The following is a 57,671-nucleotide window of genomic DNA, read 5'->3' as shown; positions in this document are numbered from 1 at the left end:
TTTCCACTGTATGAGGTTGTCTTTATCCGCACGCTGGTGGCGCTGACGCTGTTGCTGGCTGTGCTGACGCCCTTGGCCGGCGGCTATCACACATTGCGGACCCGGCACCCGCGCCTCCATCTGCTGCGCAGCCTCTTGGTTCTGGGGGCGAATATCACGTTTTTCTCAGGCCTTGCCGTTTTGCCGCTGGCCGATGCGGTGGCCATCAGCTTTGCCACGCCATTGATTGTCACCCTGTTGTCGGTGGTGATTTTGGGCGAGAAGGTAGGCCCCTGGCGGTGGAGCGCCGTGGGTCTGGGTTTTCTGGGCGTTGTGATCATCATGCGCCCGGCCAGCACAAGCTTTCAATGGGCCAGCCTGCTGCCGTTTCTGGGGGCCTGCGGATATGCCGGCATGCATGTGTTGTCGCGCCGGATTGGCAAAAGCGACGCCACGGTTGCCCTGTCCTTTTATCCGCTGTGCGGGTTTTTATTGATCAGCACGCTGGCCGGTCTCACCTTTGGTGATGGCCATTTGGCGCAAGGCACTTCGGATGTGACCGGTTTTCTATTGCGCGCCTGGCGTTGGCCAGAGGGGGGTGAATGGCCGCTGCTGATTGCAGCTGGACTTGCCGGATCTGTGGGCGGATTTTTGATCAGCCACGCCTATAAAACCGCCGAAGCGGGGTTAATCGCGCCGTTTGAATATATCGCCCTGCCCCTGGCCGCGCTATGGGGCGTTCTGGTATTTCAGGACTGGCCGGACCCCTTTGTCTGGGGTGGCGGTCTGCTGATTATTGCGGCAGGCCTCTTGTCGCTGTGGCGGGAAACCCTGCGCAACGCGCCCCCCAGCCGCCCACGACCCCGCAATACTTAGATCATAGAAAAGGTGACATTCATGCCCGACACGCACGACATCAAAGCCGTTGTTTTTGACCTCGGAAACGTGTTGATCAACTGGGCGCCGGAGGCGTTTTTTGACAACCAGATCGGCGCAGAGCGACGCAAAGCCTTCTTTGACGCGGTGCCCATGCATGAGACAAACCTGAATATTGACCGGGGTTATCCGTTTCGAGACACCATCGCGGATCTGGCCCAGGCGCATCCTGAATGGCAGACCGAGATCTGGATGTGGCACGACAATTGGCTGCAAATGGCCTCACCGCGTATTTCGCATTCCGAGCGTCTTTTGCGCGCGCTCAAATCCAAAGGGATACCGGTCCTGTCCCTGACCAATTTTGGCGTCGAGACCTTTGAAATCGCCAAAGAGGAATACGAGTTCCTGTCGCTGTTTGACCAATCCTATGTGTCGGGTCAGCTGAAATGCATCAAACCCGACGCAGAAATTTACGCACATCTGGAGGCGGGCAGTGGGTTTTCCGGTACGGAACTGATCTTTGCCGATGACCGCACCGACAATGTCAAAGCCGCGGCTCAGCGCGGCTGGCACACCCATTTGTTCACAACACCGCAAGGGTGGGCGGACCGACTGGTGTCGGAACAGCTTTTGACCGAAGAGGAGGCGCAATAAGTGCTGCCATCTATTTCATTTGCAGAAGGGGAAGCGCTGCTGGATTGGCGGGGTTTGACAGAGGCACTGGCCAAGGGGCACGACCACCCCAAAGCGGAGATCGGCGATACATTCCTATATCGGGGTGAGGATACGCTTTTGAGCCGCGCAGCCTGGATCGATGGGCTTGGGATGGCCGTAAAAACCGCCAATATCTTCCCGAACAACCCAGAACACGGTGAAGCGCCGATCAATGGTTCGGTTGTGCTTTATGCCGATAAAACCGGCCTGCCCGAAGCCTTGGTTGATTTTCATCTGGTTACCAAATGGAAAACGGCCGGTGACAGCCTGCTGGGAGCATTGCGCTTGGCCAATCCAGCGGCCAAAGAGATCCTGATCGTCGGCGCAGGCACCGTGGCGGCCTCGCTGATCGAAGCGTTTTCGAGCTGCTATGACACCGCGCAAATCCGGATCTGGAACCGGACACAGGCCAAGGCCGAAGCCCTGGCCAAAACCTATCCCGATATCGCAGTTGCTGCGGATCTTGAACCAGCGGTGCGGCAGGCGGACATCATTGTCACCTGCACAATGACACAAACTCCGGTGATCCAGGGCGAATGGCTGCGCCCGGGGCAACATCTCAACATGATCGGGGCCTACCGCCCCGATATGCGGGAAGCCGATGACGCTGCTCTCATACGGTCCAAGATCTATACCGACAGTTTTGACACCACATTGGATCATATCGGCGAATTTGCCTTGCCATTGGCAGCGGGCGTAATCTCACGCTCGGATGTGAAGGCAGACTTCTATGGGCTGGAGCAATTCCCAAACTTCGATACAGATCAGATCACCCTGTTTAAAAACGGCGGCGGCGCCCATCTGGACCTGATGACCGCCCGCCATATCCTGTCGCTGTGGCAAGAAACAGCCAAAGGCTCCCGCCCGTCTTCGATCTAAAGATCTCATCCCGTTGGGCCAAGCGCCGCTATCGCGGCGCGGGTGTGCCCGGCATGGATTTCATCTTTTTGAAAATACTTCGGGGTGAATTGGCCGCAGGCCAAGAGGGGCAGAGCCCCCTCCACCCTCACGCCGCAACCGCTGTCAGGGGCCGTTCTTTCACCGGCAGATGCACAATTGCGCTGAAGGCTCCAACGGCAACGCCAATCCACCAAACAAAAGTATAATCCCCGTAGACATCATACATCCGCCCACCCAGCCAAACGCCCAGGAAACCACCCAGCTGGTGACTGAAAAACACAATCCCATAAAGTGTTCCCATATAACGCAGCCCGTAGATATGCGCGATCAGCCCCGAGGTCAGCGGCACTGTGGCCAGCCACAAAGACCCCATGACGATCGAGAACACAATCACCGACAGCGGCGTGATCGGCATCAGGATGAAAGCCGCCGCGACAATGGTCCGGGCCAGGTAGATACCCGCCAACAGATATTTCTTGGAAAACCGCTTTCCAGCCCAGCCCGCAAGCAGCGTGCCGCCGACATTTGCAGCTCCGATCAGGGCAATCGACACCGCCCCAAGCGCCGATGTTGTCGTCACCCCGATCCCATGCAGCAGGCTGCCGGGCATGATCGGGCCACACATTTCCGTCACGAAAGCAGGGAAATGCGCGGTAATAAAGGCGAGTTGATAACCACAGCTGAAAAAGCCCAGAAAGATCAGCGTATAGCTCGGGTCTTTCATTGCCTTCTTCAGGATGCCGCCCAGGCTCTCTTCCAGTTCTGCCTTGCTGGCCATAGCAGGTGCGCGCATCAGCGGCAGGGTCAGGATCAACGACAAAACCGTGGCGGCAAAGATCACAAACACCACCTGCCAGCTGAGGAAGGACAACAGCCATTCCGCTGTTGGCGCACCGATGATCTGCCCGGCAGAGCCCGCAGCCGTGACAATGGCCAAGGACATCGAGCGATTTTCATCTGAACTTGACCGGCCCACCACGGCCAGAACCACTCCAAAACCTGTGCCTGCGACGCCAAAGCCCACCAGCCACTCATAGGCCTGCATGGCACCGGGTGTGGTGGCGCCTGCGCTTAGAACCAGACCAACCGCATAGATGATCGCGCCCAGAATGATCGCTTTGCGATCCCCGATCCGTTCGGCCAAAGCGCCAAAAATCGGCTGACCGACACCCCAAGCCAGATTCTGGATTGCGATGGCCAGCGAAAACTCGGCGCGCGCCCAGCCGAACTCTTCTGCGATGGGAATTTGAAACACCCCAAAAGAGGCGCGCACCGCAAAGCTGACCATGATGATCACACAGCCCACAATCAAAACGGGCGTAAAAAGCGGCAGGGGCCGGGCCGGGTTTGCGGCTGCTGGCTGGGTCATGAGGGCGTCCTTTCTGGCGGTCGCTGCAGCCTAGTCGCCCCTCTGTTTCAGTCAAATCAGAAAATATGCAGGCGACGTTCAAAATTTCTGAACTGACGCCCTGCACCCAAGGGCTGGATACAACAGACCAAGGCCGGGTCATTAACTGTGGCCACTAACCCCGCCACGAACCTTTGGGCGCTGTTTGAGGTTTTGAAACAAAGATCTGCATGAAATATTCCTATCGCGACGTGATCGCTTTCTTTTCAACCCGTCCCCAAAAGGCTATGGCTTCGGCCCATGACCACATTGCACGCTCTTTACCAGTCGAAGGCAGACGCTGGAGACATCCGCCCGGATCCCGCCCAAACCGCCGTGATCCCCGAGTTTGACCGGATCGGAACCGGCCTGCGGGCGGCCCCGGTCAAACGGGGGCTGTTTCGCAAGGCCCAACCTCAGGCGGTCAAGGGGCTGTATCTGTGGGGCGGCGTCGGACGCGGCAAATCTATGTTGATGGATCTCTTTGTTGAAAGCCTGGGCGATATTCCAAACCGCCGCGTGCACTTTCACGCCTTTATGCAGGAAATCCACGCCCAGATGCATGTGGCCCGGCAAAAACACACAGCAGACGCATTGGCGCCTGTGGTGCGCGAGGTGGCAGAATCGGTGCGACTTCTGGCATTTGACGAGATGCAGATCACCGATATTACCGACGCGATGATTGTGGGGCGTCTGTTTGAGGCGTTGTTTGAGGCCGGGGTAACCGTGGTCACCACATCCAACCGGGTGCCGGATGACCTCTACAAGGACGGGCTTAATCGGCAATTGTTCCTGCCTTTTATCGATCTTATCAAAGAGAAGATGCAGGTCTGGGAGATGGCCTCTCCGACGGATTACCGCCAGGACCGGCTGACCGGTTCGCAGGTCTATTTCTCACCAAACAACGCCGAGGCGCGCGCGCAGATCCAGTCGATCTGGGCCGACCTGTCCGGCGGCGTTGGCGCACCGTTGGAATTGGAAGTCAAAGGCCGCGTGGTGGAATTGCCCGCCTTCCGCAATGGCGTGGCCCGCGCCCGGTTCTTTGACCTCTGTGGCAAGATGCTGGGCCCCGGTGACTATTTGGCCATTGCCGAAAAGGTGAAGGTCCTGATCCTGGAAGATATCCCAAGTCTCAGCCGCAGCAATTTCAACGAGGCCAAGCGGTTTGTGACCCTGATTGATGCGCTTTATGAAGCACGGGTGCGGCTGATCTGTTCGGCTGCGGCGGAGCCTGAGTTTCTGTATCTGGAAGGCGAAGGCGTGTTCGAATTTGAACGCACCGCCAGTCGGCTGCGGGAAATGCAGGACAAGGATTGGGGCAAAGCCTGAGGGAGGCGGGGGCTCTGCCCCTCTTGGCCTGGCGGCCAATTCACCCCGAAGTATTTTTAAAAAAGATGAAAGCCCTATGGTCAGGCGTGCCCTCGCCGCGACAGCGGCGCTTGGCCCAACGGGATGAGATCTTTAGATCGAAGACGGGCGGGAGCGCGCGCCTTTCTGGATTGGATCAACCGTTTGTGCGCAGGACATGGCCCGCTAGGTAAAGCGAGCCGCAGATCAGGATGCGGGCGTTTGGCTCAGCCGTGCAAACCTTGGCCAATGCCGCCTCTACCGATAGCGCAGACACAGCGGGCAGCCCCACGGATGTGGCGGCGGCGACTGTTTCTTCGGCCGGCAATGTATTGACCTCATCCGGGATGGGAACACCGATCAACTGTTTGGCCTGGTCCGCCAGTGGGCGCATATAGCCTGCAACATCCTTGGTATTGAGCATGCCGCAGATCAGATAGGTCGGGCGTTTGGGCAGACCGGCCAGAACTGCGGCCAGCGCCTCCCCCGCAGCCGGGTTATGACCACCATCCAGCCAGACCTCTGCCCTGCCCGCTGCTGCAACCAATGGACCTGTCTTCAGGCGTTGCATGCGGGCGGGCCAAACCGCATCACGCATCGCTGCCTCGCAGGCGGTTTCAGTTGCGCCGAGATAGCGCAATACGGCCAAAGCAGCACCGGCGTTTTGGATCTGATGTTTGCCCATCAATGCAGGCATTGGCAGATCCAGCAAGCCACGCTCGTCCTGAAAGATCAGGCGCTCGTGTTCTTCCCAGACGTGCCAGTGCTGGCCATAGGCAATCACCGGCGCTCCCAGACGGGCAGCAACAGATTCGATCACCTCCAGCGCCTCATCCGGTTGCGGGCCAACCACCACGGGCACGCCGCGTTTGATAATGCCCGCTTTCTCGGCGGCGATCTTGGCCAGCGTATTGCCCAGGAACTGCTCATGATCGATCGAGACCGGCGTGATCACCGACACCTCGGGCGTGACCACATTGGTGGCATCCAGCCGTCCCCCCAGACCAACTTCCAGCAGGGTGAAATCCGCATCATGCCGGGCAAAGGCCAACAATCCGGCCACGGTTGTGATCTCGAAATAGGTAATGTTTTCGCCTGCGTTCTTAGCGTAACATTCCTCTAGGATTTCAATCAGATGCGGCTCGGAAATCAGCGTGCCTGCCAGACGGATACGTTCATGGAACCGGGCCAGATGCGGCGAGGTATAGGCGTGGACCGATTTCCCCCAGCCTTCCAAACCAGCCCGCAGCATCGCCTGGGTTGAGCCTTTGCCATTGGTGCCCGCGATGTGGATCACCGGCGGCAGGCTCTCTTGGGGGTTGTCAAGCGCTGCCAGCAAGCGCCAGACCCGATCCAAGGTCAGATCAATGATCTTGGGGTGCAGCGCCATCATCTGGGCCAGGATATCATCCGAGGTTTTGGTCATTCGGGTGCCCTCAAATTGGAAAAAGCCCGCCATCACGCGGCGGGCCCTGTCACGGTCTGTCTGGTGCCTCAGGCGTCTTCAGACGTCCCGTCAGCCTCGGCCGTTGTGTCCGCCGTCTCTGCCATGGCGGTCTCATCCGGGGCAGGCAGATCGCCAACCACTTGGGGCGGCTGTTTCATCAACATGCGGATGATGGTGATCAGCTCGTCACGCATTTCAGTACGCGAAGTCACCCGGTCCAGCATGCCGTGATCCAGCAGGTATTCCGCCCGCTGGAAACCTTCGGGAAGCTTTTCGCGGATGGTCTGTTCAATCACCCGCGGGCCGGCAAAACAGATCAACGCATTGGGTTCCGAAATATGCACATCCCCCAACATCGCATAGGACGCCGTCACACCACCGGTGGTTGGGTGGGTCAGCACAACGATATAGGGCAGTCCTGCCTCTTTGAGCATCTGCACTGCCACAGTGGTGCGGGGCATCTGCATCAGGGACAAGATCCCCTCTTGCATGCGCGCGCCCCCTGCGGCGGAGAACAGCACCAGCGGGCGGCCCAATTTCACCGCTTCTTCGGCGGCGGCGATAATCGCATTGCCCACATACATGCCCATGGATCCACCCATGAACGAGAAGTCCTGCGCCGCAGCGACAATAGGCGTACGCCCGATCTCGCCACAGGCGACCAGCATCGCCTCCTCTTCGGCGGTCTTTTTCTGCGCCGCTTTCATGCGGTCCGGATATTTCTTCTGATCGCGGAACTTAAGCGGGTCGGCCACCGGTTCGGGCACCTCGACCTCAGTGAAAATACCGCCATCAAACAACGCCTCAAACCGTGCGCGCGGGGTGATATGCATGTGGTGATTGCAATGCGGGCAGACGTTTTGATTGTCGCTCAGCTCGCGGTGAAACAGCATCGTGCCGCAGCTGTCGCATTTCTTCCACAGGTTTTCAGGGACTTCGCGGCGCGAGAAGATCGAATTGATCCGCGGCCGGACGTAGTTAGAGATCCAGTTCATATCATGCCTTCACATGGGGTTTGGCCATCAAATAAGGCGAGTTTGCAGCAATTGCAATCAGGCCCTGATCGCCAGACGTGCTGCAAGCCAGGAAACCAGCATCATTGCAAAGTCCACCCACAGCCAGGGGCGGATCTCGGCGGTGTCGCTCAACGTATAAGGCGAAAGAAACAGCGCCAGCCCATTCAGCCCCTCTGGCGCGCCTACAATCAACAAAGCCACAGCGTTGTTGACGAAATGCACCGCAACCGCCGGACCCAGACTGCCCGCACGCGCCGTCAGATCCGCCATCAACACAGCAAACAGACCCGCCCATAACGCCACCCAGATCGCGTTTTCGCCGGCCTCCGCAGGCAGGTAGTGGCCCAGTGCAAAGATCACCGAGGGCGCCCCCATCCAGATCCACCCCGACCGAAACCGCGCCGCCAGCGCCTGTTGCAGATAGCCGCGAAACAACAGCTCTTCGGCTTCGACCTGCACCAGGACCGCCAACACCGCCAACGGCAGCCATCTCAGCCATGCGCCCAGGGTTAAATTGGCCGTCAGCGGCGCACCCAGATCATAAGGCGGCAACACGGTCACCACGCCCCACAACAGAATCAGCGCCGCCACCGTGTTGCGAAACTGCCGGAAAAACAGCGGCACCGGCCCGAACAGTTCCGCAACCGGGCGGCGCTGTAGCAGCGGCATCGCCAGAACAACACCGATGCTGGCAAAGACAAAGCTGAACAACAGGATCAGCATCGCAATTGGTGTTGTGCCCAGCTGCAGGGTCGCAGGGTCTGCGCCAAACCGGCGGGCAAGGCCGTAAACCAGACCGGATCCCAAATAGCTGATGAACAGCACCAGCGCCAAACCGGCAAACATTCGCCACACGGCACGGCTTTGACCGGCAACCTGAGCCTGTTGCGCCGCATAGCGCGGTTCAAAGATCACGCGGATCGTTTCAACAATGGCCTGTGTTGTCTGCTGCATATGTCTCGCCGCTGCTCGAAGTTGGTGCAGGAAAACGGCCAAAACTGTGGCATCGCTGCTTTCCGGCCGTCTGGATTAATTTACAGTAAACACCACGCTTGATTGCACATGCCCCTGCGTCTATCCCATTTGGGACTCTTATTGCAGAAATGAAAGGATGCGGGTCGTGTCGACGCCAATTTCTTCCGGTCGCCGCCTGTTGGCCCTCCTTGCATTGACCGCCACGCTGGCGGGCTGCAGCGACTCTGCTGGGTTCTCCTTTGCCTCGCGCTCGGCGGAACTGGGCCGCACCCTGCCCCGTGGTTTGACCGAGATTCGCATGGGCCACGATCCCGTGGTGATCTCGGCCCCCGATGGGTTCTGTTTTGACCAGCAATCACTGGATCGCGGCCCCGACGGTGGCTTTGCCCTGTTGGCGCGCTGCGAGAATCTGCGTTCACTGACCCGCCACCGCCTGTTCTTTGACCGCTCCAAAAGCGGTGAACCTGCGGTGATCTCAGCCACTATTTCGGGCCCGCTGGAGAATGCACAGACCCCCTCCCTTGAAGCGCTGGTCTCGGCCTCCCATCCCGTGCGTCTCTTGGCCAGCCATCCGGATGCGCTGATGCCGATGATCCGGATGGAGGCCGCAGCGCCAGGCGTTCCCGGCACCAGCACCACCCAGTGGCGCGGTGCGATGGCCATCGGCGACCGGCTGATTGCGGTCTCTTTGTTTGCGCCGGAAGGCAGCCCCTATTTGGGCAGCGAAGGGGCCAAACTGCTGCGCGAGGTCGCGCGCCGGTCAGATACCCGGTCACGCGACGCGCTGCCGCTGGTGTCTGCGGCGGATCCCCAGCGCCCGGTTGCGCGCCCAACCGCCCTGGCGCAGACCGAATCCTCACAGGCTGATACTCCACAGGCAGGCACGCTGCAGCCCGAAACCCTGCGCCCACAGCCGCGCCCGGGCTCAGATGCGCCGCGGACCGTTGCCCAAGCTCCGCGCCCGGAAAAATCTTCGCGCCGCTGGCGCATTGCCAATTTGTTTAATTGATCCGTTTTCAATAGATTGCCCCCCAAGGCACAGGCAGAAGCCATGTCAGCATAAGGCAGATCGAGGGTAACATGGGTCAATTGTTGGACCGGGTAATGCAGCGCCACGCGTGGCGGTTCTGGCGCAAAGCCGCGCGGGATGCGGCCAACACCCCACTGTCGACCCTACGCGGGCAATTGAACCAAGCTCGCCATCTGCGCCAGCATCTGGATCAGATCGTCCATGTGGCCGAAGGGCGTCTGGCCCTGCCACAAATCGGCTCTTCGGCCTTTCCCAAACCCCATGGCACTGATTGGTCCTGGCGTCCCGAACTCTGGCGCGGCCCTCTGGCCACGCCGGGGCTGTCATCAGTCCAGACCAAGGCACGGCTGGGTCATGAGGTGCAGATGTTTCATGACTGCGCCGAATCCGAGATTTCGCTGCGCCAGCTGCGCAACAGCCGCGAAAGTGACCTTGCGCCCTTTGGCCTGCGGATGGATGTGTTTAAATTCGACGGCTCCTTCCTCAGCCTGGTGGTGGATCTGCCGGCCGACGCCGCACGCGGCCTCAGCAAACACCATCTGATCCGCGTAAACAGCCTGGTCGAAAGCGAAGAGCCCATTGAAATTTTTGCCCGGCTGAACATCCAGCACGGTCCCAACACCGAACAATTGGTGCGCGAGTTGTCATCGTCGCAAAAAGACCAGATGGTGGAATTTGACCTCGCCTATTCACGGCTCAATGAAAAACGCATCGAAAAGCTCTGGCTTGATCTGATTTTTGAAGCGCCCGATTTGAACCAAGTGGTCTTGCGTGATCTCACCCTGTTGCGCCTGCCGCGCGCCGCTCTTTAACCTCGAACAAGGTCATTTGTGATGCCCGATCTGACGCTCAGCCAAACCCGATTTCGCAACGGCCTGTGGGAAGGCCGGATCGAAGGCAAACCCACCTATGGCGGCCGCCCCATGGTTGAAGTGCGCCTGTTTGACGAAGAGCTCGAAGATGTGGTGCTGTCCGAGGGGGAGCGCCCCAACACCTGGAACCTGTCCATCCCGGTCCCCACCCGCGCTGTGGGCGAAGGGGTGCAGACCTTTGTGGTCTATGACAAAATGGAAGAAGAGACACTGGGCCGTTTCTGCCTGATCGGTGGCGAGCCCGCCAGCGATGATCTGCGCGCCGAGGTTGAGCTTTTGCGCGCAGAGCTGGATATGTTAAAACGCGCCTTCCGCCGCCACTGCCGCGAAACGGACTGACGATTGGCGCGGCCTGGCCGTTATTCCAACGCCTGAAACTGCTCAGCCAAAACCGCCATCAACTGCGCATGCGGCAGCGGCCCATAGCTGGCGCGCGCCACGCCAGCCTCGCGAACCTCAGCTAGGGTCAGCCCGCGCATAAAGGCGTTGACCGGCAGCGGGCAGTCCGAACAGATCCGGGCAATCAGATCCAGATCCCGCAGACCCGGCACAAAAATGCTGCTGCCTCCGGCCTCGGCATAGGCTGCGGCGCGTTCCAGCACTTCGGGCATCAGCGCGGCGTGTTTGCTGGCGTCTTTTTCCTTCAGAAACAGATCGGTGCGCGCGTTGATAAACAGATCCTTGTGGGCCGCACGGACCGCTGCCACCCGCGTCGCCTGTTCGGCGATGGGGTAAAATTCGGCGGTGCCGACGATCTGATCTTCGAAATTCAGCCCAATGGCACCGGTTGCCACCAACCGCGTGACATTCTGTGTCAGCGCTTCGGGTGCGCGGGCATAGCCGCCTTCAAAATCCACGGTCACCGGCAGATCCACCGCGCCGACAATCTGTTCGGCGGTTTCCAGCAGTCGGTCCAATGGGATCTGTTCGCCATCTTCATACCCCTGCGCACCGGCCAAGGGGTGACTGCCGGTGGCAATCGCCTTGGCCCCGGCCCCCGCAATGGCGCGGGCACTGCCCGCATCCCAGATGTTATACAGAACAATTGGATCGCCCGGCTGATGCAACGCAGCAAAGGCCTGGGCGCGGGTCTCGTAACTCATGCGGATACTCTCTCTTTATAGGTTGTTTCCACCTCGATCAGGCGACGCTTGCGCCAGATCCCACCGCCATAACCGGTGAGGTTGCCGTCAGCGCCGATGATCCGGTGACAGGGGATCAATATGGCAATCTGGTTTTTCCCATTGGCCCGCGCCACCGCACGGGTGGCACTGGGACGGCCCAGACCGGTCGCCAAATCGCCATAGCTGCGCGTCTGCCCCGCCGGGATATCCTGCAGCGCGCGCCAGACTTCTTGCTCAAACGCGGTCCCATGAAAGGCGCAGGGCGTTTCAAATCGCGACAGTTCCCCGGCAAAGAACTGCGCAAGCTCGGCTGTCAGCTGTTCCATCACCGGCGTGCGACCAAACCCCAGACCGCCCGGTTGGCGCTCTTGCAGGCGGCGCACCTCGGTTGGCAGGGCCTTGCGGTCAAAAAACTCCAGCAGATGCAGCTGATGCTGGCAGGCAATCGCCACCATCGGCCCCAAGGGCGTGTCGATCCAGTCCACTTTCATCAGAGCATCCGCGCGAAACTGCCCCGGTGCAAGGCCGATACGCCGCCCAAAGGCCGCCCGAAACGCGCTGGCGCTGTCAAAACCTGCATCAATTTGCGCCGCAATCACCGGTGCCCCCTCTTTGAGCGTGGTGAACCCTTCGCGCAGCCGCCGCTGGCGGGCCATCTCCAGAAACGTCATCCCGAACTGGCGTTTGAACACGCGGCGCACGTTTGACGGATCAAACCCCATCTGCGCCACATCCGCCTCGCGCCAGCGCCGGGACGGGTCGTGGTCCAAAGCCGCCAACAAGGGCGTCACGACCGGATCATCTCCCGCCGCCTGATCTAGCGGGCGGCAGCGTTTGCAAGCGCGAAACCCCGCATCCAGACAATCGCTGATCGCGGGGTAAAAGGTACAGTTTTCGAATTTGGGCTTTCGCGCCGGGCAGGACAGGCGGCAGAAAATCCCCGTCGAGGACACGCCAACCCAGGCCCGCCCCTCATACGAGTCATCACGGTTCAAAAGCGCCTGGTACAGCGTCTGGGAATCAGGAAGGTCAAACATCATGGCCCAACCCTACCCCATCGCTGCGCGCGGCTACGCCGCAAATCGGGTACGGAAGTGGAAATCAAACACAAAAAGGCCGCCCCACGGGACGGCCTTTCCTCATGTCTCATTGTGTCCGAAAGGTGCGAAAATCAATTCGGCGCCAGTTTGGACAGGCCTTTCAGAATGTCGATCGCATAGGCCAGCTGGTAATCCTCTTCGCGCAGCTCGGCTGCCGCTTCGGCCTTGGCCCGATCTTCTTCGATCTGGCGGACCTCATCCTCGGTCAGGCTGTCATTGTTCAGGCTGCCCCGCAGATCGGCCTCGGACCGCTGGAACCGGTTTGGTGTCTCCTCTTCGGCCTCTTCATTGGGATCGCGGCGCGGCTGTTCCACCACGATATCCGGCGACACGCCCAATGCCTGGATCGACCGGCCCGACGGCGTGTAATAGCGTGCAGTCGTCAGACGCATCGCGCCATTGCCCCGCAGTGGCATCACGGTCTGAACCGAGCCTTTGCCAAAGGATTTGGTGCCCACAACAATCGCCCGGTGGTGATCCTGCAGCGCACCCGCCACAATCTCGGAAGCCGAGGCAGAACCACCATTGATCAGCACCACCATCGGCAGACCATCGGCCAGATCACCGGGTTCCGCATTAAACCGCTCGCCGTCTTCCGGATTACGACCGCGGGTCGAGACGATCTCACCCTTGTCCAGGAAAGCGTCCGACACTTTGATCGCCTGGTTCAACAGACCACCTGGGTTGTTGCGCAGATCCAGAACGATGCCTTCGATGTTCTCGATGCCGCCGGCCGCTTCGATCTGTTCTTCAAGACCAGCTTCAAGATTGTCATAGGTCTGATCGTTAAACGTCGTCACCCGCAGCACCGCAGTCTTGCCTTCGGTGCGCGCACGCACAGCGGTCAAGGTGATGGTGTCGCGAATGATCGAGATATCAAAAGGTTCATCCGAACCCTCGCGCACAACTGTGATCACGATCTCAGAGCCCACCGGGCCCCGCATCAGATCCACAGCCTCGTCCAGCGACAGACCCAGAACGCTTTCGTTGTCCACATGGGTGATAAAGTCGCCAGCCTCGATCCCAGCCTCATCCGCAGGCGTGCCATCAATGGGCGAGACAACTTTGACAAAGCCCTCTTCCTGCGTGACCTCGATCCCCAGACCGCCAAATTCACCGCGTGTCTGCACCCGCATCGCCGCCGCATCATCCGGAGACAAATAGGACGAATGCGGATCCAATGACGACAGCATGCCGGAAATGGCCGCCTCGATCAGTTCCTTGTCGTCGACCTGTTCAACATATTGCACGCGAATGCGCTCAAAAATGTCCCCAAACAAATCCAACTGCTCATAGACGCTTGTCTCACGCGCGCCCTCCTGTGCCAGCAGCGGCCCCGTTACATATCCGGTTGCCACAATACCTGCCAGCGTGCCGCCAATTGCGGCCATCGCGATTTTCTTCATGAACGTCATCCATTCTTGCCGGTTTGGAACCAGGTTTCCGGGTCCACCGGACTATTGTCCATTCTCACTTCTATATAGAGCGTTTCTGAACGGTCAGTTCCAGCCCCTTCACCGCTTAGTGACAAAATAGCATCCGCTTGCGGCGTCTGACCGCCCATCAAACCAACGGGCGTGCCCTCTGGAATCACCTGCCCTGTCTCACCAAAAACCTCGGCGAGGCCGGAAAACACAAACAACGTGTCGGGCTGCGGTTCCAGGATCACAACATTGCCAAGATCCAGCAAAGGCCCGCGATACCGGATGGTGGCGGCTGTGGGCGATTCGACCAATGCGCGTGGACGGGTGGCCACCAACATGCCCGGACGGGCAACGCCGGCCGCATCACGCTGGCCATAGCCGCGCAGCAGCAAGCCCTGCACCGGCAGAGTCAAATCCCCACGCCGGGCGCTGATATCGCTGTTGTCCGTTGCAATCTCACCGCCCGCAATTTCCGCCAGTCCGCTGGCAAAGCCTGATAGGGTCTCGGTGGACGAGATCAGGATCGCCGTGCGCACCGGATCTTCGGTAAACCGTTTTGGCAGATCCGTGCGGTCGGCAATGGCCACCGACAGGGCGGTGCGTGCGTTTTGCACCCCCTGCAGCCCCTCTTGCAACGACCCCAGGGCATTTTGCTGCAACAACCGCAGGGTCTTGACCTCATCCAGATCGCGCTTCAACCCATTGACCCGCGCCTGCAGCCCCGGTGTGACTTCTGCCAGCGTCATGGCGGACCGCGCCGCGCCCAAGGGCCCTGCGGGGTGCAGCATCAGAACCGGCGGTTCCGAGGTCTCGATGGTCTGCAAAATCCCCAAAAGATCCGCAACCTCCCCCTCGCGCGCTTTTAATTGCGCCGACAGGGCCGTTTCGCGCCGCGCCACCCGGCGCAACCCATCGCGCATGGCCGCCAACCCGTCCTCATAGGCCTGAACCGTCTCGGTCAGAGCCCGGACGCGGTCTCGCGCACCAGATGCATCGCGCAGGCGTTCCCCGGCCGCCTCAAGCCGCGCGGCCGCAGCCTGCGCCGCCGCAGCCGGTTCTTGTGCGCCTACCGCCGAAGCGGCCACCACGCCCATGATCAAACATATGGACCACGCTGCGCGACGGATCATGTCAGCAGGCTCTCCCCGGTCATTTCCTCAGGCTTCTCAAGGCCCATCAGCTCCAGAACGGTTGGAGCCAGATCCGCCAGACGCCCGTTCTTCAGGCTGGCACCTTCGGGCCCGCCCACCAGCGCCACCGGCACCAGATTGGTGGTATGGGCCGTATGGGCACCTCCGGTCTCGGGATCCATCATCATTTCGCAATTGCCATGATCCGCGGTGACAATCATTGCCCCCCCGGCTTTTTCCAGCGCCTGCATCACGTGACCCAGCCCCTGATCCACCGCCTCACAGGCGGCAATCGCCGCCTGCAGATCCCCGGTATGACCCACCATATCCGGATTGGCGTAATTGGTGACAATCAGATCATACCCCGCCGCAATCGCTTCCACGAATTTTGCGGTCACTTCCGGCGCGGACATCTCAGGCTGCAGATCATAGGTCGCAACCTTCGGCGATTTGGGCATAAACCGATCCTCACCCTCATATGGTGTCTCCACCCCGCCGTTCAGGAAAAAAGTCACATGCGGATATTTCTCGGTCTCCGCCAGCCGGAACTGCCGCTTGCCCTGTTTGGACACCCAAGCGCCCAGCGTGTTGACAATCTCCCGCTTGGGATAGGCTGTGGTCATATAGGCGTTGTGGCCGTCGGAATATTCCACCATGCCCAAAAGAGCAGCCAGATCGGGACGTGCGCCGGTCTCAAACTCGGCAAAGCCCGGCTCACCAATGGCACGCAGGATCTCGCGCGCCCGGTCGGCACGGAAGTTTAGACAGAAAAACCCATCGCCATCCTTTACCCCGGCAAAATCGCCAATGACGGTGGCTTTGACAAATTCATCCAGCTCTTCACGCCCATAAGACGCCTCAACCGCAGCCGCAGCCGTATCGGCGCTGTGCTGTCCCGCCCCTTGGATCATCGCCGCATAGGCCTGGCTGACGCGTTCCCAGCGGTTGTCGCGATCCATGGCATAATAACGACCGGTGACGGTGGCGATCTGCGCGCCATCCGCCATATTCTCTTCCAGTTCAGCCACATAGCCCAGCGCGGATTTCGGCGCCACATCGCGCCCATCGGTGACCGCATGCAGATAGACCGGCACACCCGCATCCCGAATGGCTTTGATCGCGGCCAGAATATGGACCACATGGCCATGAACACCGCCATCAGACACCAACCCCATCAGATGCGCCGCACCGCCGGTGTCCTTCAACTTGGCGATAAAGGCCTGCAAGGCCCCATTGTCAAAGAACGAGCCATCCTCGATCGCCAGATCAATCTGGCCCAGATCCATCGCCACCACCCGGCCTGCGCCAATATTGGTGTGCCCCACTTCCGAATTGCCCATCTGCCCGGTGGGCAGGCCCACGTCGGGGCCATGGGTGATCAGCTCGGCCATCGGGCAGGTCTTGGCAATTCCATCCAATGTGGGGGTCTTGGCCAGATAAGGCGCATTGGCCGCACCGGGTTCGGCACTGCCCCAGCCATCCAGAATGCATAGAACAACAGGTTTGGGTGTACTCATGACTTTGCTCCGATAAGGTCTTGGCTCTGGTCTCGGTCCCCTGCCTTCTATAGGCTCCGGCAGAAATGGGGAACCTCCTTCGCGCCGCCCACCGGACCCTGTTTCATCTTTTCCCAAATACTTAATCCCCCGGCCCCGCCTTGCCCAGATCCTCAGCGTTCTGCGGGCTCAGAAGCGGGCGCAACAAGGCCACGGGATGTGCCTTGAGGCTCAGCCGCATGGCCACATAATCCTCGACCACCTCTTCGCCCAGGGTCATCTGGGGCAGAAGGGCGGCAGGCTCCGCAATCACCTCCCCCTCCATTTCGCGTTCAAACAGCGGCAGCGGACGGCGCGCGGTGATGGCCTTGGCCGCCCACAAGGCCTCGCGGCGGCTCATCCCAAGAGAGCCAAAGGCATCCGCCTCGGCCAGCCGTTCAATGACCGGTGGCAACAAGCCCGCCTTGCGCCAGACATCCGCCACCTCGTGATAGCCATTGCCGCGTGCTGCCGTCAGCCAGCTGGCGTCCTCATCACTCATCCCCTTGATCTGGCGAAACCCCAACCGCAACGCCAGCCCACCGCGCCCATCGGGCTCCATCACATTGTCCCAATAAGAGCTGTTCACACAGACCGGCCGCACCTCGACCCCATGTTCACGGGCATCGCGAATGATCTGAGCGGGCGCATAAAACCCCATCGGCTGCGCATTCAAAAGCGCACAGGCAAAAATCCCCGGATGGTGGCATTTGATCCAGGCCGAGGCATAGACCAACAGCGCAAAACTGGCCGCATGGCTTTCGGGAAACCCATAAGATCCAAAGCCTTCGATCTGGGAAAAACACCGTTCCGAGAATGCGGCGTCATACCCGTTTTTGGCCATCCCCCGCAGGAACAGACTGCGGAACTCGCTGACATTGCCGTGTTTTTTAAACGTCGCAAGCGAGCGGCGCAGCCGATCCGCCTGTTCCGGCGTAAACCCCGCGCCCACCATGGCAATCTGCATGGCTTGTTCCTGAAACAGCGGCACACCCAGGGTTTTGCCCAAGACTTCTCCCAGTTCGTCAGAAGGGAAATCAACGCGCTCCTCACCGTTGCGGCGGCGAATATAGGGATGCACCATATCACCCTGAATGGGCCCCGGACGGATGATCGCCACCTCGATCACCAGATCATAGAAATGGCGCGGCTTCATCCGCGGCAGGAAATTCATCTGCGCCCGGCTTTCCACCTGAAAAACACCGATACTGTCCGCCCGGCACAGCATGTCATAAACTGCCGGATCCTCGGGCGGTAGGGTGGCCAGCGCGTAATCCAGCTGGTGATGTTGTCGCATCAGATCAAAGGCCTTGCGGATACAGGTCAGCATGCCCAGGGACAGCACATCCACCTTGAGAATGCCCAGCGCCTCAATATCATCCTTGTCCCAGCAGATGACCGTGCGCCCCTCCATGGTGGCGTTTTCAATCGGCACCAGCTCATCCAGACGGCCCTGGGTGATGACAAATCCCCCCACATGCTGCGAGAGATGCCGGGGAAAGCCGATGATCTCTTCGACCAGCGCCAGCGTCAGCCGCAAGCGGCGGTCATTGGGATCCAGGCCAATCTCGCGCAGGCGGTCTGCGTCCACCGATTTGCTGGCGTAAAACCCCCACAGCTGCGAGGCCATGGCCGCAATGGTATCCTCGCTCAACCCCATGGCGCGACCCACCTCGCGGATGGCACGTTTGCCCCGGTAGTGGATCACTGTGGCACAGAGCCCCGCCCGTTCCCGACCATAGCGCTGATAGATCCACTGGATCACCTCCTCGCGGCGTTCATGTTCAAAATCCACATCAATATCAGGAGGTTCATCGCGGGCTTCGCTGACAAATCGTTCAAACACCATCGTGCCCATCTCGGGGCTGACCGAGGTGACACCCAGACAGAAACAGACCACCGAGTTGGCCGCAGACCCCCGCCCCTGACACAGGATATCGCGCGAGCGGGCAAAATGGACGATGTCGCGCACGGTCAGGAAATAGGGCTCATACTGCAGCTTGGCGATCAGGGCGAGTTCATGTTCCAGCATGCCCCGCACCTTGTCCGATGCGCCGCCGGGGTACCGCCAGCGCAGACCTTCCTCAGCCAGGCGGCGCAGACGTTGGGTCGGGGTCTCCCCCTCGGCCTCATCCGGGTAGTCATAGCGCAGCTCATCCAATGAGAATGTCAGCTGTTCGGCCAGCGCGCCCGCACGGTGCACCGCCTCCTCAAACCCGCGAAACAGACGCAGCATTTCGGCCTCTGAACGCATGCGACGTTCCCCATTGGCCAAAGCCGCATGGCCCAGATCTTCGACCCGGCGGCCCAGGCGTATGGCCGACAAAACATCCGCCAGCCGCCGTCTGCGCCCATGGTGCATCATTGGCGCCGCACTGGCGAGCGTCGGGATACCCAGCTCTTGGGCCAGGGCGGTGAGGGCGGCGAAATAGGTCCGGTCCGCCCCATCATAGCGCGGCGCCATCAGCAGATGCATCCGCCCCCCAAAGCGGCGCGTCACCCCGTCCATATGCGGCCCCCACCCGCCCGCGCCGCCAGGCAGATGCTGCGCTTGTGGCACCAGAAGCAGGTGGAGATCGTCTGCGTGGCCCCAAAGATCCGCAATCTCGAGATGGCAGTTGCCTTTCTCCGCCCGCAGCCGCCCTTTGGACAAGAGACGCGTAAGGTTGCCCCAGCCCTTGCGGCTTTGGGGCAGGGCAATCACCGGCGGCGCATCGGTGAACTCCAGTCGGGCGGCCGGGATCAGCCGGGGGCAAGCATAGACCGGGAAACTGCCATGTGCCTCTGGCAGGTGGTCAGGTTTCGGCGGGCCCATGGGGCCATGGGTCTGATCCCAGGCCCGGCGCTCCTTGACCCGGCGGGTGATATCCGCCGCCGCCGCATGGGCCCGCACAATCCCCGCAACCGAGTTCACATCGGCAATCGCCACGGCGGCCGTACCGGTGATCACGGCACGGGCGATATATTCCTCAGGATGGGAGGCCCCGGTGAGGAAGGAGAAGTTGGACAGGCAGGTGAATTCGGCAAAGTGGGACATGGCCCCGCCAGAATATTCCCCTTTTGTTCTCATTGCGAGTCCGGATCCACACAGGCCCCGCCGCGCACCAGCGCGGCGCCCGGCCCAACGGGTTATGCCCTTTTTTCAAAAGGGTAAAACCGGGCGGGAGCGCTTGCCCTCAACCTTGCTTCTTGCCGTCTCGCAGCAGGGGGCGCACCTCTCGCACCTCTTGTCCCCAAAACCCCAAGGGGCCGCGAATCGTAACGGTGTCATCGACCTGAAGATCAGCCTGCGAAGACACGCAAATTGGCACCGGCCGCTGCGCGCGGCTCAGATGTTCCAGATCCAGACAAAGCTGCGCCTCGGAACCGGCCTCAACGGCACGCACGTGATACTCCAAATCACTATGGGGAAAGGACCCGCGCGCCAGCACCTCGGCTGCGGGAAGCGTCACATAGATCAGGTTTCCCGCCACAAAAAGAAACAAAGGCACCATCCCAGCAACAACCAGGATCTTTGGCATCGCAAACAGCGACCGACCGTGCCGCGCCATGCTGCGCAAAGGGAGCAGGAACAGCAACACAAAGATCCCAGCCATCAACAGCCACAGGTAGGTGGAAACAAACCGCAGGTAATCCGGTGAAGGGATCACCGTCATCTCTGCATTGACCCAGACCACAACCGCCGTCACCAGAGCCAAAGGCAGCCATACCCAAACCGACCCGCGTTGGGCGCTGGGTTCCACAGAGGGCGCGACATCGGCCATTGGCCGTCGCCGATCTGATTGGTCTGATTGGACGGTGCGATGTTTCACTTTGGGCAATGTGGGCTGTGCCACAAGCGCCTCGCGCCGCAGCCTTTGGGCACGATATGACAGGCCCACGGGGAAATACATCAGCAGAAAAACCACCGGAGGCAGCCCAATAAGCAACAGGAAAAGCACCGCTTTGAGGCCCGGATGAGCCGCAATCACATTGCCCTCCTGTGCATCAACGGCAAACAACATGTTTGCAGCCATCCAGAACACACTGAACTTGGCAAACAGCAATCGCAGGCCAAATGGATGAGTCACACGCATCACCATGCGGTGGGTACGGGGCAGCAAGTAGAGCAGGCTAAAGGCAAAACACAGGCCGCCTACAAAAATCAGGGAATCATAGCTCCAGGTGGATGTCCCCGCTTGATACGCTTTGATCCCCAACGCTAGGGACACAAGTCCGAACAGCCCCATCAGTCGTCCGGATACCTCGCTCAACAGCAGCATTTGCCCCATCAGCGTCACCTCCAAAAAATTCTTTAATCAATGGGATGTGTCTGCGCAGAAATCACCAGAGAGGCAAGTTGCAAAACCGTGATTTGCCTTAGGTACGGGCCGAAACCAAATGCGCAGCCGCGGCGCCGGTCTCAAAGAAAGCGGCCCGCACCGCGGTCAGGTTTTCACGATGAGCGGGGGTCACAGGCACTGGAAGATGCGTGCGTTTCCCTGTCAACAAAGCCTGCGCCGCAGCGGTGCCAAAGACCGTGCCCGGGCCAATACCACGCCCCGAATACCCATAGACCGCCATGGCTTGCGGGCCGAACTCCACCACTTTAGGCACGTGATCCCCGGTCATCGCAATCCGCCCGCTCCAGCTGTGCTCAAAGGGTTTCGCTGCGAGATCCGGAAATACCTGCGCCAATTTGCGCCGCGCCCATTGGCGGTGAACCGGGCTGGCAAGGCCGTCGCTGTTGCCCATCCCGCCCAGGATCAAACGCCCGGCCTGATCCAATCGGAACGAGGACATCACCAGCGCCGTGTCCCAACAGCCTTCGCCTCCTGCCAACACCTGTTCGCGTTCCGCAGCGCTGAGCGGCGCGGTGGCAAACTGGCAATAGGACACCGGCACAAAGGTCGGTTGAAACAAGGTGCGGATCCCCTGGAAATAGGCATTGGTCGCCAACAGCAGGCTTTTGGCCGTAACCACGCCGGTTTCGGTGCGGACCTCCCATGCGTTGCCCAGCCGGGAAATCCAGTTCACAGGCGTTTGGGTGAAAATCTGCGCGCCGGCAGCCTGTGCCGCGCGGGCCAGACCCTGGCAATAGGACAGCGGCTGGATAGTGCCCGCACGTGGATCAAACAGCGCCCCATGATAGCGCGCGGATCCGGTGCGTTGCTCTGTTTCTGCTGCATCCAACAGCTGCAGGCTGGCCCCATACCGGTTGCCTTGACGAAATCTGGCATCCAGACCCTGCAGACCCGCCGGGGAATGAGCCAGATGCAGGGTGCCATTGCGCGTTGCTTCGCAGGAGATCTGATGCTGTTTGATCAGGTCGAACACATGTTGCGGCGCATCACCAAGAACCCGGACCAGACGTTCACCCGCGCCCTGCCCCATCTGATCGATCACCTGATCCGGCGGCAGCCACAGGCCTGCATTGACCAGACCCACATTACGCCCTGACCCGCCAAAGCCGATGGTCTGTGCCTCCAGCAGGGCAACGCTTGCGCCCTTTCCCGCCGCCTCAAGCGCGGCAGAGCAGCCGGTAAAGCCGCCACCGATCACAACCAGATCCACCCTGAGATCACCGGCCAATGGCTGGGTTTCGCAAGTTTCGCTGCGGCTGGCGTGCCAAAGGGATGATTGTGACATAGCCCTGAGTATTTGTGCAGTTGAAGGTTCTGTCGATAGTAAGACACAGGAAAACTGCATCGAAAACATGCATTTCACAAATGTGTCACTTTTGCGCTGCACGTTTTTGTCATCCGCGGAGCCCCTGCGCAAAATCCAAGCGGGAGAGCCTGCACAACACACCAGACATAGGTTTCGCAGCGAAACCTATGCCATTGTTTTAATTAATAATTTAACCTTAACTGGGCGTACGCAGCCCCGGCAACAACTATCCCAGCGACGAGGTGAGCGACAGGAACACGTCTTCGAGGTCGGCCTCTTCGGTTTTGACGTCCCGGATTGAAATCCCAGCGGCGCGCACCGTTTCCAGCACGGCTTCGGCGGTGGTCACCTGGCTGCGATAGCGCAGAACAACCGAGCCATCCGGGCGCAGTTCGGTTTCAATCCCCGGCCCCTGTGGCAGGGTTTCCACCGGGCTGGCGGGATGGACCACCATGGCGCGCCCGTCCAGACGGCCCAGCATATTGGCGGTGGTGTCGCGCGCAACCACGCTGCCCTGATTGATGATTGCGATCTCGTCACACATCTCCTCAGCCTCTTCGAGGTAATGTGTGGTCAGGATAATGGTCATCCCCTGCGCATTCAGCTTGCGGATATTGTCCCACAGCATCTGGCGCAATTCGATATCAACGCCCGCAGTTGGTTCATCCAGCACCAGAATATTGGGGCGGTGCACCAGCGCCTTGCCCAACAGAAGCCGACGCCGCATGCCGCCGGACAGGGTGCGGGCATAGGCCTCAGCCTTGTCTTCCAACCCGATCATCCGCAGAATCTCATCGCTGTACCGGTCCGCTTTTGGCACCCCATAAAGACCTGCCTGCACCTCAAGCGCGCCGCGCGGCGTAAAGAACGGATCGAGGTTCAATTCCTGCGGCATCACTCCAATCGAGGCGCGGGACTGGCGCGGGTTTTCGTCCTGATCAAACCCCCAGATCGACACACGCCCGCTGGTTTTCTTGACCAGACCGGCCAAGATATTGATCAAAGTAGACTTTCCCGCACCATTTGGCCCCAGAAGCCCAAAAACGGACCCCCGCGGAATATTGAGATCCACGCCTTTGAGCGCGTGTTTCTCGGGCTGACCTTTGCGCCCTTTGTAGGTTTTCCGCAGCGATTCCAAACGGATTGCATCTTCGCTCATACCAACACTTGCCCCCGGTTTTGGCTTGGCTCATAACTGCGCCTATACGAAAACCAAGAGGATCGCCAGCGATGAGCACTGAAGCGCGTGAAACCAAGATCGTGGATAGCTACCGTGTTGCATGTGACGGCAGCGAAGGCGCATTGGGCCATCCCCGCGTCTACCTGCAAATCCCCAAAGACGTGGGCTATGTGATCTGCCCCTATTGCGACTGCAAATACATCCACCGGGATTTTGTTGATCAGGTCGCCTGAGCGAAAACCTTATCCGACGAATGGCAGCCGACTCTCGGCTTGTGGCGCGCCCCAAGGGGCGCGTTTTCATTTGTCAAATCTCATGTTGGCACGGCATATGCCGACACAAGCAGTTGGCGCTTAATTTATGGCCCCCAACAAAAGCGTCGGGCAGAAAGTCGTCACATCCAGTCGGTTGTTTTTCACAAAACGCCGCAAATGCGGTCCGGTCCAGGCCCGAAACGGCGTTCCATCCGATAACTCTCCGTCGCCCCAAACCGATGAGGTGGCCGCGTCAAAGTAAGAAAATTGGGCCTGACCGGCGCGGCCATCGCTACATTCAAACCCGGCCTGCCCGTGGTTGCTGTTGGTGTTTTGAATAAACCAACTGCCGGAGCAGCTGGTTCCCCTGTCGCTTCTGACAGACAGATCTCCACGCAACCAACCGGTGGCCGTTCCAACAAAGATATTCCCATCGTCCATGCAAGCCAAAACCAGTGTGCACGAGTCCGACCGCCCCGGTTGGGCCTTGCAATTCTTGGGGAAAATGCTGCCGGTTTGCGTTTTGGCTAAAACCGTTTGCGCTGCCACAGGCGCTGTTGTCAGCGAAAGACCTCCCAAGATGAAGGCAATGCTGGCAAGACAAAACCGGGTGGAGCGCAAAAGAAAAGACATAAAACACCTCTTTTAAAAAAACTTAATCGATCCGCGCTTCGTCCTGCAGCGGCACCATCCGGTCACCGCATTTTAAGGACGGGCGATCATTTTCATCGCTCAGGAAATGCAGCACATCATCGCCGGTCCAAGCGCGGATCATGCGGCCATTGCTGTCTTTGCCGACGCCGATGTGTGTGCCTGCCTGCCGATCGCGGCTATCATAGACCAGGTGAAACCGCGAACCGTCGCCGCATTTCAGGCGCGCACGCCCCTCGCCGCGGCTGTCGGTGCCGTGCACATTGCTCCAATGACCGGAACAGGACACGCCGTCGCTGGTCCGTCCCAGGATCAAGCCCACCGCATCGCCGCGTGCCTGACCGTCAAAGTACAGCCCATCATCCCCGATACAGGCGAGGACACGCATACAATGCTGGCCAGTTGTGGCGGTTGGATCACAGGGCGGAAACTTGGCCTGGAGGTCACGCTGCTGCGTCGCCTCATCAGAAGGGGCCGCAAAGCCCGAAGATGTGCCCAAGACAAAAAGAGCGGCTGGTAGAACAAAGCGGAACATGTCAGTAAACGGAGAACGAAGCTTGGAGAAGAATGTGATGAGCAATACTGAATTCGGCAAAGGCTGTCACCTGCATCTTATCGATGGTTCTGCATTTATCTTCCGGGCTTATCATGCGCTGCCGCCGCTGACGCGGAAATCCGACGGTTTGCCGATTGGCGCGGTTTCAGGATTTTGCAACATGCTGCAGCGCTATGTCGAGGGGAACACTGGGCCCGATGCGCCAACGCACGTAGCTGTGATCTTTGATCACTCGGGCAAGAGCTTTCGCAACGACCTTTATGATCAATATAAGGCCAACCGCCCGCCGGCGCCCGAGGATCTGCGCCCACAGTTTCCGCTGACGCGGGATGCGACGCGAGCGTTTAATATTGCCTGCAAGGAAATCGAAGGTTTTGAGGCGGACGATATTATTGCAACGCTGGCCTGTCAGGCGCGGGCCGCGGGCGGGCGGTGTACCATTATTAGCTCGGACAAGGATCTGATGCAGCTGGTGGGCGATGGCGTCGAGATGCTGGATGCGATGAAGAACAAACGCATCGACCGCGACGGCGTGGTGGAGAAATTTGGCGTCGGCCCGGAACGGGTGGTGGATGTGCAGGCCTTGGCAGGCGACAGTGTCGATAACGTCCCCGGCGCGCCCGGCATCGGGATCAAAACGGCGGCGCTGTTGATCAATGAATACGGCTCGCTCGAAGACCTGCTGGACCGCGCTGAAGAGATCAAACAGCCCAAACGCCGCCAGACCCTAATCGACAAACGCGACCAGATTGAACTGTCCAAACAGCTGGTGCAGCTGGATTGCGACATGGAGCTGGATTTCACCCTGGCGGATCTGGAGGTCAAAGAGCCAGAGCCTGAGGTGTTGTTGGGCTTTTTGGCAGAGATGGAGTTTCGCACCCTCTCCAAACGGATGGCGGATCAGCTGGGCATGGAGGCCCCGACAATTGCTGAAGCGCCCGCTGCGGTGGCCGAAGTGGCTGCGCCGGAAGCCGTGCCCTTTGATGCCAGCAAATATGAATGCGTCCGCGACGCCGCTGCGTTGCAGGTATGGATTGACCAGATCCGCGAGCGAGGCTGGGTTGCCGTGGATACCGAGACCACCGGCCTGAATGAAATGCTGGTGGATCTGGTTGGGATCTCGCTCTGTGTGGAGGCAGGATCGGCCTGCTATATCCCGCTGACCCACAAGGCGGGGGAAGATGATCTGTTTGGCGGCGACGGGTTGGCCGAAGGTCAGATGCCACTCGACGACGCGCTGGCCATGTTAAAGCCAGTGCTGGAAGATCCTGCGATCCTGAAAATCGGCCAGAACATCAAATATGACGCCAAAATCTTTACCCGTTATGGCGTCACGGTGGCCCCCATCGATGACACGATGCTGATGTCCTATGCGCTGCATGGCGGTGAGCATGGCAATGGGATGGACACGCTGTCCGAACGCTATCTGGACCATACGCCGATCCCGATCAAACCGCTGTTGGGTTCTGGCAAATCCGCGATCACCTTTGACAAAGTGGCTATCGATGATGCCACGGCCTATGCCGCCGAGGACGCCGACATCACCCTGCGCTTGTGGCAACAGTTCAAGCCCAAGCTGCACCAACGCCAGGTGACCACGGTTTACGAGACCTTGGAGCGCCCTCTGGTGCCGGTTCTCGCCGAGATGGAGATGCATGGCATCAAAGTGGACCGCGAGACGTTGAGCCGGATGTCCAACTCCTTTGCCCAAAAAATGGCGGGGCTGGAGGCGGAAATCCACGATCTGGCCGGGGAGGCGTTTAATGTGGGCTCACCGGCGCAGCTGGGGGAGATCCTGTTTGACAAGATGTCTCTGCCCGGTGGCAAGCGCGGCAAGACCGGCAAGTACTCCACCGGAGCGGATATTCTGGAGGATCTGGCCACCGAACATGATCTGCCGGGCAAGGTGCTGGACTGGCGGCAGCTGTCCAAGTTGAAATCAACCTATACCGACGCGCTGCAGGATCACATCAATCCGGATACGGGCCGGGTGCATACGTCCTATTTGCAGACCGGGGCCAATACGGGTCGGATGGCCTCAAGCGATCCGAACCTGCAGAACATTCCCGTGCGTAGCGAGGAAGGCCGCCGCATCCGCGAGGCCTTTGTGGCAGAGCCCGGCAATGTTTTGTTGTCGCTGGACTATTCCCAGATCGAATTGCGCATTCTCGCCCATGTGGCGGGGATCGAGACGCTGAAAGAAGCCTTTGCCCAAGGCCAGGACATTCACGCGATGACCGCCTCTGAGGTGTTTGATGTGCCGCTGGAGGAGATGACGCCGGACATTCGGCGTCAGGCAAAGGCGATCAACTTTGGTGTGATCTACGGGATCTCGGGCTTTGGCCTGGCGCGCAACCTGCGGATCCCGCGCAAAGAGGCGCAAGGGTTCATTGACCGCTATTTCGAACGGTTTCCGGGCATTCGCCGCTATATGGATACAACGGTCGAGTTCGCCAAGGAACACGGTCATGTGCAGACGCTGTTTGGCCGCAAGATCCACACGCCCGAGATTGCCGCCAAAGGGCCCAAGGCGGGGTTTGCCAAACGGGCGGCAATCAATGCGCCGATCCAAGGCACCGCGGCCGATGTGATCCGCCGGGCGATGATCCGGATGCCCGAGGCGATTGCGCATCTGCCCGCGCGGATGTTGTTGCAGGTGCACGACGAACTGCTGTTTGAAGTGCCGGAGGCGGCGGTGGAAGAGACAATTGCAGTGGCCAAAGCCACCATGGAAGGTGCCGCCGATCCGGCGGTGCATCTGGATGTGAAACTGGTGGTCGACGCGGGCCGCGGTCAGAACTGGGCCGAGGCGCATTAAGAGCGTTTGGCCCAGGCGCTGGTGTAAAGAAGCAGACAGGGGCTCCCGCCTGCTCCAGCGCCTCCTCTTGGCAGAGGAGCGCCTCGCAGTTGGGCGTAGCGCCGCGCTGACGCGCGGCGCGGTTGTGGCACGCCAGACGTTTTAGCTGCCTGATCGCCTATCTTTATTTGGATTTGACGGTCACGGCCGCTCTCGTCTTACGCCGCGCCGGGCGTCAGCCCGGCGCCATGCCCAACGGGAGAGGATCATTCGTCAGAATGGTCCGATACGGGCGGGAGAACTTCCCTTCAGATAACATAAAACCCGGTTTAGCCCTAGGCGGACGTATCGGCCTCGCGGACCAGTTTGCTGACCACATGGCGCACAAAGGGTGCCACAACCAGCACAACCGTAAAGGCGACGGGCCAGGCAAATCCCCAAGACCCCAACCAGGTGGTTATTGTGTCTGCCCCCAGTCCAACCGTCTTCACACTCGCAACCAGTGTTACGATGCAGGACATAATTCCGGACAGCAGAAATCCAAACAGGATCGGCGCAAAACGGGCGGGGAACATGGAAACTCCAGGCGTTGGGCAGGCAGTGCCTTCTTATCCCTAATTCCTTTCCAAAGTGTAGGAAAGGCCAATCACATCTGGCTTAGCGCATCCAGGCCAGCGTGTCTTCGGTCCGGGCTGCGGACGGCGTGTATTCAGCGCTGACCCAACCCGCATACCCGCTGCTGTCAATCGCCGCAAAAAGCTCTGCAAAATCAACAACACCGGTGCCGGGTTCCGTCCGGCTTGGCGCTGCTGCGATCTGGATATGCGCCGCCTGCGCGCCATGTTCCGCCCAGACAGCCGCCGCATCGCCATGGATCAGCTGCGCGTGGTAGGCATCATATTGCAAACAGACATTGGGACGGGCCACCGCCTCCAGAACATCCCTGGCCAAGGCATAGTCGTCCAAGAAATAGCCCGGCTGATCCTCTGGGTTCAGAGGTTCGATTGTAAACATCTGCTGCGGTGCCTGATCGGCGGCATATTGGAGGTTGCGGATAAAACACGCCTGTGCCGCAGCACCTTTGGCGTAACCCGCCATCACATGGATCATCTTAGGGCGCAGCACATCCGCATAGCGCATCACCCGGCGGATATCGCGGCGGAACCGGTCTTCCATTTCGGGCATCGCGGCATAGCCCGGCTGACCACCGGTGTAATTGGGCGGCGGCGCATTGATCAACAACAGCTCCAGCCCGTTGGCCAATAGAGCGCGCTGAGTCTCTTTGGCTGCGACCTCATAGGGAAACAGCACTTCCACCGCCTCAAACCCCGCCTCGGCCGCGGCGGCAAACCGCTCCAGATAGGGCAGCTCGGTAAAAAGCATCGAAAGGTTAGCGGCAAAGCGTGGCATCGGCGGTCCCGGATCTCGTTTAAAACGTCGCGTTTGGATCTATGCGCAGCCTAAGCGAGCGCCAAGTCCGCGAAAACCCGCAATTTATCGCAAAAGCTCACGATGGCGGTAGAACGCCGATGCAGAGGGATCACCCTTTGGTCGCACGCAAAGCGGGCAGGCCCACGCCTGTGCTTTCAAAACCGCCATCCGCTGCGATGATCTGCCCGGTGACATAGCTTGCCTTGTCGGAACAGAGAAAACAGATCACCTCGCCGATTTCCTGTTCAGACCCATAGCGATTGAGCGGGATCGCGTCGTGATAGGCATCGATGATCTCTTGTGAATGCACCGCCATCGCCAGTTTGGTGCGCACAGGTCCGGGGCAGACACAATTGGCGCGGATACCATATTCCCCCAGTTCTGCCGCCTGCTGTTTGGTCATATGAATGACCGCCGCCTTGGAGGTGCCATAGGCCAGTCGCAAAGTGCTGGCGCGCAGGCCCGAGATCGAGGCGATGTTCACAATGGCACCCTGGCATTTCTTTAACAGCGCCAACGCCGCCTGGCTGACCAGGAACACACCGTCCAGATTGGTCTCCATAACCCGACGCCAGCGGGCAAAGTCGTGTTCCTCCAGCGGGCCAAAATCGGCAACCCCTGCATTATTGACCAAAGCATCGGCACGGCCAAACTGGGCTTCAATTGCGGCCAGTGTTGCGGTGACCTGATCCGGGATGGAGACATCACAGACAAAAGCTGTTGCGCCCGCCAGATCTGTTGCCACCAGCTCAAGCTCGGCGGCATCGCGGTCCACCATGGCCACCAACCAGCCCTGATCCAGAAATAGTTTTGTGGTGGCCAGACCAATGCCGCGCGCGGCTCCGGTCACAATTGCAAGCTTTTGGGTCACGGCTGCTCCTCCTGTTGCCTTGTACCTTTTGGGGCCTGCTCCTCCGCAGACCCCGGTGCAACCTTGTCGGTAGCTTACTGAAATAGCAATCCAGGATCCCAGACGTCAGGGCAATTCGTCGGAGGGGATGACCGGGAAAAACACGCCGCCCGACCACAGGCCAAACCAGTCCTCATGGTGCGCGCCCAAATCAACAAGGCGATAGAAGCTCTTGCGGTCAATCAACGCCTCAAGGTTGGCGCGGATCAAAATATAGGGGGACGGCTCGCCGGTTTCGGGGTCACGTTCCACCCGGATCGGATGGTCCGGCCCGGCCGTAACACTATCGTCAACATGGGTCACAAATTGCAGCGATTGCGACTCACCTGTGCCAGACGCTTCGAAATCCACCGCCACAAAGGGGGCGTCATCCACGGTAATGCCCACTTTTTCGACCGGGGTGACCAGAAAATATTTTCCCTCTTCCCGCTTGAGGATCGACGAAAAGAGTTTCACCAGTTCAAATCGCCCAATGGGCGTTCCAAGGTAAAACCAGGTCCCGTCACGGGCAATTCGCATGTCTAAATCGCCACAAAAGGGAGGATTCCACAGATGCACAGGGGGCAGGCGTTTTCCGTCAGAGGCCGCTTGTGCGGCGGCGGCGAGCCCATCTGCCGAGGGCGTCACAGCTTTTTGTCCACTCATTGCTTTTGCCATTTCTCAGAAGCGCGATAGACTGGCAGTGTATAGGCGGTGCAAAGGGAAAGCCATGTCCGAACCCGACGATTTATTGACAGAAATCGAGACTTTGGAAGCCAAGCTGCAAGAGGCGCGCGCTTCGATCACGCGGCGGTTTATCGGACAGGAGCGGGTTGTGGACCTGACGCTGGCCACTTTGCTGTGTGGGGGTCACGGTCTGTTGATCGGTCTGCCGGGGCTGGGCAAGACCCGTTTGGTGGAAACCCTGTCGACCGTCATGGGCCTGCGTGGCAACCGGATCCAGTTCACGCCGGATCTGATGCCCGCCGATATTTTGGGGTCCGAGGTTCTGGACACCACCGACGACGGCAGCCGGGCGTTTCGCTTTATTCAGGGGCCGATTTTCTGTGAACTGTTGATGGCCGATGAGATCAACCGCGCCAGCCCCCGGACGCAATCGGCGCTGTTGCAGGCGATGCAGGAGCGTGAGGTCACCGTGGCTGGTGAAACCCGGTCCTTGGGCACGCCGTTTCATGTCTTGGCCACCCAGAACCCGATCGAGCAAGAGGGCACCTATCCCCTGCCCGAAGCGCAGCTGGACCGGTTCCTGTTCCAGATCACCGTGCCCTATCCGGATCGCGACACTGAACGGGATATTCTGTTGGCCACCACCGGCGTTGAAGAGGCCGAGGCCACGACAGTTTTCACCGGAGATGAATTGCTGGCGGCCCAGACCCTGCTGCGGCGGATGCCGGTTGGAGAATCGGTGGTTGAGCTGATCCTGGATCTGGTGCGCGCCTTCCGCCCCAATGAGGCGGACGTCAGCGATCGGGTGCGCGAGACCGTGGCCTGGGGGCCGGGTCCGCGGGCGGCGCAGGCCTTGATGCTGGCGGTGCGGGCGCGGGCCATGTTGCAGGGGCGTCTGGCGCCCAATGCAGAGGATGTGATCGACATGGCCTTGCCGGTGCTCAGCCACCGGATGCAGCTGACCTTTGCGGCGCGGGCGCGCGGCGACAGTCTGACGGATCTGATTGAAACCATCGCCAATGAGGTGCAGGGCCTGCAGCGCAGCGGTGCCGCCGCGTGAGCTTGTCCCCCGCCCCCGACAGCGCCCCGGTCAGCGCATTACGCCACCACGCCGAGGATGAAGCCAGCGCTCTGCCGCCGCTTTTGGTACAGGCGGAGCATCTGGCGGGCTCGGTCCTGTTGGGGGATCACGGGCGCAGGCGTGCGGGCATGGGTGATGATTTCTGGCAATACCGCCCGCTGCAACAGGGCGACAGCCGTCGGATGATTGACCATCGGCGTTCTGCCAAAGGCGATCAGCAGTTTGTGCGCGAGCGCGAGTGGCAGATCGCCCAGACCGTGCATCTGTGGTGCGATCTGGGGGCGTCGATGCGGTTTTCGTCTTCTGACCAGTTGCCGCACAAGATCGACCGCGCGCGGGTTCTGGCGCTGGCGGCAGCGATCCTGATGATCCGTGCAGGCGAACGCGTCGGCCTGACCGGCGGGTTGTTGCCACCCCGACGTGGCAATCAACAGATCCTGCGCCTGACAGAGATGTTCAGCCGCACGGATCAGGCCGATTATGCCCCCCCCGAACACCGGGCGCTGATCCCCCATGCGCGGGCGCTGTTTATCTCTGACTTTCTCGGCCCGTTTGAAGAGCTGCAGCTGGCCTTGACCAAAGCCGCCGATCGGGGCGTGCGGGGTGTGGTTCTGCAGGTGCTGGATCCGGCTGAGGAGAGCTTTCCTTTTGTGGGGCGCACAAGGTTTCAAAGCGTGACCGGAGCGGTGGAGCATGAGACGTTGAAAGCTTCTGCCCTGAAAGATCGTTATCTGGAACGGCTGGCGGAGCGGCGTGATCTTTTGGACCGCCTGTGCCGGGACGCGGGCTGGCGGATGGGGATCCATCACACTGGCGACAATGCGCAAACCGGCTTGATGTGGATCTATCACGCCCTGCAAAGGAGCCCGGTATGAGTGTGATAGCGGGCATCGGCTTTACCGCGCCGTGGTTGTTGCTGGGGCTTTTGGTGCTGCCGGCTTTATGGCTGTTGCTGCGGGCGGTGCCGCCGGCGCCAATCAAACGGCTGTTTCCCGCGGTGACCTTGCTGGTGGGCCTGCGCGATGACGATAGCCAGACCGACCGCACCCCCTGGTGGCTGTTGCTGCTGCGGATGCTGGCGGTTGCGGCGGTGATCATCGGGTTGGCCGGGCCCGTGCTGAACCCAAATGCCCGCGCCGATGGCACCGGGCCTGTTGTGATGGTGCTGGATGCCAGCTGGGCGGGTGCAAGCCATTGGCGCGCGTTGGAACGTCAGCTGGACAGCGACCTGACCGAGGCCGGGCGCGCCGGGCGACCTGTGGCGATCCTGCGACTGACCGATCCCGCTCCTTTGGTGTTTCAAGCCGCCGATGTCTGGGCCCAACAACTGCCTGGCCTGGCACCCGAGGCCTGGCGCGCGACCGCCGACACGGTGGAACAGAGCCTGGCCCATCTGGAGGGCGTCACCGGCGGGTTTGACACCCATTGGTACAGCGATGGGCTGGCCTTGGAGCAGCAGGACGCCCTGTTGGATGCATTTGAGGCGCGCGGTCACGTGACCGTTGTTGCGCCCCCGGCACCGGTGATCGGCCTGCGCCCGCCCACATTTGTGGACGGGGCCATTTCCCTGCAGGCCGTGCGGGCAGACACAAGTGCTGCACAATCCCTGACCGTTCTGGCACAGGGCAAGGATCCGGGCGGCACCCTGCGCACGCTGGCCACCGCCACTATTGATCTGGCCGCCGATGAGGCCGAAGGCGAAACACGGCTGTCGCTGCCTGCGGAACTGCGGGGCCGTTTGCAGTGGTTTGCCCTGCAAGGGCGGCGGTCCGCTGGCGCGATTGCGCTGAGCGATGACAGTCTGCGGCGGCGCGAGGTGGCCTTGATCGGGTCGGTCAGTGGCAACGAAGGGTTGGCGCTGCTCTCTCCCTTGCATTATTTGCGTAAAGCTTTGGTGGAGACGACGGATCTGCTGGAAGGCAATCTGACCGATCTGCTGCCGGCCAATCCGGATGTGATTGTGCTGGCGGATGTTGCCCAGCTGCCTCAAAGCCAAGAAGCCGCATTGGTCGAATGGGTGGAAAACGGCGGTCTGCTGGTGCGCTTCGCCGGGCCACGGCTTGCCGCCAGCGACACGGCACGCAATGAGGAACATGTGCTGATGCCTGTGCGCCTGCGAGCGGGCGGGCGCAGCCTGGGTGGAGCCATGAGCTGGGGCGCTCCCAAGACGCTGGCGCCTTTTGCAGAAAACTCACCCTTTTTCGGGCTGGTGATCCCGGATGAGGTCACCGTCACCTCCCAAGTGGTGGCGCAGCCCGATCCCAATCTGGCGGAACGGGTGATTGCCGAATTGGGCGATGGCACGCCGTTGGTGACCCGCAAACCATTGGCACAGGGACAAGTGGTGCTGTTTCACGTGACCGCCAATGCGGAATGGAGCAGCCTGCCCCTGTCGGGTCTTTTTGTGGAAATGCTGGAGCGGCTGGCCGTGTCAAGCGCCGCTCAAAGCCCCGATGGTGCCGAGCTGGAAGGCACAACCTGGAGCCCGGTTCAGGTGTTGGATGGGTTTGGACAGATCCAGGACGGCAGCAGCCTGCCGGGCGTGGCGGGCCCCGATCTGGTGTCGGAACCGCTGGGGGCAGAGCTGCGCCCCGGCGTCTATACCAGCAATGGCCGCAGCCTGGCCCGCAATGCGGTCGGCACCGAGGATATCCTGACCGCGCCGGTCTGGCCTGGATCAGTGACCTTGCGCGGATTTGAACAGAGCCAGGAACGTATCCTTGGCGGCCTGTTCCTGGCCGCAGCCCTTGTGGCGCTGGTGATCGATGCGGTGGCAACGCTGGCGGTGTCGGGCCTGTTGCGGCTGGGCGGTGGTGCGGCGGCGGTCTGGGCCGTGGCGCTGATGCTGAGCGCGCCCGAGGGTCAGGCACAGGAGACCGACAATCCGCCGGCGCTGACCTCCGAGGTCAGCCTGGGCCATGTGTTGACCGGGGATCCGCAGTTGGACCAGCTGGCGCAGGATGGGCTGCGAGGGCTGGGCGATATCCTGTATTTCCGCACCTCGGTTGAGCCCGCAAACCCAGCCGGTGTTGATATCGAGACGGACGAGCTGGCGTTTTATCCGCTGCTTTATTGGCCGATCTCGCCGCAGCAACCGCTGCCATCGCCGGAGGCCTATGAAAAGCTGAATACCTATTTGCAATCCGGTGGCATGATCCTGTTTGACACGCGGGATGCGGATCTGGCGCGGGTCGGGGCCACCAGCGATGCAGCGCGGCATCTGCAACGGCTGGCGCGACCGCTGGATATTCCGCCGCTGGAGCCGGTGCCGCAGGACCATGTGCTGACGCGCGCCTTTTACCTGCTACAGGACTTTCCCGGCCGTCAACGTGGCGCGCCGGTCTGGGTCGAAGCGGCGCCGCCTGATGCCGAACAGGTCGAAGGGCTGCCGTTTCGCAATCTAAACGATGGGGTCAGCCCGGTGGTCATCGGCGGCAATGATTGGGCCGCGGCCTGGGCGGTGGATGAAAACGGGCGTGCGCGCCTGCCGGTTGGACGCGGCTTTGCAGGTGAACGCCAACGCGAGCTGGCCTATCGGTTTGGGGTCAATCTGGTCATGCATGTGCTGACCGGCAACTATAAATCCGATCAGGTGCATGTGCCTGCGCTGTTGGATCGCCTGGGGCAGTAGGGGTCAAGATGAGCCACAATATCCTGTTTGATCCATTGGTGCCCTGGGCTGTGATCTGGGCGCTTGGCGTGCTCAGCCTGCTGGCGGCAGGGCTGGCCGCGTGGAAAGGGTTGTCGGGCTGGCTGTTGCGCGCCTTGGCCGCCGTGATCCTGACCGTTGCCTTGGCCGGACCGATTTCGCAGACCGAAGAGCGGGCGCCATTGGATGACATCGTCTTGGTTGTGAGCGATCAAAGCGCCAGCCAGCGCTTGTCGGACCGGCCAGACCAAAACAGTCGCGCTCTGGACCATATTCGCGAGGCCGCCGCCAGCCGGGCCCATACCGAACTGCGGGAAGTGGTCTTGGCCGATGGCGCGGGCAATGCGGGCACCGAGCTGGTAACCGCCATAACCGAAGCGCTGGCCAATGAGCCCAGCGGCCGGGTTGCGGGTATCATCGCCATTTCAGACGGGCAAGTGCATGATCTGGATGTGCCGCCAGACCTGCCTGCCCCCCTGCATCTGTTGCGGACCGGTCGGGACAGCGACTGGGACCGGCGACTGGTGGTGCAACAGGCCCCAAGCTTTGCCATCATCGGCGAACCTGTCACCCTGTCGCTGCGGATCGAAGATCAGGGGGCCGCGCCTGATACCGGCGGGGTTTCCCGGCTGGAGATTTCCATCGACGGGGGAGAGGCGCAGCAGTTCACCCTGCCGGTTGGCGTTGATTTTGAACTGCCCATCGCCCTGCCCCATGGCGGGCGCAATGTGATCCAGTTTACCGTGCCCACCGCCGAGGGTGAGTTGACGGATCGCAACAACACTGCCCTGGTGCAAATCAATGGCGTGCGGGACCGGCTGCGGGTGCTTCTGGTCTCGGGCGAGCCGCACCCCGGTGGGCGCACATGGCGCAACTTGTTGAAATCTGACAGCGCCGTGGATCTGGTCCATTTCACCATCCTGCGCCCGCCTGAGAAGCAGGACGGCGTGCCGGTCGAAGAGCTGTCGCTGATTGCCTTTCCCACGCGGGAGCTGTTTCTGGAAAAGATCGAGGATTTCGATCTGATCATCTTTGACCGCTACAAGCGGCGCGGGATTTTGCCCTCGGTCTATTTGGACAATGTGGCGGAATATGTGCGCAAGGGTGGTGCGGTGCTGGTGGCGGCCGGGCCCGATTTTGCCAGTGCCGACAGTATCTACCGTTCGCCTCTGTCCCGGATTATGCCGGCCCAGCCAACCGCGCGGGTGATCGAGGAGCATTATCGCCCCACCGTGTCCGATCTGGGGGCGCGCCATCCGGTCACCGCCGATCTGACCGGCGCCGAAACCTGGGGGCGTTGGTTGCGTCAGATTGAACTCAACGCCCCCGAGGGTCATGTGTTGATGAACGGCGTCGACAACCGCCCGTTGCTGGTGCTGAACCGGGTGGAGGAAGGGCGCGTGGCGCTGTTGGCCTCGGACCATGCCTGGCTGTGGAGCCGCGGCTATGAGGGGGGCGGGCCGCAGTTGGAATTGTTGCGACGGCTGGCCCATTGGATGATGAAGGAACCCGACCTCGAAGAGGACATGCTGTGGGCTGAGGCCAATGGCCAGACCATGCGCATTCTGCGCCGCAGCCTGACCGGCTCGGTTGGGGACGTCACGGTGACCGACCCCAGCGGTGTGGTGACCCAAGTCCCGATGGAGGAGGTCTCTCCCGGACAGTTTGAGGCGCAGTTCACCGGGCCCGAAATCGGGCTGTACCGCCTGGCCGAAGGCGATGCAGAGGCGGTGATTGGTCTGGGCCCCGCCGCCCCGCGTGAGTTTGAAGAGACGATTGCAACAGGTGCCGTGCTTGCTCCGTTGATCAAGGCAGCCCAGGGCGGTGATCTGGCCATTGCCGAGGGGTTGCCGCGCCTGCGCGATGTGCGGCTGGGGCGTCCCGCAGCCGGGCGCGGCTGGATTGGTCTGACACCGCGCAACGCCTATGAGACGCTGGCGGTGCGGCAAACTCCGCTGGTGCCGTCCTGGCTGTTGCTGCTGATGAGCGTCATTTTGGTTCTGGCGGCCTGGCTGCGCGAGGGGCGGCGCGGGTAATCCCAGCCGCCTCTCCCCCGCCCTGTTGTTTTAGTGCAAGCGGATGTCGACGCGGTCGCTGTTGCCCAGCCGGTCCACCACCACCAATTGCGAAAACCCCTGTCCGGTGATCGGGATCTCAAACGCGCGGCGGTGAATGCGGCTGCGCACGGGCGTGCCATTGTGCAGCACCATAAACGGGGCCTCGCCGCCTTGGATCTTGAGGGTCAGCGCATCCGAGGCTACCAAATTCGCGCCATCAGGTGGGAACAACAGCTGCAGGGCCTCCGCCTTTTGGCGCACGGGTGCGCGGTCTTCGAACCGCTGCAGGGGGCGCGGCAAGGCATCGGTGGTCACTGTCAGCGCCGCTGCAGGGGCCGCAGGCAGCGGGGCGAATTGCGGTTTCAGGCGGCCAAAGCTTTGAAACAGCACAGGTGCCGCCAGATCGCCGCCAAAGGCGCCGGGCACTGGTGTGCCATCCGCGCGGCCCATCCAGACACCAATCACATGGTCCCCATCCCAGCCAATGGCCCAAGCATCCCGGTGGCCATAAGACGTGCCGGTTTTATAGGCCAGCTGACGCGGTTGCGCGCCGGGAGGCGGTGGCAGATCCCGCAGGATGTCACCCAGATACCAGGCCGACACCGGCGACAACATCCGTGCGCCCGCTGTTTCTGGCGCGTCTTGCAGATACCGCAGGTGCATCCCCTGCCCGCCAGCCGCAATCCCCGCATAAAGCTGCACCAGATCCGAGAGCCGCAGGCCCACTCCGCCCAGGGCAACCGCAAGCCCCGCGCGCCCTGCGGGCAATTGACCCGCAACGCCGCCGCGCCGCATCACATCCATCAGGCGGGCGGGGCCCAAGGCCTGCGTCAGCCGCACAACCGGCGTATTGAGCGACTGCTGCAACGCCGCGCGCAGGCGCAGGTCACCGCGAAACACCCCGTCAAAGTTCTGCGGCGCATAGCCGTCAAACTCTACCGGCCCGTCATGGATCAAGGTTTCGGGATGGGCCAGCCCCCGGTCAAAGGCTAGACCATAGACCAGCGGTTTCAGTGTGGACCCGGGCGAGCGATAGGCCTGCGTCATATCCACAAACCCCGCGCGATCTGCGCGATAGGCGGGCGCGCCGACCGAGGCCAGCACTGCGCCGCTGTGATGATCGGCAACCAGAATGGCCACCGACATCTGTGGATCCTGATCTCGCACCGCAGCGGCTGCGAGACGTTCCAGTGACTGCTGCAAGTCCCTGTCCACCGTCAGATCAAGGTGCCGGGCCGTGGGGTTATGGCGGGTCACCCGATCCGCCAGATGGGCTGCGATCTGGGGAAAGGGATGCTGGCGGGTGGGAATTTTTGCCTGGTGAACCTCTGCCTGTTCCTCAGCCGAGATCAGCCCCGCGTGGCGCAAGCGCGTGGCCACCCGGTTGCGCGCCGCTTCTGCCCGGTCAGGGGCGCGATCCGGACGGCGTGTTTCGGGCGACTGGGGCAAGGCGACTAGCAGGGCGGATTGGGCCGGGGTCAGACGCCGTGGCTCTTTGCCGAACCAGGCGCGAGTGGCGGCGCGCACCCCTTCAAGATTGCCGCCATAGGGGGCATGGGTCAGGTACAGCGTCAGGATCTCATCCTTGGTCAGATGGCGTTCCAGCGCCAAGGCCAGTCGGATCTGGCGCAGCTTGCCGGGCCAGCGCCCGGTTGTGCCATCCTCCAACAGCCGTGCCACCTGCATTGTCAGGGTCGAGCCACCAGACACCGCACGTCGGTTCCAGACTGCCTGCGCTGCGGCCCGCATCAATGCACGCGGATCAATACCGGAGTGTTCGTAAAACCGCTTGTCCTCGTAGCGGATCAACATCTGAAGAAAGCGTGGATCCACCTGGTCCGGCGTAACCCGCAGCCGCCAGATCCCATCTGCCACGGGATAGGCGCGCAGCAACGCCCCCCGGCGGTCGCGCACCTCAACCGAGGTCTCGGCCAGCAGGGGCGGCAGATCGGTCTGCTCCACCCAGCGGTCCAGCAGCAACACGCCGACCCACAGGAAGATCCCAACCCCCAGCGCCAGAATGGGGCGGCGGTGGATCATCGAATGGAGACCTGACCGGCGGCGGTATTGGCGCGATAGATCGGGCGATACATATCCTCGACCGTGGCTGCAGGCAGGTGGAACACGCCCGGAGAAACCGCGCGCGCCACATAGGCCAGCGTGATGGCACCGCCACCGTTGCTGTCCACGGCGGCCAGAAAGCGATCACTGCGGAATTCAGCCTGTTCCACGTCCGAGATATTCAGCCAGTCAAAATCGCGCAGGTCTCCGCTGCGCAACAGGTTGGGATTGTCGATTTCGACCCCGGCAGGCAGCGGATCATTGATCATCAACCGCGCGCCCTGGCTATTGGCGGGCACCACCCGCACCACGGTCACAAACCGTGTCCCGACTTCCAGTTCCGAAAGCAGCAAGGGCGTGCCATCCATCCCATAGTGGTTGCGTTCGATCCGGTAGCCATATCCGCGTGCCTCGGGCGGGGTCAGGGGCACGCCAAAGGTGGTCAGGGTGAGATCGACCAGCTGACCTTCGGCAGCGGTCACGATCTGTTCCGCGCCCCCTGCTTCGCGCAGTTCGACAAAGGGGCCAGTGACCGCCACGCCATTGATCCGCAGACCGGATTGTTCGGGACGTTCCAACAGTGCCTGTGCGGCCAGCAGCTGCCAGACGGCCTCTTGCGTGGAATGATCGCCGCCCTGCGCCACCCGGCGGCTCAACGCGTCATGGTCCACCGCGTTGGATCCGACCTCAGCCGCCAGCGTCAAAACAGCAGCAGTGTCGCGGCGATACGTGCCGAAATCCGCGCGCCACATGGGGGTTTCATTGTTTTGTGTCGCCAGCATTTGCCCGGCTTGCGCAAAAAGCGCATCCGCCCGCGTCTGATCGCCATAGGTGGCCAGAGCAGCGCCCAGCTGTGCCACGGCCATCGGCGTGGCAAAGGCCTCTGCTTTGACATCGGCATAATAGCGCAGATCGCCCAGAGCCGCCGCGCCTTCGCGGGCCAGTACCAGCAGCGCATAGGCGATGGCTTCGCCGCCCTGATCAAAGTCCGGCGCATAGTTCACGCGGTTTTGCAGATTGTCCAAAGCCTGGTCAAAGGCTCGTTGGGGCACGGCATGTCCCTGATCACGGGCGCGGGCCAGGAAATCAGTCACATAGGCATCCAGCCATTGTTCCGTCCCAGAGGCCCGCCACAGTCCAAATCCGCCGCTGCGGGTTTGTCGCGACAAGATGGTATCAATCGCCTCGGCAACGCGCAGGTCCAGGTCCGGTTGGCTGCCCAGACCAGATTGCTCGGCCACAGACGAGAGATACAACAGCGGCAAAGCGCGCGATGTGACCTGCTCTGTGCAACCATAAGGGTAGCGATCCAGTTGGGTCAAAAGCCCCGGCACGTCAAACCGTGCCACAGGTCCGGCGGACAAGAGCGCGCGGCCCGAACCGGGTTTGAGATTTGCAAAGACATCATCGGAAAACCGGAACGGGCTGCCCGCCGCCAATTGGATACGCTGGGTTGTGGCAACTTCTGGATCATTGGCAACCACTGCCAGCGCCAGATCCTGTTCCAAAGTGCGGCCATCCGCAGTGGTCAGGGTGACGGTAATCTGATTGTCCCCGGTCTGCGTGCCAGCCGCCACCGGGATCTGCAGCGACAGTTTGCGGCCCTGCTCCAGATCCAGCGTCTGAGGAACCGGACCAATGCTGAGGCCCTCACCGCCTGTTGTGACAGAAAGCGCCACCGGACCTTCGCCGTCTTCAACCTGGGTTATGTCCAGAAGCACGCGGCTTTGATCGCCAGGTGCCAGGAACTGCGGCAGGCTGGCGGCCACAACAATGGGGTCGCGCACCGGGATCTCAGCCTCGGCCTGCCCCAAGGCAGATGCGCTCCAGGCCATAGCCATCACGCGGATTTCACCGTTAAAGGCCGGGATATCAAACGGGAAACGCACCGTACCATCGGGGCCAACCTGCAACACGCCGGAACTGCGCGCCATCAGCTCTTGGGTTGGGGGCGGCGACTTCATGTTCATCCCGTTGCCCGCATCCCCGCCCGAGCGGATCCGCCCCAAAGCTCCATTGCCCGGATCAATCAGCCGCCCATAGAGATCGCGGAGTTCGACTCCCAAACGGCGCTGGCCATAGTAATGCGCGCTGGGATCGGGTGTTTCAAACCCGGTGAGGTTCAGGATCCCCTGATCCACCGCCGCCACCGAGACAAAGACCTCCTCGCCGGGTTCTGCGCCCGCGACCTGCAACCGGATCTCGCGCGGGCCACCTGGGCGCAGCAGATCCGGCGCATCGATGGTCACCGCAAGCGTCTGACCGGGCTGGACAACGCTGGCATGGGCAATGCCCAAGGCCCGTGTTGGCGCATGTTCTGGTTTGTCCTGCAAGGGCTGCAACACCTGCGCCATGACATAAGCGCCGCTGCCCCAGGCGTCTGACACCGTGAGGGGGACCAAGGTTTCGCCGGGCTGAACATCAACCGCGTGACGTTCGATCAGACGATTGGACAGGACTGAAACCAAAGCGGTGCCGCCGGTGGCAGACACAATGCGCAGCTGAGCCGTGTCACCGGGGGCATAGTCCGGACGGTCCAGCGACATGTCCAACCGATCCGGCGTCGCACCGTTGTCGTCGTCGACATACCAGCCGGCATAAAACCGGTAAGAGGCCGACAGATATGCGCCGCCATCCCGCTCGATCTCCAGTTCATATTCACCCCAATCAACAGGCAGATCCAAGGTCAGGGGCTTATCTGCCAGCAGGCTCTGGCCTGAGGCCACGCGGTGGCGACGCTCGGTCGCTTCCCAGTTCCAGTTGCCATAAAGCTGATACCACTGATACCGGGTCTCGATCCGGTTCAGACGCCAGCGCACCGGCATGGGCGTGGGGCGCTGGTCGCCGGTCACCGCTATCACGTCAAACCGGGCTTCGGTGCCCTGTGCAACTACATCGTCAAAACCGCGTTTGATGCCAATCATCGGCGTGTCGCTGCGCACGGGCACGGTCAGGCTGCGCTCCACCGGGCGGGCAGCGCCATCGCTGACACGGGTCAGTATCTCAGCCGAAATTGGTCGGCCGGTGGAGCGCAGCTCTGGCAGGGTGACAGGCAGGCGCGTTTGCCCGGCGGCATCCGTATTGGGTGCGCTGAGGGTGATGCGGCGCGTTTCATCCGGTTGGTCGTGGCGGCCAAAGTGATAGCCAGGCCAATCCGGCAATTGCGCACTGCTGCGCAGGATCATATCGCTTTGGACCGTCAGATCCGCCCCCGGTGCGCCAAAGAGGTAACGGGCATCCACCGACAAAGCGGTGGGTTGGCCAAAGGTCAGCGTCTCAGCCGCGAGGGTCTGCGTGAAATCGATGCGCTCTGGTTGGAAATCCTCGACCAGCACGGATTTCGAGGCCAGCGGCGGTGCGTTTGGGTCCACATGAACCGTCAATCGCCACGTGCCGCGCGGGGCCGAGGCTGCGATGGGCAGGGTAAAATGATGGCCGCCCAATTGGCCCGCGTCCGAGATATGGCGGCTGTATTCCACCCCATCCGGTCGTGTCAGGACGGCGGTGACAGGCACGCCCTCTAACGCTTGAGCCTTGTCATTGCGCAACAACACGGTGGTCTGGATGCTTTCACCAGCGCGATAGGCCCCACGGTCCGTGGCCAAAAACGCATCAATGGGACCAGCGGGCGCGCGCCCTTCAACGCCACGATCTGACAGGTCAAACGCCGCGTCCTGCAGCGACAAAAAGGCAAAATCATCCGCACCCTGACGTGCCAGCACCAAGGCCGGGGCCCCGCCGCCCTGCCCACGGGTCAGACCCGGTTCAAATCGTGCATAGCCAGTGGCATCCGTTGACGCGCGGCCCAGAACACCGTTGGCCGCCGAGATCAACGTCACATCGATCCCATCGCGCGGGCGGGCATCGCCGAGGCCCAGAACCTGCACATGTAAGCCATCGCTGCCGGATACTGTAGATAGCCCCAAATCCGTCAGCACAAACCATTGCGTGGCCGCCGGATTGTCATAGGGATCGGCCCCTGGGATCGCAGCCGACAGCGCGTAAATCCCCACCGGCTGGTCCTGAAGCGCAGTGTCTAGCGGCAATCGGTTGGTGACGTCCTTGTTCAGGCTCTGATCAACCTCAGCCGTGCCGCGCCAGACCTCTTGGGCGATGTCACCGTCAAAGCTTTGTTCCTGCCAATAGGACAGGGGCCGGGCAAAGAAGTCCTCCTGCATCGCGCGCAGCAGGTTGCGGTCGCTGACCCGGCGCAGGCGCAAATCCACAGCATCGAGGTTCACGGTTTCAATGGGCAGGGCTGCATCGCCCGTGCGCGCCAAAACATAGGCCCGACCGGGAAAGCGCACAGACGGCGCGCGGTCGCGGACATAATGGGTCAGCGTCACATCCTTGTGCAGCAGCTCCCCGCTGGCGGCCGGCAATCCGCGACGCAGAGTAAAGGCGTATCGCACGCCAAATTCCACGCCGTCGATACACAGCTGCTGGCCCCGGCTGCGCACCACCAGATCCGGGCTGGGCAGGCGGACAAAGGCCTCGTAATCCTGCGCTTCGCCATGGAGTTTTTCGCTGAAGGTCACGCAGATTTCGGGCTGGGCGGTATCGGTCTGCACATCGCTTCCGGTGACACGGAACCCATATTTTCCAATCGCAGTGTCCAAAAGATCCGCCGCTGCCTGACGCGGTTCCAGATCCTGTGCCAACCGCAGGGTCGGGATCATGTCGCGGCCGCGATTCAACGCTTCCAAGGCCAAGGCCACCTGCATCAGCGCACTGGCCTGCCCACCTGTCTCAGGCGCCCGCAGGAAACCGTTCACCGCAGCCGATAGGGTCCGCGCTTGACGGGCCTGCAAAACGTCGCCGGAGCCGGACGTATCCTTGCGCAAGTAACGGGCGTATTCGCTCCACAGATCCGCGCGATCACTGGCCAGCACGGCCTGCGCCATGATCTGAGCGGCCTGATTAGGTTGATCCGCGCGCCACAACCGGCGCGCCTGCTGGACCAGCACCTCAACCGGTTGGTCTGGCCAGGCCACATCCAGCCCCAGATCCCGCGCAAGAGCTCCGGCGCGTGTCAGATCCTGCTCTGACAGAAACGACAAGACCTGCGCCCGCGCCTGCCCCTGCGCCCGCAGCGCATCGGATATCGGGCGTTTCAATGCAGAAAACGCACCATCGTAAACAGAAGGCGTTTCCATTTCCGCTTTTGGAAAGCACGCATTGGAATTGCGATTAAAAACAAACCCAGTGCAATTTGCATCGCCTTCGCACAAACGAATGCAGGATTTTAAATCCGAATCAAAAAGCGGCTGAAGATCCGCGCCATAAAAATCTGTATTCTCAAATCCCTGAAACCGAAATGCTGGAACCACCTCTTGGGCTGCTGCAAATGGCGCAGACAAAGGCAAATTCAGGGCCAGAAAACCGGCAACAATCCAACGCCGCATAAATCTCTCCTGTGTTGGCCAAAGGCTCGCACGTGCTTAACGCCATAGCAAGTATTTCCACCTTAACACTAGTTCAGTTTAGGTCACATTTTGGCTTTGGTACCAGGTGGGTGGTCTTCCCCACGGTCGCATTTTGTTGGAGTAGAGCAGGGATGAGCCTTGCAAACCGGTTAGCGGAAGAACGGCGCGCGCGTTTGGCGGCCGAGCGTTTGCTTGAACTCAAGCAGGCGGAGTTGACGGCCGCGAACCGAAAATTGGGCCGCCACGCGCTGGCCCTGACCAAACAAATTGGCGCCACACAGGCCGAAGTCAAAACCGTCCGTGTGGAAAACGAGAAGGTTAAAAACGACCTCAGCCAAGCCCATGAGAAGGTTGTTCAGGCGGAACAACGGCTGTGGCATTCCATTCAGGCGTTCCAGGATGGCTTTGCGTTTTTTGACAATGACAGCAATCTGATTGGCGCCAATGCGGCCTATCTCAATATCTTTGACGGTCTTGAAGAGGTTGTGCCCGGCATTTCCTATATCCGCATTCTGCAGCTGTTGACCGACGAAGGGTTGATCAACACCGGCGACATGCCGATGGATGCCTGGCGTAAGATGATGACAGAACGCTGGATGTCGGCGTCCCCCGAACCGGTTGTGGTGCGGCTGTGGGACGATCGGTATCTGAAACTGTTGGACCAGCGGGGCCATGGCGGCGATATGGTCAGCCTGGCGCTGGATATCACCACCACCGTCCAATACGAAGAAGAGCTGCGCACCGCTCGGGAACGCGCCGAGGCGGCAAACCGCGCCAAATCCGCCTTCCTGGCCAATATGAGCCATGAGATCCGAACGCCCATGAACGGTGTTGTGGGCATGGCTGAGCTGCTGAACGACACCAGCCTGACTTCGGAACAGGCTCTTTATGCCAATACGATCAAGAACTCGGGCGAAGCGCTGTTGGTGATCATCAATGACGTGCTTGATTATTCCAAGATCGAGGCGGAGAAGCTGATCCTGCATCCGGAACCGTTCAATCTGGAACAGAGCATCCACGAGGTGGTGATGCTGCTGCAGCCATCAGCGCGGGACAAAGGTCTGTCGATGATGGTGGATTACGATCTGTTCCTGCCGTCGACCTTTGTGGGCGATCCGGGCCGGTTCCGGCAGATCCTGACCAATCTTGTGGGCAATGCGGTGAAGTTCACCAAATCCGGTCATGTCGCGCTGCGCGCCACCGGGGTTCCCACCCACAAGGAAAACAGCTGCGCCATTCACATCACCGTCGAAGACACCGGCATCGGCATCCCCGAAGAAAAGCTGGGCCATATCTTCGGCGAATTCAATCAGGTCGAGGATGAGCGCAACCGCAAGTTCGAAGGCACCGGCCTGGGTCTTGCGATCACCAAACGTCTGATTGAAATGATGGGCGGTGAGATCTGGGTCGAAAGTGACGAGGGCAAGGGATCCTGTTTCGGCTTCCGTCTGGTGCTGCCAGTGGGCGACCCCAAAACAGTGGACGTGCCCAAGCTGCCTGATACGCTGAAACGGGTTCTGCTGATTGACGACCAGGACGCCAGCCGCGAGATCGTGGAAAAACAGCTGCTGCAGCTGGGGCTGACCATTGAACGCGCAACAAACCGGGAAGAGGTGCTGCAAAAGCTGCAGCCGCCGGCCGATCTGGTGATCTGCGACTGTGACATGGCTGGCACCGATGGTGTGGCCCTGGCCCAGGAATTGCGCACGGCCCTGGGTCCACAGGTGCCCATCCTGGCGCTCAGCGCCTCACCCGGTGTGGTGAGCAATGAAACCGTGCAGCAGGTGACAAATGCAGTCGTCGCCAAGCCGGTGCCCCGTCTGGAATTGTTCAAGAAGCTCAATGAAATCGCCAATGGTGCCCCTCCCGTGGCACAGGCAGCCCCGGCGGCACAGGCGGCCCCAGCGGCGCAGGCACCGGCTGAAAAAACCGTCTCGGTCGAGGTTCAGGCTGGCGATGATTTGGCCCATGTGGCTGTCTCAGGCGCGCCAAAGATGCGCGTTCTGGCGGCCGAAGACAACAAGACCAACCAATTGGTCTTCCGCAAGATGGTCAAAGAGCTGAACATAGATCTGAAGTTTGCCAACAATGGGGTGGAGGCGGTCGAAGGTTATCAGGACTTCAAACCGGATCTGATTTTCATGGATATCTCCATGCCCATCATGGACGGCAAACAGGCCACAAGCGAAATCCGGCGGATCGAATCCACCACCGGAAAACACGTGCCAATTGTCGCGCTTACGGCGCATGCGATGACCGGCGACAGCGATGGCATTCTGGCAGCGGGTCTCGATTTTTATCTGACCAAACCGCTGCGCAAAAACCTCATCCATGAACGGATTGACGCCCATCTGCCAACGGGCGCACAGCCGCTGCGGGGTTAACGCGCGCCGCTGCGCAGAAACACCGGTTTTTCCGGGGTCGAAAGGCTCGGCTGATACGCATATCCGCCAAGGTCAAAATCCAGCAGGCTTTTGGCCTCTGTCAGCCGGTTTTGGATCACAAAGCGCGCCATCGCCCCGCGGGCCCGTTTGGCGTAAAAGCTCACGATCTTGGGCGTGCCCTCCTTATCTTCCATAAAGACGGGCGTGACCACCGGGATCTCCAGCGCGTCCAGATCCACAGCACCGAAATACTCTTGGCTTGCACAGTTCACCAACATGCGTGCCCCGGCCTCAGCCGCCTGTACATTCAGCGCATCCGAAATCTGGCGCCCCCAATAGTCATATAAATTCTTGCCGCGCGGGTTTTTCAGCCGCGATCCCATCTCCAACCGATAAGGCTGCATGCCGTCCAGGGGGCGCAACAGCCCGTAAAGGCCTGACAGAATACGGAAATGGCGCTGCGCCCAGTCCAGTTCGTCGGCCTCCAGCGAGGCAGCTTCCAGACCCTGATAGGTATCGCCCGCAAAGGCAAAGACCGCGTGGCGCAGCTCGGTCTCATCCGGCGCCGGCGCAAAGCTGCGGAACCGGTCGTGGTTCAACTGGGCCAGGGCTTCACTGATATGCATCAGCTTCTGCAAATCCGCCACACTCAGGCCACGGGCCACTTCGGCCAATGCAATGGCGTCATCCTGAAACGCAGGCGTCGTCATCTCACCTGCATGTTCCGCCCAATCCAGCTTCTTGGCCGGAGATACAACCACCAACATCGCGTCTTGTTCCCTTTGATCCTTGACCTGACCTAGCTCACGCCGCGCAGAACGTCCAGAAACGCCGCCGCGAAACGTTGCGCGCGGCGCTCCCCCAGCAGTTTGTTCACGCCAAATTCATCATCCGGGCGCAGCTGCGCCACTTTGGCCAACATCGACGCCGAACAGCTCAGCGGTTTGTCCAGCCCGGTCTCACCCCGGGCCAGCCGCGCCTGCGCTTCCAAAAGCGCATCATAAACATCCCCTGCCCCCACGCTGGCCAGCTTGCGCCGGGCAGGGTGCAACTGTTCTGCCTCGCCTGTGATGACCGACAGAAACGCATCGCCATAGCGATCCAGCTTCTTGGCCCCCACCCCGTTGATCCGCGCCATGTCATCCAGCGTTTGCGGCCGTTTCTCGGCCATTTCGATCAATGTGCGGTCCGGGAAAATCACATAGGCCGGGACTTTCTGCGCCTCGGCCAGCCCGCGCCGCTTGGCCTTGAGCGCCGACAACAGCGGTGCATCCTCTTCAGACACCAGCGCTTTGACCGCCGGACGACGGGTTGCCTTGGCAATACTGTCGCGCCGCAACTCAATCGAGGCCTGCCCTTTCAGGATCGGCAGCGCCGCTTCGGTCATGCGCAGCGCCCCATGGCGTTCCGGATCAGGTCGCACCAGATCATGGCCCATCATCTGGCGAAACACCGCCTGCCATTCGCGTTTGTTGTATTCCTGACCACAGGCATAGACCGAGAGTTCGTCATGGCGCCGTTCGCGGATCCGGTCGGTCTGCTGGCCGGTCAGAATATCAATCAGGTGACCACTGCCATAGGTCTCATCCGTGCGCAAAATGGCTGACAGCGCTTTGCGCACCGCTGTGGTACCATCAAACACATCCACCGGGCTGTCACACAGATCACAATGCCCGCAGGGTTCGGCAACTTCGCCAAAATAGGCCAACAGGGTCTGGCGACGACATTTCAGCGCCTCGGACAGGCCCAGCAGCGCATTCAGCCGCGCGTGATCCGCGGCGCGGCGTTCCGGCGGGGCCAGACCTTCGTCGATCTGCGACCGGCGCAGGCGGATATCATCAGCGCCAAACAGGGTCAGCGTCTCCGCCGGGGCACCATCGCGACCGGCGCGGCCGATTTCCTGATAATAGGATTCAATCGATTTGGGCAGATCCGCATGGGCCACCCAACGGATGTCAGGCTTGTCGATGCCCATGCCAAAGGCCACGGTGGCCACCACAATCAACCCGTCTTCGCGGGCAAACCGGGTTTCGACAATACGGCGATCCTCGGCCTCCATCCCACCGTGATAATGGCAGGCAGAATGTCCCGCTTCCCGTAAAGCCTGTGCAAGCCCCTCCGTCTTGGCTCGTGTTCCGCAATAAACAATGCCGGACTGCCCTTTGCGTGCGTCGGCAAAGTCCAGAATCTGGCGACGCGGGCCGTCTTTGGCTGCAAAAGCCAAGTGGATGTTAGGACGATCAAACCCCCGCAAGAAACTGCGCGGCGCTTCCCCGTCAAAGAGCTTTTGAACAATCTCTTCACGGGTTTCCTGATCCGCGGTTGCTGTAAAGGCTGCCAAAGGCACATCCAGCGCGCGGCGCAATTCCCCAATTCGCAAGTAGTCAGGGCGGAAATCATGGCCCCATTGGCTCACGCAATGGGCCTCGTCCACCGCGATCAGGCTGACGCCGATCCGTCTGAGCGTGCCCAGCGCCGCGCCCGAGGCCAGACGTTCCGGTGCCATGTACAAAAGCTTCAGCTGCCCCTGTTCGATGGCTTCCCAAACCGCTTCGGTCTCTTCTTCTGTGTTGCCCGAGGTCAGCGCCCCGGCCGACACACCCGCCTCCTGCAGGGCGCGCACCTGATCGCGCATCAAGGCAATCAGCGGTGAAATGACAACGGTAATACCCTCGCGCATCAGCGCAGGAAGTTGAAAACACAGCGATTTGCCGCCACCGGTGGGCATGATGGCAAGGACATTTTCCCCCGCAGCCACCGCATCGACGATTTCCTCCTGACCCGGACGAAACCCATCGAATCCAAAGATATCCCGCAAAAGCGGAGTGGCGGCGGTGGGGCCGGTCATGCGGGCCTCGTGCTGTTATGACTGCTGCTCGTGTGGCAGCCACAATCTCACAAGGCGAATCGGGCGGCAAGAGGCCGCCGCGCCGTTGCCACAAGTTTTATTGGAGCGCTTTAATAGAAGGCCGCAATATTGTTTTGCAGGACAATCCGCAGCGCATAGACGCCGATCAGCACCACCAGCGGCGCGATATCAATGCCCGACATATTGGGCAGCACACGGCGCACCGGACCATAGATCGGCTCAAGAATGCGGTTAAGGCCATACCAGATCTGGCCGACAAACTGCTGATGCAGGTTCAAGACCTGGAAGTTGATCAACCAGCTCATGATCACATGGGCAATGATGAAGAACCAGACGACATCTAGGATCAGCATCAAGATTTGAAACAACGACTGCATGTCTTTTCCCTTTGTTGCAACGGCTCAATAGGTATGCATCCCGATCCAAATACGCAAGGCTTCCGCGAGGTCGCGGTTGACGAGCGGTAAACCCATGGCATCACAGGCACAGTCCCATTGAAGGCCCATATGAAGGAGTGTCATATGTACCCGGTCCTGCGCATGGTCAAGGATCTCTGTCTCGCGTCCCGCCAACCCCAGCTGAACCTGCTCGAGGAGCACCGGTCTTTTCACATCTGCTGGCCCTGGGATCTGGATATCTGGCTGGAGCTGAACAACGGGCGCACCATGACCCTGTTTGATCTGGGCCGCACCATGCTGTCTTGGCGGGTTGGTTTGATCCGGGTTCTGCGACAGAAACGCTGGTCCGTCACCGTGGCCGGCAGCTCGGTCCGGTTTCGCAAACGCATCCGCCTGTTTGAGCGGATCGAGATGCGGTCGGTCTGTGTGGGCTGGGATGACAAATTCATCTATTTGGAACAGAGCATGTGGAAAGCCAATGGCGACTGCGCCAATCACGCGCTGTTGCGCACGGCTGTGACCGATGCCCATGGGATCGTGGCGCCGTCCAAATTATTGGCGGCATTGGGGGCCACGGGGCCCGCACCCGAGCTGCCCGATTGGGTCAAGGCCTGGTGTGCGGCAGATCACCTGCGTCCCTGGCCCCCGCAGCGCCAAGATGCACAAGACGGGGTTGCCAGCCCATAGGGCCACCTTCATAAGTTCCCTTGGGTTAACCAGAAGGCAGTGACATGGTGCAGGTTTCAGCGCGCAAGCGTATTTGGGGATGGTGGTTTTTTGATTGGGCCAGCCAGCCCTATCATACTTTGCTGGTGACCTTTGTGTTCAGCCCGTTTTTTGCAGCGGTCGCCGCCGATCATTTTATGGCTCTGGGCGCTGGTGCTGAGGCGGCCAAGGCCGAGGCGCAGACCCTGTGGTCCAGATGTCTGACCCTCACAGGCCTGACCATCGGTCTTTTGGCGCCCTTTGTTGGGGCCATGGCGGACGGGTCGGGGCGCAAGCTGCCGTGGATCGGTGGGTTTTCCGCGCTTTATGTCCTGGGGGCCTTGGGTCTGTGGTTCATGGATCCGGGCGGCAGCAACCTCTATCTGATGCTGATCAGCTTTGGCGTGGGCTTCATTGGTGCCGAATTTGCTGCGATTTTTGTCAACGCGCAGCTGCCATCGCTGGGCAAGCGAGACGCGGTTGGCGCGATCTCGGGCTCGGGCTTTGCCTTTGGTTATTTGGGCGGGGTTTTATCGCTGTTCATCATGCTGTTGCTGTTCGTGGAACAGGCCAATGGCAAGACGCTGATCGGGCTGGACCCGATCTTTGGCCTGGACGCCGCCGCGCGCGAAGGCACCCGTGCGGTGGGACCCATTGTGGCGCTTTGGTTTGTGATCTTTATGCTGCCTTATGCGCTGTGGGTGCGCGATCCCGCGGTGTCCGGACGCAGGCTGAGCCCTGGTCAGGCCGTTGGGCGTGTAGTGCAATCGGTCAAGGCCCTGCGCCACCGCAAAAGCCTGGCTGCCTTCCTAGCCGGCTCGATGCTGTATCGCGATGCGCTGAACGGGCTTTATGCGTTTGGCGGGGTCTATGCGCGGCTGGTGCTGGAGTGGGAGATCACCCAAATCGGGGTGTTTGGCATAATCGCCGCCATTTCCGCCGCGGCCTTCAGCTGGCTGGGCGGGATTGCCGACCGCAGATTTGGTCCGAAACCCGTTATTGTCACTGCGATCCTGGTTCTGATGGCCGTTTGTGCCGTCGTGGTTGGCATGTCGCGCGAACAGCTTTTTGGCATCCCGCTGGCGGCGGGTTCGCCTGTACCGGACGCAGTGTTTTTCATCTGTGGTGTTCTGATCGGCGGATTTGGCGGTATTTTGCAGGCCGCCAGCCGCACCTTGATGGTGCGCCATACGGCATCACATGCCGCCGCCGAAAGCTTTGGCCTTTATGGGCTGTCGGGGCGCGCAACGGCGTTTCTGGCGCCCCTGTTGATTGGGATTGCCACAACCATAAGCGAAAGCGCGCGTTTGGGAATGGCACCGCTCATTGTCCTCTTTGTCCTTGGGCTTCTTCTGCTAGGGTGGGTCCGAGCAGAAGGAGATCAGGGTTGAGACTGTTTTGTGCCACGTTTTTCATTGTCCTCAGTTTAATCACTCCAGCCGCTGCGGCCCCGCCGGCGAAACAGCTGTTCGGAGCCAAGGCGGAAGGCTCGGCCCAACGCCCGGCTCCATTTGGCTCTTATGCCAAGGGCTGCGTGGCCGGTGCCGTGGAACTGCCGGAAACCGGGCCGACATGGCAAGCGATGCGTTTGTCGCGCAACCGGAACTGGGGTCATCCCTCAGCAATTGATTTTGTCCAGGATCTCAGCCGGTTTGCGGCCAAACAGCCCGGCTGGAACGGGCTTTATATCGGGGATATCAGCCAACCGCGAGGTGGGCCGATGCTGTCCGGGCACCGCAGTCACCAGATTGGTCTGGATATCGACATCTGGATGCGCCCGGCGGATCAACTGCGTCTGTCCCGCAACGCGCGGGAAAACATCTCTTCGATCTCATTGCGTCGCGCGGGGGGCGCTTATGTCAACAGCAACTGGAGCCCCCAGCACCATGCCATCCTGCGCGCTGCCGCCAAGGACAAACGTGTGGCGCGGATCTTTGTCTTTCCCGGGGCCAAAGTGCAAATGTGCAAGGAGGCCAAAGGAGATCGCCGCTGGCTGCGTAAAATCCGTCCCTGGTGGGGGCACCACTATCATTTTCATGTCCGGCTGAACTGCCCACGTGGCGCAAAAGGCTGCGTGGATCAGGCTGCGCCGCCAAAAGGCGACGGCTGCGCGGATGCAGAACGCTGGGTTAGGGACATTTTAAACCCTCCTGCGCCAAAACCAGTCGACCCCAAAGCGCCAAAGCCTAAACCCAGACGCGATTTCACTCTTTCGGATCTTCCTCAACAATGCGCCGCCGTTTTGCAATCAAGGTAATTGTTCCCCTCCTGTTAGGCGCCAGCCTGGCAGTGGCCGGCTATGCCGCGGGCCGCAACGAGGTGGATCCCGGCCCGGCACGGTTCCTCAGCAGTCTTGAGCTGCGCGCCAAACCGCAATGGTTTGGCGGCTTTTCCGCGATATCGGTGGCGGCCGATGGTCAAAAGGTGGTCCTGCTCACCGATCGCTCTCACCTGCTGGAAGGGGTGATTGAGCGGCAAGCTGACAGGATTTCCGGCCTTTTGGTGCACAGCCACAACCAACTGCGCAACCGCAAGGGGCAAACCATGACCAGCGGGCGCGACTCTGTGGACAGCGAAGGGCTCGCGCTTGCACCGGATGGGGCATTGTTTGTCTCTTTTGAAGGCCAGGCACGTGTGAGCCGCTACAACAGCCACCGCTCCGCCGCACAGGATCTGCCCCGCCCCAAGGCGTTTCGTGTCTACGAAGACAACAAGGCCCTCGAAGCGCTGGGGATCGACAGCCATGGGCAGCTTTATACCGTGCCCGAAAACAGCCCCGGCGACCAATTCCCGGTCTGGCGCTGGGATGGGGCGCGGTGGGAACAGCCGTTTTCCATCTCAAAATACGATGGCTACCTGCCCGTCGGTCTTGATATTGGCCCCGACGGGCGGTTCTACCTCTTGGAACGTAAATTCGTCTGGATCGGGTTTCGCAGCCGCTTGCGGCGTTGGGATCTCTCAGAAGAGGGGCTGACCAATGAAACCGAGCTGCTGCGCACCGGCCTCGCCGCCCATGACAACCTCGAAGGGCTCTCCGTCTGGCGCACCGCCACCGGCGGGCTGCGCGCCACTATGGTCTCGGACGACAATTTCATGCCCTTTCAACGCAGTGAATTGGTGGAATACCACCTGCCCAACTGACGCAACCGCAGCGCGCCCCTGGCGCGCTGCCTGGCCCAACGGGAGCGGTGTTTTGCCAAAACACCCAGCGACGGGCGGGAGCGCACCGGTTGATTTTATCCCCAACAGGCGCTAAAGGCACGGCTTCGGCCGCACACGGCGGCCCAAGTCTCCGCGACCTTGTTAAAACGGATCCTATTGATGACACGTATACATCTGCCCGGCATTGCCGCCATGGCCGCCATTGTTGTGGCGTCCAATATTCTTGTTCAATTCCTCTTCGGCCAATGGCTCACCTGGGGCGCGTTCACCTATCCGCTGGCCTTTCTGGTCACCGATGTGATGAACCGCATCTATGGCATGGCCGCCGCGCGCAAGGTCGTGTTCGCAGGCTTTGTCACCGGCGTCATCTGCTCGTTGATCGGCAGCCAGATCATGCTGGAATTTGGCCCCGCGGTGCCCTTGCGGATTGCCGTTGCCTCTGGCACCGCTTTCCTGGTGGCGCAGATGTGTGATGTGGCGATTTTTGATCGCTTCAAATCCGGCCGTTGGTGGCGCGCGCCTTTGATCTCGACCCTTGTGGGCTCGGCGCTGGACACGGCTCTCTTTTTCACCATCGCCTTTTCAGCCGCGATCCCTTTCTTTGGGGCAGATGCGGACGCTGCCATCAACTGGTCCTGGGAGGGTGTTCCCTTTATGGGCGCAGGCGCTGTGGTGCCGCTTTGGGTCTCGCTTGCCTTTGCCGATTGGTGCGTAAAACTCGCCCTTGCGCTGCTGGCCCTTGTGCCCTTCCGCATCATCGTGGGGCGGTTTGGCGCACAGACCACATGATTTTGTTTTGACATCTCTCAATTCTGTGGCACGCTACCCTTACGCGTAACATTCAGAAAGGAGGTGCTCTAGTGTCTATTGAGAACTTGGAGATCGGTGTCGGAACAGTTCGGGAGGCGCAAGGCTAGGGCAGCCCTTAGCTGAGTTTAACCCTGAATTGGTGACCGCCTAACCGGCGCACCTCCGAATACTCAAGAAGGGCTGTTCGTTGCGCAAAATCGAACAGCCCTTTTGTTGTTTCAAACAGCTGTTGTGTCTCAAAATCGGACCCCGACGCTGTCCCCTCTTAACCTGACGGTCAAATCGCGGCATAAACCGGTCAGAAGGATCTCGTTCATGCTGCGCATCTCTGACACCATCACTTTGCAAGATTGGGAACTGACCGAACAGTTTATCCGCGCCTCTGGCCCTGGCGGTCAGAATGTGAACAAAGTGTCCACAGCCGTCGAACTGCGGTTTGAGGCTGAACGCTCCCCCTCTTTGACACCTGCGGTCAAGAAACGCCTGCGCCGTCTGGCGGGGCGTCGCTGGACCAAAGAAGGGGCGATTATTCTGTTTTGCGACGAAACCCGCAGTCAGGCCCGCAACCGGGATCTGGCGCGGGAACGTCTGGCTGCCCTGATCCAACAGGCCACCGTAGTGCCCAAGCGCAGGATTGCAACCAAACCCACACGCGGGTCCGTCCAACGTCGTCTCTCTGCCAAAAAACAGCGTGGAGAGGTCAAATCCCTGCGTGGCCGGGTGCAGGACGACTGAACATTCCCCCAAAAGGAGCCCCCTATGCAGCCAGGTCCCCGAAATCTGATCACCGATGTGCCGGGCTTGCAGGTCGGAAATGCCAAGAATCCGGCCCTGAAATCCGGCACTACGGTGTTGATCGGCGCAGAGCCGTTTACCGCCGCAGTCCATGTGATGGGGGGTGCGCCCGGCACGCGGGAAACCGATCTTTTGGCGCCGGATAAATCTGTGGCCAAAGTCGACGCGCTGGTTTTGTCCGGCGGCTCTGCCTTTGGGTTGGATGCCTGTTCAGGCGTGTCCGAGGGGCTGCGCGCCCAAGGGCGCGGGTTCACATTGGGCCCTGCGATCATCCCCATTGTCCCCGGTGCAATCCTGTTTGATCTGCTCAACGGTGGTGACAAATCCTGGACCACCAACCCCTATTTGGAGCTGGGACGCGCAGCATTGGCAGCTGCGGCACCCGAGTTTGCATTGGGCAGCCACGGCGCGGGCACCGGTGCAACAACCGCATCGCTCAAAGGGGGGCTGGGCTCTGCGTCGCTTGTTCTGGACAATGGCGTCACCGTCGCGGCTCTGGTTGCAGCCAATCCGATGGGGTCGGTGACCACCGCTGGCACACATCATTTCTGGGCGGCCCCTTTTGAGATTGAGGACGAATTTGGCGGGCTTGGGCCAGACCCACGGGCGGGTTTGGGCCGCGATCTTGACAGCGCCAAGCTGCGCGCGATGCGTAAAATTATGGGGTCACCAGATGCAGCGCTGGGGGAGCGCGCCAATACCACCATCGCCATTGTGGCCACAGATGCTGATTTGACCAAGGCGCAAAGCCAACGTCTGGCCATTGCGGCCCATGACGGTATTGGCCGCGCTGTTGTACCGGCCCATACGCCCATGGATGGGGATCTCGTCTTTGCGGTGTCGACCAATACAAACGACTCAAGCGATGGGGAGGCGATCTTGCCTGACCTCTGCCATGCCGCTGCATTGTGCCTGAGCCGCGCCATTGCGCGGGGGATATACCACGCTCAACCAGAAGATGACGATCTGTTGCCCTGTTGGCAGGAAAACGCCGCAGGCCGCTAGGACAGATTGTCCCAATTGCCCCGTTGTGACGGTTTCACGACCAACGTCGCGTTGACTCTGATGCCCCTGCAGACCTTATAGAAGCTAGCCGGATATACTGGAGCAAGCTGAAATGAAACGAATTTTAACAGTCGCTGGACTGATCATGCTCGCCAGCTCTGCCGCACATGCGGGAGATGCAGCCAAAGGCGAAAAAGGGTTCAAGAAGTGCAAAGCCTGCCACATGATCGTTTCGGACGCAGGTGAAACCATCGTCAAAGGTGGCAAAACCGGTCCGAACCTTTATGGCGTTGCAGGACGTACATTGGGCACCGCAGAA

Annotated in this window: 46 protein-coding genes (2 of these 46 running past the window's edge); 22 read left to right on the top strand and 24 right to left on the bottom strand. The window is 60.7% G+C overall.

All coding sequences use genetic code 11. From position 1 onward, the window contains the following. The 3 genes in view from GFB49_RS09005 to GFB49_RS08995 are tightly spaced (at most 21 nt apart) and all read left to right on the top strand, a layout consistent with a single transcriptional unit that may run on beyond the window. Positions 1–855 carry the 3' portion of a DMT family transporter gene (locus GFB49_RS09005; RefSeq protein ID WP_153215523.1) on the top strand. 108 nt of this gene lie to the left of the window's left edge, so only the last 855 of its 963 coding nucleotides appear in the window; its start codon lies beyond the left edge, outside the window; the stop codon is at positions 853–855. A 21-nt stretch (positions 856–876) separates the two neighbouring features. Then, positions 877–1,509 (top strand): HAD family hydrolase, encoded by a 633-nt coding sequence (locus tag GFB49_RS09000; RefSeq protein WP_153215522.1) that lies wholly within the window; start codon positions 877–879, stop codon positions 1,507–1,509. Next, the gene (locus GFB49_RS08995; protein ID WP_343032524.1) at positions 1,510–2,448 is read left to right on the top strand and encodes an ornithine cyclodeaminase family protein; all 939 of its coding nucleotides are present in this window, start codon (positions 1,510–1,512) and stop codon (positions 2,446–2,448) included. A gap of 127 nt (positions 2,449–2,575) precedes the next feature. On the opposite strand, the gene GFB49_RS08990 is transcribed toward GFB49_RS08995, so the two are convergent. Continuing rightward, the gene (locus GFB49_RS08990) at positions 2,576–3,838 is read right to left on the bottom strand and encodes an MFS transporter (RefSeq protein WP_153215521.1); all 1,263 of its coding nucleotides are present in this window, start codon (positions 3,836–3,838) and stop codon (positions 2,576–2,578) included. A 279-nt stretch (positions 3,839–4,117) separates the two neighbouring features. Between GFB49_RS08990 and zapE the strand changes: the two genes are divergently transcribed. Beyond that, entirely contained in the window at positions 4,118–5,185 is a 1,068-nt protein-coding gene (zapE, locus tag GFB49_RS08985) for a cell division protein ZapE (RefSeq protein ID WP_153215520.1), read from the top strand. A 175-nt stretch (positions 5,186–5,360) separates the two neighbouring features. Here zapE and GFB49_RS08980 read toward each other — a convergent pair whose 3' ends face one another. From GFB49_RS08980 to GFB49_RS08970, 3 genes are all read right to left on the bottom strand, one after another. After that, a complete protein-coding gene (locus GFB49_RS08980) occupies positions 5,361–6,629 on the bottom strand; it encodes a bifunctional folylpolyglutamate synthase/dihydrofolate synthase (protein WP_153215519.1) in 1,269 nt (422 codons plus the stop codon). Positions 6,630–6,697: 68 nt separating this feature from the next. After that, positions 6,698–7,645: an acetyl-CoA carboxylase, carboxyltransferase subunit beta gene (accD, locus tag GFB49_RS08975; protein WP_153215518.1), complete on the bottom strand. Its 948-nt coding sequence runs from the start codon at positions 7,643–7,645 to the stop codon at positions 6,698–6,700. Positions 7,646–7,702: 57 nt separating this feature from the next. Continuing rightward, entirely contained in the window at positions 7,703–8,620 is a 918-nt protein-coding gene (locus GFB49_RS08970; RefSeq protein WP_153215517.1) for a CPBP family intramembrane glutamic endopeptidase, read from the bottom strand. A gap of 166 nt (positions 8,621–8,786) precedes the next feature. Between GFB49_RS08970 and GFB49_RS08965 the strand changes: the two genes are divergently transcribed. The 3 genes from GFB49_RS08965 (at position 8,787) to GFB49_RS08955 (ending at position 10,882) form a co-directional block, all read left to right on the top strand. Next, on the top strand, positions 8,787–9,650 hold the full coding sequence (locus GFB49_RS08965; protein WP_153215516.1) for a hypothetical protein: 864 nt from the start codon (positions 8,787–8,789) through the stop codon (positions 9,648–9,650). Between the two features lie 71 nt (positions 9,651–9,721). Further along, positions 9,722–10,483, top strand: a complete 762-nt coding sequence (locus tag GFB49_RS08960; RefSeq protein ID WP_153215515.1) for a DUF6478 family protein — start codon at positions 9,722–9,724, stop codon at positions 10,481–10,483. 21 nt (positions 10,484–10,504) lie between these two features. After that, positions 10,505–10,882, top strand: a complete 378-nt coding sequence (locus GFB49_RS08955) for a hypothetical protein (RefSeq protein ID WP_153215514.1) — start codon at positions 10,505–10,507, stop codon at positions 10,880–10,882. A 20-nt stretch (positions 10,883–10,902) separates the two neighbouring features. Here the strand turns inward: GFB49_RS08955 and GFB49_RS08950 are convergent, their stop codons facing one another. The 9 genes from GFB49_RS08950 to GFB49_RS08910 all read right to left on the bottom strand — a co-directional run bounded on the left by GFB49_RS08950 (position 10,903) and on the right by GFB49_RS08910 (position 23,664). After that, positions 10,903–11,646: an isocitrate lyase/PEP mutase family protein gene (locus GFB49_RS08950; protein ID WP_153215513.1), complete on the bottom strand. Its 744-nt coding sequence runs from the start codon at positions 11,644–11,646 to the stop codon at positions 10,903–10,905. Beyond that, positions 11,643–12,707, bottom strand: coding sequence for a bifunctional transcriptional activator/DNA repair enzyme AdaA (locus GFB49_RS08945; RefSeq protein ID WP_153215512.1), 1,065 nt, complete (start codon positions 12,705–12,707; stop codon positions 11,643–11,645). Before GFB49_RS08945 ends, GFB49_RS08950 begins: the two co-directional genes overlap by 4 nt. 131 nt (positions 12,708–12,838) lie before the next feature. Beyond that, positions 12,839–14,173, bottom strand: a complete 1,335-nt coding sequence (locus GFB49_RS08940; RefSeq protein ID WP_153215511.1) for a S41 family peptidase — start codon at positions 14,171–14,173, stop codon at positions 12,839–12,841. A gap of 5 nt (positions 14,174–14,178) precedes the next feature. Further along, positions 14,179–15,321 (bottom strand): murein hydrolase activator EnvC family protein, encoded by a 1,143-nt coding sequence (locus GFB49_RS08935; RefSeq protein ID WP_153215510.1) that lies wholly within the window; start codon positions 15,319–15,321, stop codon positions 14,179–14,181. Continuing rightward, positions 15,318–16,838 (bottom strand): 2,3-bisphosphoglycerate-independent phosphoglycerate mutase, encoded by a 1,521-nt coding sequence (gpmI, locus tag GFB49_RS08930; protein ID WP_153215509.1) that lies wholly within the window; start codon positions 16,836–16,838, stop codon positions 15,318–15,320. The genes GFB49_RS08935 and gpmI overlap by 4 nt, the downstream gene beginning before the upstream one ends. A gap of 121 nt (positions 16,839–16,959) precedes the next feature. After that, positions 16,960–19,926, bottom strand: coding sequence for an error-prone DNA polymerase (locus GFB49_RS08925; protein ID WP_425505199.1), 2,967 nt, complete (start codon positions 19,924–19,926; stop codon positions 16,960–16,962). Between the two features lie 106 nt (positions 19,927–20,032). Next, positions 20,033–21,127 carry a hypothetical protein gene (locus GFB49_RS08920; protein WP_153215508.1) on the bottom strand — a complete coding sequence of 365 codons (1,095 nt, stop codon included), beginning with the start codon at positions 21,125–21,127 and terminating at the stop codon, positions 20,033–20,035. Between the two features lie 88 nt (positions 21,128–21,215). After that, complete coding sequence (locus tag GFB49_RS08915) at positions 21,216–22,484, bottom strand: NAD(P)/FAD-dependent oxidoreductase (RefSeq protein WP_153215507.1); 1,269 nt, start codon at positions 22,482–22,484, stop codon at positions 21,216–21,218. A gap of 247 nt (positions 22,485–22,731) precedes the next feature. Next, the gene (locus GFB49_RS08910; RefSeq protein WP_153215506.1) at positions 22,732–23,664 is read right to left on the bottom strand and encodes an ABC transporter ATP-binding protein; all 933 of its coding nucleotides are present in this window, start codon (positions 23,662–23,664) and stop codon (positions 22,732–22,734) included. A gap of 71 nt (positions 23,665–23,735) precedes the next feature. Here GFB49_RS08910 and GFB49_RS08905 point away from each other — a divergent pair, with 71 nt between their 5' ends. Further along, positions 23,736–23,918, top strand: a complete 183-nt coding sequence (locus GFB49_RS08905; RefSeq protein ID WP_153215505.1) for a zinc-finger domain-containing protein — start codon at positions 23,736–23,738, stop codon at positions 23,916–23,918. 120 nt (positions 23,919–24,038) lie between these two features. Here the strand turns inward: GFB49_RS08905 and GFB49_RS08900 are convergent, their stop codons facing one another. Both GFB49_RS08900 and GFB49_RS08895 read right to left on the bottom strand, forming a co-directional pair. Further along, positions 24,039–24,572: a hypothetical protein gene (locus GFB49_RS08900; protein WP_153215504.1), complete on the bottom strand. Its 534-nt coding sequence runs from the start codon at positions 24,570–24,572 to the stop codon at positions 24,039–24,041. 22 nt (positions 24,573–24,594) lie between these two features. Then, positions 24,595–25,125: a hypothetical protein gene (locus tag GFB49_RS08895; RefSeq protein WP_153215503.1), complete on the bottom strand. Its 531-nt coding sequence runs from the start codon at positions 25,123–25,125 to the stop codon at positions 24,595–24,597. Between the two features lie 37 nt (positions 25,126–25,162). Between GFB49_RS08895 and polA the strand changes: the two genes are divergently transcribed. Continuing rightward, entirely contained in the window at positions 25,163–27,964 is a 2,802-nt protein-coding gene (gene polA / locus GFB49_RS08890; RefSeq protein ID WP_153215502.1) for a DNA polymerase I, read from the top strand. Between the two features lie 314 nt (positions 27,965–28,278). On the opposite strand, the gene GFB49_RS08885 is transcribed toward polA, so the two are convergent. The 4 genes from GFB49_RS08885 to GFB49_RS08870 all read right to left on the bottom strand — a co-directional run bounded on the left by GFB49_RS08885 (position 28,279) and on the right by GFB49_RS08870 (position 30,929). Beyond that, complete coding sequence (locus tag GFB49_RS08885) at positions 28,279–28,518, bottom strand: DUF2798 domain-containing protein (RefSeq protein ID WP_153215501.1); 240 nt, start codon at positions 28,516–28,518, stop codon at positions 28,279–28,281. Between the two features lie 82 nt (positions 28,519–28,600). After that, positions 28,601–29,353, bottom strand: coding sequence for a hydroxypyruvate isomerase family protein (locus tag GFB49_RS08880; protein ID WP_153215500.1), 753 nt, complete (start codon positions 29,351–29,353; stop codon positions 28,601–28,603). 130 nt (positions 29,354–29,483) lie between these two features. Continuing rightward, positions 29,484–30,245, bottom strand: coding sequence for an SDR family NAD(P)-dependent oxidoreductase (locus GFB49_RS08875; RefSeq protein WP_343032523.1), 762 nt, complete (start codon positions 30,243–30,245; stop codon positions 29,484–29,486). Between the two features lie 105 nt (positions 30,246–30,350). Further along, positions 30,351–30,929, bottom strand: a complete 579-nt coding sequence (locus GFB49_RS08870) for a DUF1285 domain-containing protein (RefSeq protein WP_153215498.1) — start codon at positions 30,927–30,929, stop codon at positions 30,351–30,353. Between the two features lie 64 nt (positions 30,930–30,993). Here GFB49_RS08870 and GFB49_RS08865 point away from each other — a divergent pair, with 64 nt between their 5' ends. From GFB49_RS08865 to GFB49_RS08850, 4 genes are read left to right on the top strand one after another with little or no spacing between them, the layout of a single operon-like run. After that, entirely contained in the window at positions 30,994–32,010 is a 1,017-nt protein-coding gene (locus GFB49_RS08865; protein ID WP_153215497.1) for an AAA family ATPase, read from the top strand. Further along, complete coding sequence (locus GFB49_RS08860; protein WP_425505198.1) at positions 32,007–32,906, top strand: DUF58 domain-containing protein; 900 nt, start codon at positions 32,007–32,009, stop codon at positions 32,904–32,906. The genes GFB49_RS08865 and GFB49_RS08860 overlap by 4 nt, the downstream gene beginning before the upstream one ends. Then, positions 32,903–35,662 carry a DUF4159 domain-containing protein gene (locus GFB49_RS08855; protein ID WP_153215496.1) on the top strand — a complete coding sequence of 920 codons (2,760 nt, stop codon included), beginning with the start codon at positions 32,903–32,905 and terminating at the stop codon, positions 35,660–35,662. Before GFB49_RS08860 ends, GFB49_RS08855 begins: the two co-directional genes overlap by 4 nt. Positions 35,663–35,670: 8 nt before the next feature. Further along, positions 35,671–37,716, top strand: coding sequence for a hypothetical protein (locus tag GFB49_RS08850; RefSeq protein ID WP_153215495.1), 2,046 nt, complete (start codon positions 35,671–35,673; stop codon positions 37,714–37,716). 30 nt (positions 37,717–37,746) lie between these two features. Here the strand turns inward: GFB49_RS08850 and pbpC are convergent, their stop codons facing one another. Then, positions 37,747–39,777, bottom strand: a complete 2,031-nt coding sequence (pbpC, locus tag GFB49_RS08845; RefSeq protein ID WP_153215494.1) for a penicillin-binding protein 1C — start codon at positions 39,775–39,777, stop codon at positions 37,747–37,749. Next, positions 39,774–45,203 (bottom strand): alpha-2-macroglobulin family protein, encoded by a 5,430-nt coding sequence (locus tag GFB49_RS08840; RefSeq protein ID WP_153215493.1) that lies wholly within the window; start codon positions 45,201–45,203, stop codon positions 39,774–39,776. Before GFB49_RS08840 ends, pbpC begins: the two co-directional genes overlap by 4 nt. Before the next feature lie 152 nt (positions 45,204–45,355). Between GFB49_RS08840 and GFB49_RS08835 the strand changes: the two genes are divergently transcribed. After that, positions 45,356–47,608, top strand: a complete 2,253-nt coding sequence (locus tag GFB49_RS08835) for a response regulator (RefSeq protein WP_153215492.1) — start codon at positions 45,356–45,358, stop codon at positions 47,606–47,608. Here GFB49_RS08835 and yaaA read toward each other — a convergent pair. The 3 genes from yaaA to GFB49_RS08820 form a co-directional block, all read right to left on the bottom strand. After that, positions 47,605–48,375, bottom strand: a complete 771-nt coding sequence (gene yaaA, locus GFB49_RS08830) for a peroxide stress protein YaaA (protein ID WP_153215491.1) — start codon at positions 48,373–48,375, stop codon at positions 47,605–47,607. The two genes, GFB49_RS08835 and yaaA, sit on opposite strands and share 4 nt — an antisense overlap. A gap of 32 nt (positions 48,376–48,407) precedes the next feature. Next, complete coding sequence (recQ, locus tag GFB49_RS08825; protein ID WP_153215490.1) at positions 48,408–50,456, bottom strand: DNA helicase RecQ; 2,049 nt, start codon at positions 50,454–50,456, stop codon at positions 48,408–48,410. A gap of 110 nt (positions 50,457–50,566) precedes the next feature. After that, entirely contained in the window at positions 50,567–50,854 is a 288-nt protein-coding gene (locus GFB49_RS08820; protein WP_153215489.1) for a YggT family protein, read from the bottom strand. A gap of 144 nt (positions 50,855–50,998) precedes the next feature. Here GFB49_RS08820 and GFB49_RS08815 point away from each other — a divergent pair, with 144 nt between their 5' ends. The 8 genes from GFB49_RS08815 to GFB49_RS08780 all read left to right on the top strand — a co-directional run. Then, positions 50,999–51,562 (top strand): acyl-CoA thioesterase, encoded by a 564-nt coding sequence (locus GFB49_RS08815; RefSeq protein ID WP_153215488.1) that lies wholly within the window; start codon positions 50,999–51,001, stop codon positions 51,560–51,562. A 44-nt stretch (positions 51,563–51,606) separates the two neighbouring features. Continuing rightward, a complete protein-coding gene (locus GFB49_RS08810) occupies positions 51,607–52,971 on the top strand; it encodes an MFS transporter (RefSeq protein ID WP_153215487.1) in 1,365 nt (454 codons plus the stop codon). Continuing rightward, positions 52,968–53,837 carry a penicillin-insensitive murein endopeptidase gene (gene mepA, locus GFB49_RS08805; protein ID WP_153215486.1) on the top strand — a complete coding sequence of 290 codons (870 nt, stop codon included), beginning with the start codon at positions 52,968–52,970 and terminating at the stop codon, positions 53,835–53,837. Before GFB49_RS08810 ends, mepA begins: the two co-directional genes overlap by 4 nt. Before the next feature lie 32 nt (positions 53,838–53,869). Further along, positions 53,870–54,721 carry an esterase-like activity of phytase family protein gene (locus GFB49_RS08800; protein WP_343032522.1) on the top strand — a complete coding sequence of 284 codons (852 nt, stop codon included), beginning with the start codon at positions 53,870–53,872 and terminating at the stop codon, positions 54,719–54,721. Positions 54,722–54,901: 180 nt separating this feature from the next. Further along, positions 54,902–55,531 (top strand): queuosine precursor transporter, encoded by a 630-nt coding sequence (locus GFB49_RS08795; protein ID WP_153215484.1) that lies wholly within the window; start codon positions 54,902–54,904, stop codon positions 55,529–55,531. 336 nt (positions 55,532–55,867) lie between these two features. Further along, positions 55,868–56,287: an alternative ribosome rescue aminoacyl-tRNA hydrolase ArfB gene (gene arfB, locus GFB49_RS08790; protein ID WP_153215483.1), complete on the top strand. Its 420-nt coding sequence runs from the start codon at positions 55,868–55,870 to the stop codon at positions 56,285–56,287. A gap of 24 nt (positions 56,288–56,311) precedes the next feature. Continuing rightward, positions 56,312–57,352, top strand: a complete 1,041-nt coding sequence (locus GFB49_RS08785; RefSeq protein ID WP_153215482.1) for a P1 family peptidase — start codon at positions 56,312–56,314, stop codon at positions 57,350–57,352. A gap of 112 nt (positions 57,353–57,464) precedes the next feature. Continuing rightward, a protein-coding gene (locus GFB49_RS08780; protein WP_153215481.1) for a c-type cytochrome crosses the window boundary here: on the top strand, positions 57,465–57,671 show its start. 207 nt of this gene lie beyond the right edge of the window; 207 of the gene's 414 nt are visible here — the first part of the coding sequence; it begins with the start codon at positions 57,465–57,467; its stop codon lies beyond the right edge, outside the window.

Source organism: Tritonibacter litoralis (genome assembly GCF_009496005.1).
Taxonomy (GTDB): Bacteria; Pseudomonadota; Alphaproteobacteria; order Rhodobacterales; family Rhodobacteraceae; genus Epibacterium; species Epibacterium litoralis.
The sequence above is the reverse complement of the archived record's forward strand: the minus strand, read 5'-3'. Positions and strand labels throughout refer to the sequence as shown.

What these genes read in the sequence shown, in the direction of transcription:
- GFB49_RS09000 (WP_153215522.1), top strand. Translation starts at nt 877, where the DNA reads ATGCCCGACACGCACGACATCAAAGCCGTTGTTTTTGACCTCGGAAAC.
- GFB49_RS08990 (WP_153215521.1), bottom strand. Translation starts at nt 3,838, where the DNA reads ATGACCCAGCCAGCAGCCGCAAACCCGGCCCGGCCCCTGCCGCTTTTT.
- zapE (WP_153215520.1), top strand. Translation starts at nt 4,118, where the DNA reads ATGACCACATTGCACGCTCTTTACCAGTCGAAGGCAGACGCTGGAGAC.
- GFB49_RS08980 (WP_153215519.1), bottom strand. Translation starts at nt 6,629, where the DNA reads ATGACCAAAACCTCGGATGATATCCTGGCCCAGATGATGGCGCTGCAC.
- accD (WP_153215518.1), bottom strand. Translation starts at nt 7,645, where the DNA reads ATGAACTGGATCTCTAACTACGTCCGGCCGCGGATCAATTCGATCTTC.
- GFB49_RS08970 (WP_153215517.1), bottom strand. Translation starts at nt 8,620, where the DNA reads ATGCAGCAGACAACACAGGCCATTGTTGAAACGATCCGCGTGATCTTT.
- GFB49_RS08960 (WP_153215515.1), top strand. Translation starts at nt 9,722, where the DNA reads ATGGGTCAATTGTTGGACCGGGTAATGCAGCGCCACGCGTGGCGGTTC.
- GFB49_RS08955 (WP_153215514.1), top strand. Translation starts at nt 10,505, where the DNA reads ATGCCCGATCTGACGCTCAGCCAAACCCGATTTCGCAACGGCCTGTGG.
- GFB49_RS08950 (WP_153215513.1), bottom strand. Translation starts at nt 11,646, where the DNA reads ATGAGTTACGAGACCCGCGCCCAGGCCTTTGCTGCGTTGCATCAGCCG.
- GFB49_RS08945 (WP_153215512.1), bottom strand. Translation starts at nt 12,707, where the DNA reads ATGATGTTTGACCTTCCTGATTCCCAGACGCTGTACCAGGCGCTTTTG.
- GFB49_RS08940 (WP_153215511.1), bottom strand. Translation starts at nt 14,173, where the DNA reads ATGAAGAAAATCGCGATGGCCGCAATTGGCGGCACGCTGGCAGGTATT.
- GFB49_RS08935 (WP_153215510.1), bottom strand. Translation starts at nt 15,321, where the DNA reads ATGATCCGTCGCGCAGCGTGGTCCATATGTTTGATCATGGGCGTGGTG.
- gpmI (WP_153215509.1), bottom strand. Translation starts at nt 16,838, where the DNA reads ATGAGTACACCCAAACCTGTTGTTCTATGCATTCTGGATGGCTGGGGC.
- GFB49_RS08925 (WP_425505199.1), bottom strand. Translation starts at nt 19,926, where the DNA reads ATGAGAACAAAAGGGGAATATTCTGGCGGGGCCATGTCCCACTTTGCC.
- GFB49_RS08920 (WP_153215508.1), bottom strand. Translation starts at nt 21,127, where the DNA reads ATGGGGCAAATGCTGCTGTTGAGCGAGGTATCCGGACGACTGATGGGG.
- GFB49_RS08915 (WP_153215507.1), bottom strand. Translation starts at nt 22,484, where the DNA reads ATGTCACAATCATCCCTTTGGCACGCCAGCCGCAGCGAAACTTGCGAA.
- GFB49_RS08910 (WP_153215506.1), bottom strand. Translation starts at nt 23,664, where the DNA reads ATGAGCGAAGATGCAATCCGTTTGGAATCGCTGCGGAAAACCTACAAA.
- GFB49_RS08905 (WP_153215505.1), top strand. Translation starts at nt 23,736, where the DNA reads ATGAGCACTGAAGCGCGTGAAACCAAGATCGTGGATAGCTACCGTGTT.
- GFB49_RS08900 (WP_153215504.1), bottom strand. Translation starts at nt 24,572, where the DNA reads ATGTCTTTTCTTTTGCGCTCCACCCGGTTTTGTCTTGCCAGCATTGCC.
- GFB49_RS08895 (WP_153215503.1), bottom strand. Translation starts at nt 25,125, where the DNA reads ATGTTCCGCTTTGTTCTACCAGCCGCTCTTTTTGTCTTGGGCACATCT.
- polA (WP_153215502.1), top strand. Translation starts at nt 25,163, where the DNA reads ATGAGCAATACTGAATTCGGCAAAGGCTGTCACCTGCATCTTATCGAT.
- GFB49_RS08885 (WP_153215501.1), bottom strand. Translation starts at nt 28,518, where the DNA reads ATGTTCCCCGCCCGTTTTGCGCCGATCCTGTTTGGATTTCTGCTGTCC.
- GFB49_RS08880 (WP_153215500.1), bottom strand. Translation starts at nt 29,353, where the DNA reads ATGCCACGCTTTGCCGCTAACCTTTCGATGCTTTTTACCGAGCTGCCC.
- GFB49_RS08870 (WP_153215498.1), bottom strand. Translation starts at nt 30,929, where the DNA reads ATGAGTGGACAAAAAGCTGTGACGCCCTCGGCAGATGGGCTCGCCGCC.
- GFB49_RS08865 (WP_153215497.1), top strand. Translation starts at nt 30,994, where the DNA reads ATGTCCGAACCCGACGATTTATTGACAGAAATCGAGACTTTGGAAGCC.
- GFB49_RS08855 (WP_153215496.1), top strand. Translation starts at nt 32,903, where the DNA reads ATGAGTGTGATAGCGGGCATCGGCTTTACCGCGCCGTGGTTGTTGCTG.
- GFB49_RS08850 (WP_153215495.1), top strand. Translation starts at nt 35,671, where the DNA reads ATGAGCCACAATATCCTGTTTGATCCATTGGTGCCCTGGGCTGTGATC.
- pbpC (WP_153215494.1), bottom strand. Translation starts at nt 39,777, where the DNA reads ATGATCCACCGCCGCCCCATTCTGGCGCTGGGGGTTGGGATCTTCCTG.
- GFB49_RS08840 (WP_153215493.1), bottom strand. Translation starts at nt 45,203, where the DNA reads ATGCGGCGTTGGATTGTTGCCGGTTTTCTGGCCCTGAATTTGCCTTTG.
- GFB49_RS08835 (WP_153215492.1), top strand. Translation starts at nt 45,356, where the DNA reads ATGAGCCTTGCAAACCGGTTAGCGGAAGAACGGCGCGCGCGTTTGGCG.
- yaaA (WP_153215491.1), bottom strand. Translation starts at nt 48,375, where the DNA reads ATGTTGGTGGTTGTATCTCCGGCCAAGAAGCTGGATTGGGCGGAACAT.
- recQ (WP_153215490.1), bottom strand. Translation starts at nt 50,456, where the DNA reads ATGACCGGCCCCACCGCCGCCACTCCGCTTTTGCGGGATATCTTTGGA.
- GFB49_RS08820 (WP_153215489.1), bottom strand. Translation starts at nt 50,854, where the DNA reads ATGCAGTCGTTGTTTCAAATCTTGATGCTGATCCTAGATGTCGTCTGG.
- GFB49_RS08815 (WP_153215488.1), top strand. Translation starts at nt 50,999, where the DNA reads ATGTACCCGGTCCTGCGCATGGTCAAGGATCTCTGTCTCGCGTCCCGC.
- GFB49_RS08810 (WP_153215487.1), top strand. Translation starts at nt 51,607, where the DNA reads ATGGTGCAGGTTTCAGCGCGCAAGCGTATTTGGGGATGGTGGTTTTTT.
- GFB49_RS08795 (WP_153215484.1), top strand. Translation starts at nt 54,902, where the DNA reads ATGACACGTATACATCTGCCCGGCATTGCCGCCATGGCCGCCATTGTT.
- arfB (WP_153215483.1), top strand. Translation starts at nt 55,868, where the DNA reads ATGCTGCGCATCTCTGACACCATCACTTTGCAAGATTGGGAACTGACC.
- GFB49_RS08785 (WP_153215482.1), top strand. Translation starts at nt 56,312, where the DNA reads ATGCAGCCAGGTCCCCGAAATCTGATCACCGATGTGCCGGGCTTGCAG.